This is a genomic window from Sulfurospirillum sp. (genome assembly GCF_036802865.1).
Classification (GTDB): Bacteria; Campylobacterota; Campylobacteria; order Campylobacterales; family Sulfurospirillaceae; genus Sulfurospirillum.
In genome coordinates, this window is record NZ_DAIRVK010000003.1 from 115,344 (window position 1) to 173,014 (window position 57,671).

General features: G+C 37.4%; 57 protein-coding genes (2 of these 57 cut by a window edge). 23 read left to right on the top strand and 34 right to left on the bottom strand.

All coding sequences use genetic code 11. The features are described 5' to 3' along the window. The 16 genes from V7Q04_RS08350 to V7Q04_RS08430 form a co-directional block, all read right to left on the bottom strand. Nucleotides 1–391: the 5' end (the start) of an NAD-dependent epimerase/dehydratase family protein gene (locus V7Q04_RS08350; RefSeq protein ID WP_333804541.1), read on the bottom strand. It extends 530 nt beyond the left edge of the window; 391 of the gene's 921 nt are visible here — the first part of the coding sequence; it begins with the start codon at nucleotides 389–391; its stop codon lies beyond the left edge, outside the window. After that, nucleotides 388–1,386 carry an NAD-dependent epimerase/dehydratase family protein gene (locus V7Q04_RS08355; protein ID WP_333804542.1) on the bottom strand — a complete coding sequence of 333 codons (999 nt, stop codon included), beginning with the start codon at nucleotides 1,384–1,386 and terminating at the stop codon, nucleotides 388–390. Before V7Q04_RS08355 ends, V7Q04_RS08350 begins: the two co-directional genes overlap by 4 nt. Before the next feature lie 4 nt (nucleotides 1,387–1,390). After that, the gene (gene dmpG / locus V7Q04_RS08360; RefSeq protein ID WP_333804543.1) at nucleotides 1,391–2,398 is read right to left on the bottom strand and encodes a 4-hydroxy-2-oxovalerate aldolase; all 1,008 of its coding nucleotides are present in this window, start codon (nucleotides 2,396–2,398) and stop codon (nucleotides 1,391–1,393) included. Then, nucleotides 2,395–3,267, bottom strand: a complete 873-nt coding sequence (locus V7Q04_RS08365; RefSeq protein WP_333804544.1) for an acetaldehyde dehydrogenase (acetylating) — start codon at nucleotides 3,265–3,267, stop codon at nucleotides 2,395–2,397. The genes dmpG and V7Q04_RS08365 overlap by 4 nt, the downstream gene beginning before the upstream one ends. 3 nt (nucleotides 3,268–3,270) lie before the next feature. After that, nucleotides 3,271–5,055, bottom strand: a complete 1,785-nt coding sequence (locus tag V7Q04_RS08370) for a thiamine pyrophosphate-binding protein (RefSeq protein WP_333804545.1) — start codon at nucleotides 5,053–5,055, stop codon at nucleotides 3,271–3,273. Next, nucleotides 5,052–6,164 carry a CDP-glucose 4,6-dehydratase gene (rfbG, locus tag V7Q04_RS08375; protein ID WP_333804546.1) on the bottom strand — a complete coding sequence of 371 codons (1,113 nt, stop codon included), beginning with the start codon at nucleotides 6,162–6,164 and terminating at the stop codon, nucleotides 5,052–5,054. Before rfbG ends, V7Q04_RS08370 begins: the two co-directional genes overlap by 4 nt. After that, nucleotides 6,149–6,922, bottom strand: a complete 774-nt coding sequence (rfbF, locus tag V7Q04_RS08380; RefSeq protein ID WP_333804547.1) for a glucose-1-phosphate cytidylyltransferase — start codon at nucleotides 6,920–6,922, stop codon at nucleotides 6,149–6,151. Before rfbF ends, rfbG begins: the two co-directional genes overlap by 16 nt. Continuing rightward, nucleotides 6,919–8,082, bottom strand: coding sequence for a DegT/DnrJ/EryC1/StrS family aminotransferase (locus tag V7Q04_RS08385; RefSeq protein ID WP_333804548.1), 1,164 nt, complete (start codon nucleotides 8,080–8,082; stop codon nucleotides 6,919–6,921). Before V7Q04_RS08385 ends, rfbF begins: the two co-directional genes overlap by 4 nt. Beyond that, the gene (locus V7Q04_RS08390; protein ID WP_333804549.1) at nucleotides 8,072–9,001 is read right to left on the bottom strand and encodes a GDP-L-fucose synthase family protein; all 930 of its coding nucleotides are present in this window, start codon (nucleotides 8,999–9,001) and stop codon (nucleotides 8,072–8,074) included. Before V7Q04_RS08390 ends, V7Q04_RS08385 begins: the two co-directional genes overlap by 11 nt. Nucleotides 9,002–9,014: 13 nt before the next feature. Beyond that, a complete protein-coding gene (gmd, locus tag V7Q04_RS08395) occupies nucleotides 9,015–10,133 on the bottom strand; it encodes a GDP-mannose 4,6-dehydratase (protein WP_333804550.1) in 1,119 nt (372 codons plus the stop codon). Continuing rightward, entirely contained in the window at nucleotides 10,130–11,461 is a 1,332-nt protein-coding gene (locus V7Q04_RS08400) for a mannose-1-phosphate guanylyltransferase/mannose-6-phosphate isomerase (protein WP_333804710.1), read from the bottom strand. The genes gmd and V7Q04_RS08400 overlap by 4 nt, the downstream gene beginning before the upstream one ends. 945 nt (nucleotides 11,462–12,406) lie before the next feature. Beyond that, nucleotides 12,407–13,225 carry a DNA ligase gene (locus V7Q04_RS08410; protein WP_333804551.1) on the bottom strand — a complete coding sequence of 273 codons (819 nt, stop codon included), beginning with the start codon at nucleotides 13,223–13,225 and terminating at the stop codon, nucleotides 12,407–12,409. Beyond that, entirely contained in the window at nucleotides 13,226–14,248 is a 1,023-nt protein-coding gene (gene rfbB, locus V7Q04_RS08415; protein WP_333804552.1) for a dTDP-glucose 4,6-dehydratase, read from the bottom strand. It lies immediately after the preceding gene. Then, the gene (gene rfbA, locus V7Q04_RS08420) at nucleotides 14,245–15,108 is read right to left on the bottom strand and encodes a glucose-1-phosphate thymidylyltransferase RfbA (protein WP_333804553.1); all 864 of its coding nucleotides are present in this window, start codon (nucleotides 15,106–15,108) and stop codon (nucleotides 14,245–14,247) included. Before rfbA ends, rfbB begins: the two co-directional genes overlap by 4 nt. A gap of 1 nt (nucleotide 15,109) precedes the next feature. Continuing rightward, entirely contained in the window at nucleotides 15,110–16,480 is a 1,371-nt protein-coding gene (locus V7Q04_RS08425; RefSeq protein ID WP_333804554.1) for a phosphomannomutase/phosphoglucomutase, read from the bottom strand. Beyond that, nucleotides 16,477–17,265 (bottom strand): 3'-5' exonuclease, encoded by a 789-nt coding sequence (locus tag V7Q04_RS08430; RefSeq protein ID WP_333804555.1) that lies wholly within the window; start codon nucleotides 17,263–17,265, stop codon nucleotides 16,477–16,479. The genes V7Q04_RS08425 and V7Q04_RS08430 overlap by 4 nt, the downstream gene beginning before the upstream one ends. A 67-nt stretch (nucleotides 17,266–17,332) precedes the next feature. On the opposite strand from V7Q04_RS08430, the gene waaC reads away from it, so the two are divergent. Genes waaC through waaF form a run of 8 tightly spaced genes read left to right on the top strand, consistent with a single transcriptional unit; the run spans nucleotide 17,333 to nucleotide 24,793 of the window. Next, entirely contained in the window at nucleotides 17,333–18,295 is a 963-nt protein-coding gene (gene waaC, locus V7Q04_RS08435; RefSeq protein ID WP_333804556.1) for a lipopolysaccharide heptosyltransferase I, read from the top strand. Next, nucleotides 18,289–19,179: a lipid A biosynthesis lauroyl acyltransferase gene (locus V7Q04_RS08440; protein ID WP_333804557.1), complete on the top strand. Its 891-nt coding sequence runs from the start codon at nucleotides 18,289–18,291 to the stop codon at nucleotides 19,177–19,179. The genes waaC and V7Q04_RS08440 overlap by 7 nt, the downstream gene beginning before the upstream one ends. Continuing rightward, entirely contained in the window at nucleotides 19,176–20,396 is a 1,221-nt protein-coding gene (locus tag V7Q04_RS08445; RefSeq protein WP_333804558.1) for an O-antigen ligase family protein, read from the top strand. Before V7Q04_RS08440 ends, V7Q04_RS08445 begins: the two co-directional genes overlap by 4 nt. Continuing rightward, nucleotides 20,383–21,462: a glycosyltransferase family 9 protein gene (locus tag V7Q04_RS08450; RefSeq protein ID WP_333804559.1), complete on the top strand. Its 1,080-nt coding sequence runs from the start codon at nucleotides 20,383–20,385 to the stop codon at nucleotides 21,460–21,462. Before V7Q04_RS08445 ends, V7Q04_RS08450 begins: the two co-directional genes overlap by 14 nt. Then, entirely contained in the window at nucleotides 21,450–22,202 is a 753-nt protein-coding gene (locus V7Q04_RS08455; protein WP_333804560.1) for a glycosyltransferase family 2 protein, read from the top strand. The genes V7Q04_RS08450 and V7Q04_RS08455 overlap by 13 nt, the downstream gene beginning before the upstream one ends. Beyond that, nucleotides 22,192–22,995, top strand: a complete 804-nt coding sequence (locus V7Q04_RS08460; protein WP_333804561.1) for a glycosyltransferase family 2 protein — start codon at nucleotides 22,192–22,194, stop codon at nucleotides 22,993–22,995. Before V7Q04_RS08455 ends, V7Q04_RS08460 begins: the two co-directional genes overlap by 11 nt. Then, the gene (locus V7Q04_RS08465) at nucleotides 22,992–23,852 is read left to right on the top strand and encodes a glycosyltransferase (RefSeq protein WP_333804562.1); all 861 of its coding nucleotides are present in this window, start codon (nucleotides 22,992–22,994) and stop codon (nucleotides 23,850–23,852) included. Before V7Q04_RS08460 ends, V7Q04_RS08465 begins: the two co-directional genes overlap by 4 nt. Beyond that, on the top strand, nucleotides 23,849–24,793 hold the full coding sequence (waaF, locus tag V7Q04_RS08470; RefSeq protein WP_333804563.1) for a lipopolysaccharide heptosyltransferase II: 945 nt from the start codon (nucleotides 23,849–23,851) through the stop codon (nucleotides 24,791–24,793). Before V7Q04_RS08465 ends, waaF begins: the two co-directional genes overlap by 4 nt. Here the strand turns inward: waaF and gmhA are convergent. The 5 genes from gmhA to V7Q04_RS08495 are packed head-to-tail and all read right to left on the bottom strand — an operon-like array spanning nucleotide 24,753 to nucleotide 28,966. Continuing rightward, nucleotides 24,753–25,325 carry a D-sedoheptulose 7-phosphate isomerase gene (gene gmhA, locus V7Q04_RS08475; RefSeq protein WP_333804564.1) on the bottom strand — a complete coding sequence of 191 codons (573 nt, stop codon included), beginning with the start codon at nucleotides 25,323–25,325 and terminating at the stop codon, nucleotides 24,753–24,755. The two genes, waaF and gmhA, sit on opposite strands and share 41 nt — an antisense overlap. Then, entirely contained in the window at nucleotides 25,322–26,740 is a 1,419-nt protein-coding gene (rfaE1, locus tag V7Q04_RS08480) for a D-glycero-beta-D-manno-heptose-7-phosphate kinase (protein WP_333804565.1), read from the bottom strand. The genes gmhA and rfaE1 overlap by 4 nt, the downstream gene beginning before the upstream one ends. Continuing rightward, entirely contained in the window at nucleotides 26,733–27,743 is a 1,011-nt protein-coding gene (rfaD, locus tag V7Q04_RS08485; protein WP_333804566.1) for an ADP-glyceromanno-heptose 6-epimerase, read from the bottom strand. The genes rfaE1 and rfaD overlap by 8 nt, the downstream gene beginning before the upstream one ends. Nucleotides 27,744–27,751: 8 nt before the next feature. Continuing rightward, nucleotides 27,752–28,261, bottom strand: coding sequence for a D-glycero-beta-D-manno-heptose 1,7-bisphosphate 7-phosphatase (gene gmhB, locus V7Q04_RS08490; RefSeq protein ID WP_333804567.1), 510 nt, complete (start codon nucleotides 28,259–28,261; stop codon nucleotides 27,752–27,754). After that, a complete protein-coding gene (locus V7Q04_RS08495) occupies nucleotides 28,262–28,966 on the bottom strand; it encodes a tetratricopeptide repeat protein (RefSeq protein WP_333804568.1) in 705 nt (234 codons plus the stop codon). 150 nt (nucleotides 28,967–29,116) lie between these two features. On the opposite strand from V7Q04_RS08495, the gene V7Q04_RS08500 reads away from it, so the two are divergent. Next, nucleotides 29,117–29,416: a c-type cytochrome gene (locus V7Q04_RS08500; RefSeq protein WP_333804569.1), complete on the top strand. Its 300-nt coding sequence runs from the start codon at nucleotides 29,117–29,119 to the stop codon at nucleotides 29,414–29,416. Between the two features lie 106 nt (nucleotides 29,417–29,522). Here V7Q04_RS08500 and ccoS read toward each other — a convergent pair whose 3' ends face one another. Together ccoS and V7Q04_RS08510 are read right to left on the bottom strand one after the other, a co-directional pair. After that, complete coding sequence (gene ccoS, locus V7Q04_RS08505) at nucleotides 29,523–29,762, bottom strand: cbb3-type cytochrome oxidase assembly protein CcoS (RefSeq protein WP_333804570.1); 240 nt, start codon at nucleotides 29,760–29,762, stop codon at nucleotides 29,523–29,525. A gap of 2 nt (nucleotides 29,763–29,764) precedes the next feature. Beyond that, nucleotides 29,765–32,185, bottom strand: a complete 2,421-nt coding sequence (locus V7Q04_RS08510) for a heavy metal translocating P-type ATPase (RefSeq protein ID WP_333804571.1) — start codon at nucleotides 32,183–32,185, stop codon at nucleotides 29,765–29,767. A gap of 266 nt (nucleotides 32,186–32,451) precedes the next feature. Here V7Q04_RS08510 and V7Q04_RS08515 point away from each other — a divergent pair, with 266 nt between their 5' ends. Continuing rightward, nucleotides 32,452–33,873, top strand: a complete 1,422-nt coding sequence (locus tag V7Q04_RS08515) for an EAL domain-containing protein (protein WP_333804572.1) — start codon at nucleotides 32,452–32,454, stop codon at nucleotides 33,871–33,873. Here V7Q04_RS08515 and V7Q04_RS08520 read toward each other — a convergent pair. Then, nucleotides 33,860–34,750: a DMT family transporter gene (locus V7Q04_RS08520; protein ID WP_333804573.1), complete on the bottom strand. Its 891-nt coding sequence runs from the start codon at nucleotides 34,748–34,750 to the stop codon at nucleotides 33,860–33,862. The genes V7Q04_RS08515 and V7Q04_RS08520 overlap by 14 nt on opposite strands. Before the next feature lie 156 nt (nucleotides 34,751–34,906). Between V7Q04_RS08520 and V7Q04_RS08525 the strand changes: the two genes are divergently transcribed. The 3 genes from V7Q04_RS08525 to tpx all read left to right on the top strand — a co-directional run bounded on the left by V7Q04_RS08525 (nucleotide 34,907) and on the right by tpx (nucleotide 39,277). Next, complete coding sequence (locus V7Q04_RS08525) at nucleotides 34,907–36,127, top strand: HD-GYP domain-containing protein (protein WP_333804574.1); 1,221 nt, start codon at nucleotides 34,907–34,909, stop codon at nucleotides 36,125–36,127. A gap of 80 nt (nucleotides 36,128–36,207) precedes the next feature. Next, nucleotides 36,208–38,664 carry an ABC transporter substrate-binding protein gene (locus V7Q04_RS08530; protein WP_333804575.1) on the top strand — a complete coding sequence of 819 codons (2,457 nt, stop codon included), beginning with the start codon at nucleotides 36,208–36,210 and terminating at the stop codon, nucleotides 38,662–38,664. 70 nt (nucleotides 38,665–38,734) lie between these two features. Then, nucleotides 38,735–39,277 carry a thiol peroxidase gene (tpx, locus tag V7Q04_RS08535; protein WP_333804576.1) on the top strand — a complete coding sequence of 181 codons (543 nt, stop codon included), beginning with the start codon at nucleotides 38,735–38,737 and terminating at the stop codon, nucleotides 39,275–39,277. 1 nt (nucleotide 39,278) lies between these two features. Here tpx and V7Q04_RS08540 read toward each other — a convergent pair whose 3' ends face one another. The 3 genes from V7Q04_RS08540 to V7Q04_RS08550 are packed head-to-tail and all read right to left on the bottom strand — an operon-like array spanning nucleotide 39,279 to nucleotide 40,806. Continuing rightward, entirely contained in the window at nucleotides 39,279–39,527 is a 249-nt protein-coding gene (locus tag V7Q04_RS08540) for a hypothetical protein (protein ID WP_333804577.1), read from the bottom strand. Then, nucleotides 39,524–40,234, bottom strand: a complete 711-nt coding sequence (gene pgeF, locus V7Q04_RS08545) for a peptidoglycan editing factor PgeF (RefSeq protein ID WP_333804578.1) — start codon at nucleotides 40,232–40,234, stop codon at nucleotides 39,524–39,526. The genes V7Q04_RS08540 and pgeF overlap by 4 nt, the downstream gene beginning before the upstream one ends. Beyond that, nucleotides 40,198–40,806: a riboflavin synthase gene (locus V7Q04_RS08550; RefSeq protein ID WP_333804579.1), complete on the bottom strand. Its 609-nt coding sequence runs from the start codon at nucleotides 40,804–40,806 to the stop codon at nucleotides 40,198–40,200. The genes pgeF and V7Q04_RS08550 overlap by 37 nt, the downstream gene beginning before the upstream one ends. 226 nt (nucleotides 40,807–41,032) lie before the next feature. Here V7Q04_RS08550 and V7Q04_RS08555 point away from each other — a divergent pair, with 226 nt between their 5' ends. Further along, the gene (locus V7Q04_RS08555; RefSeq protein ID WP_333804580.1) at nucleotides 41,033–42,985 is read left to right on the top strand and encodes a methyl-accepting chemotaxis protein; all 1,953 of its coding nucleotides are present in this window, start codon (nucleotides 41,033–41,035) and stop codon (nucleotides 42,983–42,985) included. Between the two features lie 21 nt (nucleotides 42,986–43,006). Here V7Q04_RS08555 and V7Q04_RS08560 read toward each other — a convergent pair whose 3' ends face one another. Genes V7Q04_RS08560 through V7Q04_RS08570 form a run of 3 tightly spaced genes read right to left on the bottom strand, consistent with a single transcriptional unit; the run spans nucleotide 43,007 to nucleotide 45,341 of the window. Beyond that, nucleotides 43,007–43,936 carry a biotin-dependent carboxyltransferase family protein gene (locus tag V7Q04_RS08560; protein WP_333804581.1) on the bottom strand — a complete coding sequence of 310 codons (930 nt, stop codon included), beginning with the start codon at nucleotides 43,934–43,936 and terminating at the stop codon, nucleotides 43,007–43,009. Next, entirely contained in the window at nucleotides 43,933–44,616 is a 684-nt protein-coding gene (pxpB, locus tag V7Q04_RS08565) for a 5-oxoprolinase subunit PxpB (RefSeq protein ID WP_333804582.1), read from the bottom strand. Before pxpB ends, V7Q04_RS08560 begins: the two co-directional genes overlap by 4 nt. Beyond that, on the bottom strand, nucleotides 44,613–45,341 hold the full coding sequence (locus V7Q04_RS08570) for a 5-oxoprolinase subunit PxpA (protein ID WP_333804583.1): 729 nt from the start codon (nucleotides 45,339–45,341) through the stop codon (nucleotides 44,613–44,615). Before V7Q04_RS08570 ends, pxpB begins: the two co-directional genes overlap by 4 nt. A 295-nt stretch (nucleotides 45,342–45,636) precedes the next feature. Here V7Q04_RS08570 and V7Q04_RS08575 point away from each other — a divergent pair, with 295 nt between their 5' ends. From V7Q04_RS08575 to V7Q04_RS08615, 9 genes are all read left to right on the top strand, one after another. Beyond that, nucleotides 45,637–46,761 carry an acyl-CoA dehydrogenase family protein gene (locus tag V7Q04_RS08575; RefSeq protein ID WP_333804584.1) on the top strand — a complete coding sequence of 375 codons (1,125 nt, stop codon included), beginning with the start codon at nucleotides 45,637–45,639 and terminating at the stop codon, nucleotides 46,759–46,761. 162 nt (nucleotides 46,762–46,923) lie between these two features. Continuing rightward, nucleotides 46,924–47,745, top strand: a complete 822-nt coding sequence (locus tag V7Q04_RS08580; protein WP_333804585.1) for a phosphate/phosphite/phosphonate ABC transporter substrate-binding protein — start codon at nucleotides 46,924–46,926, stop codon at nucleotides 47,743–47,745. 4 nt (nucleotides 47,746–47,749) lie between these two features. Continuing rightward, on the top strand, nucleotides 47,750–48,919 hold the full coding sequence (locus V7Q04_RS08585) for a cobalamin-independent methionine synthase II family protein (protein WP_333804586.1): 1,170 nt from the start codon (nucleotides 47,750–47,752) through the stop codon (nucleotides 48,917–48,919). After that, nucleotides 48,912–49,391 carry an OsmC family protein gene (locus V7Q04_RS08590; protein ID WP_333804587.1) on the top strand — a complete coding sequence of 160 codons (480 nt, stop codon included), beginning with the start codon at nucleotides 48,912–48,914 and terminating at the stop codon, nucleotides 49,389–49,391. The genes V7Q04_RS08585 and V7Q04_RS08590 overlap by 8 nt, the downstream gene beginning before the upstream one ends. 124 nt (nucleotides 49,392–49,515) lie before the next feature. After that, on the top strand, nucleotides 49,516–51,381 hold the full coding sequence (gene mnmG, locus V7Q04_RS08595; protein ID WP_333804588.1) for a tRNA uridine-5-carboxymethylaminomethyl(34) synthesis enzyme MnmG: 1,866 nt from the start codon (nucleotides 49,516–49,518) through the stop codon (nucleotides 51,379–51,381). A gap of 93 nt (nucleotides 51,382–51,474) precedes the next feature. Further along, nucleotides 51,475–51,981 (top strand): Rieske 2Fe-2S domain-containing protein, encoded by a 507-nt coding sequence (locus V7Q04_RS08600; RefSeq protein ID WP_333804589.1) that lies wholly within the window; start codon nucleotides 51,475–51,477, stop codon nucleotides 51,979–51,981. A gap of 11 nt (nucleotides 51,982–51,992) precedes the next feature. After that, the gene (locus V7Q04_RS08605) at nucleotides 51,993–53,252 is read left to right on the top strand and encodes a cytochrome b (RefSeq protein ID WP_333804590.1); all 1,260 of its coding nucleotides are present in this window, start codon (nucleotides 51,993–51,995) and stop codon (nucleotides 53,250–53,252) included. Further along, entirely contained in the window at nucleotides 53,249–54,115 is an 867-nt protein-coding gene (locus V7Q04_RS08610; protein WP_333804591.1) for a c-type cytochrome, read from the top strand. Before V7Q04_RS08605 ends, V7Q04_RS08610 begins: the two co-directional genes overlap by 4 nt. Before the next feature lie 69 nt (nucleotides 54,116–54,184). Then, a complete protein-coding gene (locus tag V7Q04_RS08615) occupies nucleotides 54,185–54,595 on the top strand; it encodes a hypothetical protein (RefSeq protein ID WP_333804592.1) in 411 nt (136 codons plus the stop codon). Nucleotides 54,596–54,636: 41 nt separating this feature from the next. Here V7Q04_RS08615 and accA read toward each other — a convergent pair whose 3' ends face one another. The 4 genes from accA to fabG all read right to left on the bottom strand — a co-directional run. Then, nucleotides 54,637–55,575: an acetyl-CoA carboxylase carboxyl transferase subunit alpha gene (gene accA, locus V7Q04_RS08620; RefSeq protein WP_333804593.1), complete on the bottom strand. Its 939-nt coding sequence runs from the start codon at nucleotides 55,573–55,575 to the stop codon at nucleotides 54,637–54,639. Nucleotides 55,576–55,584: 9 nt separating this feature from the next. Beyond that, nucleotides 55,585–56,796, bottom strand: coding sequence for a beta-ketoacyl-ACP synthase II (locus V7Q04_RS08625; RefSeq protein WP_333804594.1), 1,212 nt, complete (start codon nucleotides 56,794–56,796; stop codon nucleotides 55,585–55,587). Between the two features lie 72 nt (nucleotides 56,797–56,868). Continuing rightward, complete coding sequence (gene acpP, locus V7Q04_RS08630) at nucleotides 56,869–57,099, bottom strand: acyl carrier protein (RefSeq protein WP_333804595.1); 231 nt, start codon at nucleotides 57,097–57,099, stop codon at nucleotides 56,869–56,871. A 78-nt stretch (nucleotides 57,100–57,177) separates the two neighbouring features. Beyond that, a protein-coding gene (gene fabG, locus V7Q04_RS08635) for a 3-oxoacyl-ACP reductase FabG (protein ID WP_333804596.1) crosses the window boundary here: on the bottom strand, nucleotides 57,178–57,671 show its 3' portion. 250 nt of this gene lie beyond the right edge of the window; the window shows 494 of its 744 coding nt (coding positions 251–744); the start codon falls outside the window, past its right edge; the stop codon is at nucleotides 57,178–57,180.

Sequence of the window (57,671 nt, forward strand, 5' to 3'; positions counted from 1 at the left end):
TATAAAATCCATATTCATCTAGTGGCAATGCATCCAAATAATCTTCTTCTTTTGCATAAACAATGGGTTTATGTTTGCCATACTCAGCACCGCTGCCAAAAGAGATGATTTTCTTTACGTTTTTTTCATGTTTAGCAATATTGAAAAAAATTCGCAAATTGTACTCTGTAACGCTTTTCATATCAACGGTATCACGTCCACCACCACGATTAGCGGTATGCACTATAATATCTATTTTATTCTCTAAAACATACTTATCTACTGCTTTTTCATCACTTAGATCAAGCTCTCCACTCGATGGTGTAAGAAGCACATAATTGTAATGTTGCAAAAGATATTCTTTAAGATTAGAACCAATAAAACCATTGGAGCCTGTTACGAAAATATTCATACTAAATTCTTCTCAAACCACTGTATAGATTTTAGCAAAGCATCATCAATATGAACAGCGATATCCAACCCTAATTCACGTCTAGCATAATCAATATTAGGAACAAATTCAGAACAATCATCATTCATATTTAGAGTTTCAATACTGACGCTACTTCCAACAATATTTTTTATTTTTAGGGCAACTTCTTCAAGAGATATTCCCATATCGCTACCCAAGTTGTATGCAGCACCATTTTTACCATTTGCTAACATATTCAAGATCCATAATGCCATATCGGTTGGATACATATAACTTCTGATAGGTTTTCCGTTTCCTAAAATTCGAATATTTTTTGTTTTCAGCACATCTCTTATAAAACTATTGATAGCCCAAGGTTTATTGAGACTCATGAAAGGTCCTATAAAAGAAAATGGCCGGACTTGAACAATAGGGAGTTTATGTAAGCTTCTGTACGCATTAACAAGTGTTTCAGCATATCTTTTTGCTTCAGGGTATATTGCTGTTATACTGTTACAATTTAATTTTCCAAAATCATTTTCGGTAATATTATGACTATCCAACGTACCATAAATCTGTCCTGAACTAAGGTGTACGATTTTCTCTAATTTTTCTAGTAATAAAGCATTTTCCATGGTATTTTTCGTACCATCTGTAATGATATTCATAGATTCTATAGGATTAGACATATAAATTCTATTATCTGGAGAACTTGCAGCATGAATAATATAGACAATATCTTTAGGAAACTCACGAATATTTCTGATATCATCTTGGATAAAAATAATATCTTGACGACTATCAATGAAAGTATCTAGTGCCCCCGTAGCATGCCTTGCAATAAGATATAGTTTAACATTAAAATGATATTTATCATTTAACCATATCAATAACTGTATTAACCATGTGCCAATAAAGCCACTACCCCCGGTAATTAAAATTGCTTTATTTTTTAATTTTTCAAGATTTGAAATATCTTTTTCTGTTAAAGTCAACAAATCAAATCCTTTTTTGTAATTTAAGTGCTATATCGATAATAGTATCTTCTTGTCCAGCAACTACTTTTTGTTTTCCAAGCTCCATAAAAATATCTCGCGGATCGACATTGAACTCTTTAGCAATTCTCTTAACATGTTTAGAAAAACCAGAAAAGACACCTGCTATAGCGCTAACAATACTTAAAGATGAAATAGTAATTGGTTCTTTAATCAAATCTTTTTCTACCAAATCTGCTACGTCCAATAGCCTATATAAATCAACATTGGTTTTATAATTCATTTTTTGAAGAACTGCTGCTAAAACTTCCATTTGTGCATTGCCAGCTCCAGCTCCAAACCCTTTTGTTGCACCATCAATAATCTGAGCACCTGCCTCGATAGCAACAAGAGAGTTTGAAATTCCTAATCCCAAATTGTTATGTGCATGAAAACCTACAGGGACATTGAGATTTTGTGATAAGAGAGTAATTCTTGCTTTGACGTCATCTGGCAAATAGCTACCTGCTGAATCTAAAATAACAATCGCTTCTGCTCCATATGTTTGCATCTTAATAGCTTCATCAAGTAAAATCTCAGGACTTGCCATATGACTCATCATTAAAAGCCCATAAGCTTCTTTCCCTTTTTCTCGAACATACCCAAGATGACGCTCTGTAATATCAGCTTCAGTACAATGACTCGCAACACGAACAATATCAACACCCCAAGATAAAGCTTTTTCTATATCTTTTTTAATTGTCGCAAATCCAGGTATAACATGAATACCCAATTTCGTATGTTGTAAATTATTTTTCGCTGTTTTAATAAGAATTTCATCGCTTAGTTGACTTTGGCCAACAAGAACAGAAGATGCTCCTAATCCATTGCCATGCCCAACTTCTATAGCGTATACACCTGTTGTATCTATCGCTTTTGTATATTCATCTACTTGAGAAATTGAAAGCTGATGAGAAATAGCATGAGAACCATCTCTCAATGTAACATCATAAAGATTGATTTTATGTATCATAGGCAAACCTCTTTATTTTTTGCAAATTCCTCAGCTAATGCTATTGCGGCAGAATTAATAATATCCAAGTTTCCTGCATATTTTGGAAGATAATCACCTAAGCCTTGTACCTTAATAGATAAAATGACTAAACCATTATCGTATACTGGTTCAAGGGCTAGAAAATAGCCTGGAACATAGGATTGAATAATCACTACCATTTTTTTTATCTCAGAAGAAATTAAATCCATATCAGGATTATTTATTTTTAAATAAATTGTTGTATTCATATCAATACTAGGTTGAGCTGGATTTAAATTTATAATAACTTTTACATTTTGAGCGCCCGTAAAATGAGACAATGCTTTTTCAGTCGTTTCAATATATTCATCTATATTTGCTCTCGTACCAGGTCCAGCACTTTTTGATGCAATTGTTGATACAAGCTCAATATACTCTATACTACTTACAACTTTACTAATGGCATATGCTATAGGAATTGAGGCTTGACCACCACATGTGATCATATTCAGATTATCATATTTTAAAGCTTCGTCCAAATTAACAGCTGGAATAGTAAATAATCCCAATTTTGCAGGAGTTAAATCAATAACAATTTTATTAAGTTGTTTTAAAATAGGGGCATGTATTTTATGGCTTGATGCAGATGTCGCATCAAATACCAAATCACAACATTCTGGATTTTCAAGAATGGCATCTATTCCTCTATCACTTAAAGTAATACCTAAAGACATGGCTTTTAACATTCCTTTAGAACTTAAATTCCTGCCTGCAAACAAAGTACATTGTAAATAAGGTGATCTAGAAATTTTAATTAATAAATCAGTGCCTATATTGCCTGTACCTAAAATTGCAACTTTGAACTTCATCAATTAAGACTCCATGTGAATATTAGCTTCGTATTCTTCTCTTGCCAAGAAAGGAAACATATCATCATAAGGCATAGAAATCATTTTCCCATCATCTAATTTCTTAGAAGCAACCCTAGGTATCAATAATTGATTTTCTGGCGTCATGACTTCAAAAATAACAGGACCAGTATAATCAATAAGCTCTTTTATCTTTTCATTCATTTCAAAGATATTCGATAAACATATATATTTAATTCCATACAAAGTAGCCACTTTTTCCATAGATGGAGTAGACAATCCTGTTGCACTACTTTCTCCTATGAGTCGACCTTCCATAAAATTATTTTGAGTATGTCGAATGAGAAGATAACCATTGTTATTTAAGATAATTGTTTTTACTGGCAAATGATAATGTGCAATTGTTTGAAATTCTTGCAAATTCATTTGGATAGAGCCATCTCCGCTAATACAATAAACGTCTTTCCCTTCATCTTTAGCCAATGAAGCTACACCAATAGAAGCGGGGCTATATCCCATTGTCGAAAGTCCACCTGTGATGATATGCCTTTGTCCAAACTTAACTTTAAATGCTTGTGCATGAACATGAAAACATGAACCTGTATCTGTCACAATGACGGCATTTTTATCTAAAGTTTCTGAAAAAACTCTCATGAAGTGATAAGAATTAACGCCTTCTGTTTCATTCATATATTCCAAGAGGTCAACTGGATACTTATTCTTCCATTCTTGATTTTTTTTCAACCATCCGATATATGATTCTTGATTTGGTTGAAAATTCTTCAAAAGAGATTTCATACACACTTTCACATCACACAATATTTTAATAGCCTTATCAACAGAAGGTTTTTCAAATTCTTTTGGATCAATCTCGACAAGAATTATTTTAGAATTTGGTGCAAAAGCTTGATAATCATGCCCAATGAGTCCAATACTTAAACGAGAACCTAAAACAAGCAATACGTCGGAATTTTGCACAGCAAAATTCCCGGCCCTATCTCCATATGTTCCAGGCCTTCCTATAAAATTTGGATGTTCATGATCTAAAATATCCATGCCCATTCTTGTCGTCACGATAGGAATTCCAAATGTATTAGCTATCTCATTTGCTTCTTGTATTGCATCAGCTTGTTGTACTCCAGCACCCATCAAGATAACCGGTCTTTTCGCTTTATTCAATTCTTGAATAATCAGCTCAATATTACATGATTGATTTTTTAATAATTCTTGATCTGGCTCAAAGCTATCATATAAGTCAGGATCAAAGATAGCTCCTTGTATATCAATAGGACATTCAATCCATACGGGACCAAAGGGTGCTTGATGAGCTATAAAAATAGCTTTTTCAATATTATATTTTATTTTACTAATGTCATCTAGGATAACTGCAAACTTCGTTACTTGCTCAAAAATTGGTAGTGTATTAAACCCTTGTAAAGAAAATTGTCGGGGAGTTGTTACATGTACTTGTTCAACCTTAGATTGACCAGAAACAATAATGCAAGGGGAACGATCAACATATGCACCAACAACACCTGTTAAAGTATTAAGTGCTGCAGGTCCTGCTGTCACATAAACAACACCAATTTTTTTAGAATATCTAGCATACGCTTCCGCAGCCATTGTTGCAGCTTGTTCATGATGAAAAAAATAAGTATCTAAAGTATCTTTTTGTTTATAAACAGCATCTGTTAAATGCATAATCATTCCGCCAGTAATCATAAAAAGCTTATTACCACTAACTTTAGCAAGCTTTTGTGTTAAATAATCTGCAACTCTGATTTTCATGCTTTACTCCACTCAATCTTTTTTTCTTGTGCATCTTTCACATAATTTTTCAAATCATATTGTGTCAAAAGTTCATTTTTTTCATAAAAAGCTTTATACCATTTTACAGTCTTTTCAAATGTCTTCTCACTCTCCCACACATCTTTCCAATGAAGCTTGATATGGGCTTTGGAACAATCTAATTTTAATAAATTGGCTTCATGAAGTTGATTTGGAGTTTGATTAATCTCATAGTCAATTTTATCCCAATGCTGTTTTACATGTAAAACAACTTCTTCAACACAAATACTTCCTTCATCACTTGGTCCAAAGTTCCATGCATCTGCAAATTCAACTTGTTCTTCAAGCAATTTTTGCCCAATATGCAAATACCCACTCAAAGGCTCAAGGACATGTTGCCAAGGTCTTGTTGCTTTGGGGTTACGAATACTCACTTTTTTACCTTGACTAACGGATACCATAATATCAGTCATCAATCTATCTTGTGCCCAGTCACCACCACCAATCACATTACCTGCACGACACGTTGCTAAAAGAGTATGATGTGTGTGTTTATACTCACTAGAATTAAAGTAAGAATTGCGATAAGAAGTTGCTAATAGATCAGCGCACCCTTTAGAAGAACTATACGGATCATACCCACCCATAGGGTCATTCTCGCGATACCCCCACACCCATTCTCTGTTTTCATAGGCTTTATCACTGGTAATATTTACAATTGCTTTAACCTGATGTTTACGACACACTTCAAAAACTTTCAGCGTTCCTATCACATTCGTTTCGTAGGTTTCAATTGGATTTGCATAAGAAGGCCTAACTAATGCTTGCGCTGCTAGGTGAAAAACAATATCTGGCTTATACGTTGCAAATGTTTGTTCAAGCTTTTCTAAATCTCTTATATCGCCTGCAATAGATATCATATCAAGGTCAAGCAATGCTAAATGATTTGGTTGGGTAGGTGCTTCTAAAGAATAGCCTATGACGTTAGCACCCATTTGCTTTAGCCAATACACAAGCCAAGATCCTTTAAAGCCCGTATGTCCCGTCACTAAAATAGTTTTATCTTTATAGATGCCTCCAAAAAGATGTTTCATTACCAAACTTTCCATGGTGCTTTGTCCTCTTTCCAGAGTTTATTTAGTTTTTGATTATCCCGAAGAGTATCCATTGGTTGCCAAAATCCTTCGTGCTGATAAGCAAACATTTCACCATCTTTGGCAAGATTTTGCAGAGGAGTTTGCTCAAACACACAATTTTCATCTTCACTCACATAATCAAAAATTTTTGGAGAACAGACAAAAAAACCTCCATTGATCCAGCCGGCTTCTGTTTTTGGTTTTTCAATAAAGCTTTTAATATTCATCTGCTCATCAATCGCAAGATTTCCAAATCTAGCTTCTGGCTGAATAGCTGACATCGTAAGCGCTTTCCCATGTTGTTTGTGAAAAGCTACCGTTTTTTCGATGTCAATATCACTCACACCATCTCCATATGTCAATAAAAAAGACTCATTTCCTATATACTTTTCTGCTCGTTTTATACGCCCACCAGTCATTGTATCAAGACCTGTATCGACAAGTGTTACTTTCCATGGCTCACTGGTATTGTTATGCACTTCCATACTATTGGTTTGAAGATCAATAGTCACATCACTTTGATGTAAAAAATAATTGGCAAAATATTCTTTAATGTAATAGCCTTTATAGCCAAGTAATATGACAAATTCATTAAAACCATAATGGGAATAAATCTTCATAATATGCCATAATATGGGCTTTCCACCAATCTCTACCATTGGTTTTGGCTTAAGGTCTGTCTCTTCTGAAATACGTGTTCCATAACCGCCAGCTAACAAGACTACTTTCATTGCAAAACCTCCGCCAAAAATTTAATTTCTTGTTCTAAATTCATTTGATGGTTCCCAATGAACAATCCATTTTCGTGTAAATAATCAGCATTTTTTAGTTCATCATAAATAGAATAATCAAAGTATTTCATCACTTCATTTTTAGTAAAATTTCCTGTTACAATAGGTCTACAATCTATTTTGTTATCCATAAGTTTTTGAACAACATCTACTCTTTTGCGTTTTGAAGTTGGTTTTATGATCAGTGAAAACCCAAACCATGAACTATGACCGATCTCTTTTTGAATCATAAAATCAGAATGATCTTTAAAAAAATTTCTAAATAAGTTTGCATTTTCTCTTCTTTGCGCTAAGAAATCTGGCAATTTTTTCAATTGTTCGATGCCAATAGCCCCACTCATCTCAACAGGCCTTACATTGTACCCTGGTAAAACAAATCGAAAAGATTCAGTAAACCAGTCATCACTTTTAGAAACTACATGATTTTCTTTTGGAAGATTACGTGTCCAACCATGCGCTCTCAAACAAAGTAAAATGTGATAGAGTTCTTCATCATCCGTTGTAACAAAGCCACCTTCCATTGTCGCCATATGATGCGAAAAGAAAGTGGAGAATGTTCCCATAATTCCAAATGTTCCTGTTTGTTTTCCATTGTATTCAGCACCCATTGACTCACAATTGTCTTCTAAAAGCAAAATATTTTTGTCTTTAATCATTTCATTAATAACATCAAAATCATTTGAATTTCCAAGAAGATTTACAACCATAATCATTTTTGTTTTATCACTAATTGCTCCCTCTAGAGCAGTTAAATCATAATTTAAAGTTTCCAAATCAATATCAACAAATTTGAGTTTCAAACCATATTGATGGAGAGGATAATATGTTGTTGACCATGATACAGCGGGAACAATTACCTCATCACCTCTCTTTAATTTTGGATTTTTTGTATAAAACAATGCCGCTGTTGCAATAAGATTGGCGGTAGAGCCAGAGCTCACCATAACGCTATACTTCCGACCAATAAACTCAGAAAAATCTTTTTCAAATTGAGAAACCGATGAGCCCATTGTGTACATATCTCTCTTAATAACAGATTGTATTGCTTCTAACTCTTTTTCATCCCATGTTGATGTTGCCAATGGATAACTATTTACCATCAAATACCTCATTTAAATAATATTCATACGTTTTTTTAATACCGTCTTCTAGTGAAGTTTTATATTTCCATCCAAAATTTTGTAATTTTGAATCATCAATTAGCTTTTGTTTCATCCCTATAGGTTTTGACAAATCATGTATAAAATTACCCGTATAGCCTATAACATTTGCAATGGCTCTATAATATTCATTTATAGTGTAGTCATGCCCTAAGCCAACGTTTATATTTTGCGGCATAACATCAAAGTTTTTAAGCGCATAATACGTAAAATCTGCCAAGTCTCCAACAAACATAAACTCTCTTCTTGCCTCTCCATCACCCCAAATATCTAAAGTCATTTTATTATTTATTTTTGCTTCATGTATTTTTTTGATTACTGCCGGAACCATATGAGAGTGTTTTGGATTGAACTTATCATATCGTCCATAAAGGTTACAAGGAATAATAGTTTTATACTGAAAGATTTGATTCTCTCTATTAATGTACTCACACAATCTCGTAGATGTTACTTTTGCTAAAGCATATCCCTCATTGGTAGGTTCCAACTCTCCTCTTAAAATCAAATCTTCAGATAAGGGATTTTTAGCATCGCGAGGATACATACATGAACTACCCATATTGAGAAATTTTTTAATTCCAACCTCATACGAAGATAAAATAATATTCATTCCTATTTGAGTATTTTCTACTAAAAATTTAACAGGATTAGCCATGTTTGCTTGAATGCCACCTACAATTCCAGCACAATGGATGACCATATCTGGCATATGTAATTTTAAGTATTTCTCTACATTCTGTTTATCTAATAAATCAAGTTCTTCATGTGATGGTGTTAAAAGATCGAAAGATAAAGAAGAAAAAAATTCAGCAATATTTTTTCCTACCATACCTTGCGCACCTGTAATAAGGATTTTCATTGTATGTTAATCCTTATTCAAAATAACTCATAATTTTATAACCACCTTCTTTGAGGTAAACATCTTTTGTCATCAACTTGAGATCAGATTTCATCATGTCATCAACTAACATTTTAAGATCATATTCTGGTTTCCAACCCAATTTTGTATTGGCTTTTGTTGGATCTCCTAATAATAAATCAACTTCTGTTGGTCTAAAGTAACGTGGATCAACCGCAACAACTTCTTTACCAATTTCAATTTGATACAAAGGATTAGAACATGATTTAACATAGCCTATTTCATTGACGCCTTCGCCTTTAAATTCCAATGCAATACCACAATATCCAAATGCCATGCGTACAAAATCACGTACCATTGTAGTTGTACCCGTCGCAATAACCCAGTCTTCTGGTTCGTCTGCTTGAAGAATCATCCACATCATACGCACATAATCTTTTGCATGCCCCCAGTCACGCTTAGCATCAAGATTTCCAAGATAAAGTTTATCTTGAAGCCCAAGTGCAATTTTAGAAGCAGCACGCGTGATTTTGCGTGTTACAAATGTCTCACCACGTACAGGAGATTCATGGTTAAATAAAATACCATTACATGCAAACATCCCATACGCTTCACGGTAATTCACCGTAATCCAATAGGCATACATTTTAGCTACAGCATAAGGACTTCGAGGATAAAAAGGTGTTGTCTCTTTTTGAGGCGTTTCTTGCACTTTTCCATACAGTTCTGAAGTACTTGCTTGATAGATACGTGTTTTATGCATTAATCCTAAAAGTTTAACTGCTTCTAAAATACGAAGTGTCCCAGTACCATCGGCATTTGCAACATATTCAGGTGTTTCAAAACTAACGTGTACATGACTCATCGCTGCCAAATTATAGATTTCGTCAGGTTGAACCTCTTGAATAATACGTGTGAGATTCATGCTATCAGTCATATCACCATGATGTAAATACAATTTAACATTTTTTTCATGTGGGTCTTGATAAAGGTGGTCTATTCTATCAGTATTAAAAAGCGAACTTCTTCGTTTAATACCATGTACAATATATCCTTTTTTAAGTAAAAACTCTGCTAAATAACTTCCATCTTGTCCTGTAATTCCAGTAATTAATGCAACTTTTTGACTCATATACTTTCCCTTTTATAATCATCTTCTATTCTTACGATATCATCTTCGCCTGTATAACTTCCCACTTGAGCTTCAATTAGCACAATAGGAATTTTACCCTGATTTGAAAGACGATGTATTTCACCTGATTTGATATAGGTTGATTCATTTTCCCTTACGATATATGTTTTATCTTCTACTTGAACCGTAGCCGTTCCACTCACAACAATCCAGTGCTCATTCCGGTGAAAATGTTTTTGTAAGCTCAATCGGCAGCCTGGTTTAACCATAATTTGTTTAATTTTATAGCCAGGTCTATCTTCTAAAACACTGTATGTTCCCCATGGCCGATAAGTCGTTTTATGCGTTTTGGCCAATTCAGAATTGTCTTTTTTCAGTTGCATCACAATCTCTTTGACCTGCTGTGAGCTTCCTTTTTGACTAATCAACAGGGCATCTTCGGTGTCAATGACAATCAAATCATGAACATCAATGAGACTCACATGTTTGTAAGACATGATAAAATTATTTTTATCATCATTATCTAACTCGTTACAAAGTGCATCAAAGCTTCCCACATCACTCCAACCTATATCACTTGGGATGACTTTCACTTTTTGGCTTTTTTCCATTACCGCATAGTCTATGCTGTCTTCTGGAATTGCTATCATATCCTCATGAAGGATACGAATCATGCCATTATTTTTAGCATTTTCATACGCTTTTTTACATGTCAGAAAAATTTGTGGTGCATATTTTTCAAGTTCACTTAAAAAAATACTCGCACTAAAACAAAACATGCCACTGTTCCAATAGTAATTCCCTGCAGTGACATACGTTTCTGCTGTTATTTTGTCTGGTTTTTCATGAAAAGCTTTTACATTTTTTCCATCCGTTTCGATATAGCCAAAGCCTATTTCCGCAAATGTGGGTTTAATGCCAAAGGTGACTAAAAAACCCTTTTTTGCCAAAGATTCTGCTTCGGCAATCGCTTTTTCATACGCTATTTGATCCTTAATAAGATGATCACTTGGTGTAACCAGCACGATTTCTTCACCTTCTAAAGCCATACATGCAAGTGCAATAGCGGGAGCCGTATTACGACCAATAGGTTCAAGTAAATAACGATTATTTGTTTTATGTAGCTCTTCTAATTGATCAAATGCCAAAAAATACTGTTCACTATTGGAGACGATAAATTGATTATCACACACAGCAGCGTTTCGCTCTGTTGTGAGCTGAAAAAGCGATTTATTATTAAAAAGTTTTACAAATTGTTTTGGCATCAATGTACGGCTTAATGGCCAAAGTCTCGTACCACTACCACCGCATAAAATAAGATTAATCAATTTTTTCTCCCATGCATACGCACTTTTACAAATAAACTCTATACAATTATACTTAGGATTCCATTGCATTTTGCTGATAAGCTTGTTGATGTTTGTCACAAATATGGCAGGATCACCTTCAGGTCTTTGGCTAACAATCTATTTAACTTTGAACAATGTAGTTTGAATCACTACTTTAACCCTGTAAACTTTTAAGTATCCAACATTAAAAATATCACTTTCTTACGAATAAAGATACACCATCGTATCAATATGTGCACTTACTAAATCATCCACATGAATATAATTTCAATCCCTATTCCATCTAATCTTACATAGTCATTTTCAAAAATAAACATACTTTTCCTCTTAGTAGTACATTCTAAGATCATTTTTAGAAATACGGGTAGACAGCTGTACTAATCTACAATAACAATTTCTGCGTTTTGGTATCAAAGGTAGTATAGTAACATAACTAGCGATGTAATCTGTATCACCTGTAATGAGGATTTTTTCTTTCATTTTTCTTCTAATCCTTCCAAAAAAGATCTCTAACATAAACCTTTTCTTTGACGCCCTCAACAGTTAAAGAGAGAAACAAGTGGAGACGATGGCATTGCACATTGTTTTGAATTCATTGAGATTTTTAATGACACTCTATAGATTTTGCATTGAAGTAATTGGTTTCAGGATCATAATCTGTGGGTGTTGTAATAATGATAAATTCAGCATTTTGATACGCCTCTTGTTTATCGCGAGCGTTGCTTTAAAATAAAGCGGTTTTTCGCTCAAATACTCTTAAATCTGTCTCTATCTTCAATCGGAGAAATTTTTTGATTAATCATGGCTCTTTTGTCAAGAATAATGTCAAGTGCGACGACTTCGTGATACTATGCCAATAAAATACCGTTAGAAAGCCCGAAATACTCTGTTCCAACAATGGTTATTTTCATTAAATTCTCATCTTTATATCTCTTCTTTCATTCTCATATAAACAGGAAATCGTGGCTTACCGCCTTTGGTTATTTCTTGAAATTTATACGTAATTTTTGAACCAATAGCAGGAGGATTTTTACGCTCAGCGTCGCTAAAACCAGATCCTATATCGAACATGATACCTTCATCCGTTTTACATGTAAGCGAACCAAAGCTGTTTTTGTATTTACCTTCACCCTTGTGATGCTCAACCACTTCACACTCGGCATCGTGAAAACTCTTTATTTTTAAAGATGAAGGATCACGTTTAGTAACATATTTAGTGTCAGGATTGCGAACAACAACCCCCTCTCCACCGCCTTTTTCGATCTCTTGAAAAAAACTTTTCAAATGCTCTTCATCTTTACAAGTAATCTGTTTTGCTACTTTTAAATAATCCGCTTGATTCAATTTTAAATAATACTCTAACTTCACTAAACGCTGGATCAATCCACCATTTTCATGAGGAACATCAAACGCATAAAAAGCGATATTTTTCCATCCATCATGCGGCTCTTTTTTCTTGACAATAGAGATAATATTTTCAAAATCACCTCGTTTACTCCATAACTCACCATCCACAGCGAAGGGAGGGAACCCTTCTGTAAACCAAGCAGGAGGCGAGAGTTCAATACCTCCTCTTGATATGAGCTTTTGTCCATCCCAATACGCTCGTACTCCATCCATTTTTTCACTCATAAGCCACCCTGAAACATCTTGTCCGTCCCACTCTTTGAGCAGCATTAGCTCTGGCTTAGCCGCAAACATCATCGTTGCAAGCATTAACCAAAGTATAATTAAACGTCTCATTTACGCTTCTTGCTTATATTTTTCAATATACCAGATGATCGTTTTAAGAATTCCACTTTCGAAGTTTTCTTCTGCTTCCCAACCTAGTTTTGTCTCAATCTTTGTAGCGTCAATGGCATAGCGTCTATCGTGCCCTGCTCTGTCTTCCACGAAAGTGATTAACTCTTTATAAGACCCTTCTTGTGGTTTAAGCGTATCTAAAATCTCACAAATCTTATGAGCGATATAGAGATTATCTCGCTCATTTCTACCACCAATATTATAAGTCTCCCCTGAATTGCCTTCATGAAAAACTAAATCTATCCCTTTACAGTGATCTAAGACATAGAGCCAATCACGAATATTTTTACCGTCCCCATAAATAGGAATTTTTTGGTTATTGAGAGCTTTTCGTATAATTGTAGGAATTAGTTTTTCATCATGTTGTTTTGGTCCATAGTTATTGGAACAATTGGTGATAACAGTATTCATACCATAGGTGTGATGATATGCCCTAACGATCATATCTGAACTCGCCTTGCTTGCTGAATACGGTGAATTTGGTGCATAAGAGGTCATTTCTGTGAACAAGCCCGTTGCACCGAGTGTTCCATAAACCTCATCGGTGGAGATATGATGAAAGCGACACTCTTCATACCCTTCCGAAAGTACAAAAGGTTTTTCCATCCAGTACTTGTATGCTACATCGATAAGCGTAAATGTTCCATTCACATTTGTCTCTATAAAAACACCTGGATTTTTAATCGAATTATCGACATGCGATTCGGCTGCAAAGTGAATCACTCCTTGGATATTATATTCTTCAAAGATGGATTCAACCAAAGTTCGATCACAAATATCACCTTGAACGAAAGTGTATCGCTCACTGTTTTCAACTTCACTTAGATTGTCTAAATTACCTGCATACGTTAAAAGATCCAAATTTATCAAATGATATTCAGGATATTTCTCTAAAAAATACGGCACAAAATTTGAGCCGATAAAGCCCGCACAACCCGTGACTAAAATATTTTTTCTACTCATTTAACCAACTCTTTCAGATATTCACCGTAACCATTTTTGCTCAGTGGCTTAGCAATCTCAAGGACTTGTTCTTTACTAATCCATCCGTAGTTATAAGCGATTTCTTCTAAACATGCGATTTTAAAACTTTGACGTTTTTCAATTGTTTGGACAAACATACCCGCTTCTAGTAGACTATCATGTGTGCCCGTGTCAAGCCATGCAAAACCACGTCCCAGAACTTCGACTTGCAAATCACCTCGTTTGAGGTAAGCATCATTGACATCAGTAATTTCAAGTTCGCCTCGATGAGAAGGTTTCACTCCTTTAGCGATCTTAATCACATCGTTGTCGTAAAAATAAAGCCCCGTTACAGCAAAAGATGATTTTGGATTGAGAGGTTTTTCTTCAATGCTAATTGCTTTTTGATTTTCATCAAATTCGACTACGCCAAAACGCTGAGGGTCTTTGACTTGATAACCAAACACAATTGCACCTTTTTCAAGTTTGGCTGAGCTTTGAAGCAATGGCGTAAAGCCTTGACCGTAGAAGATATTATCACCCAAGATCAAGCAGACACTCTCATTTCCAATAAATTCTTCACCTAAAAGAAACGCTTGCGCAAGCCCATCAGGACTAGGTTGAATTTTATACGAAAGGGAAAGTCCCCATCTGCTACCATCACCAAAAAGATCTTCAAACTTACCAATATCCTGAGGTGTTGAGATGATAAGTATCTCTCTAATCCCCGCTAACATCAGAACGGAGAGTGGATAATAGATCATCGGTTTATCGTAAATTGGCAGTAGTTGTTTACTAATGGTTTGAGTAACAGGATACAACCTTGTACCGCTTCCTCCTGCTAGAATGATCCCTTTCATGTTAGTGAAGCTCCGCTTTGGCAGTTGCTATAAGCTCGTTCAGTTTTTTCTCATACAATTTCGCGTTATCCGCATTGGTCGATTCAAAACGTGTCACTAGGACTGGCGTTGTATTGCTAGCGCGTACTAAGCCCCAACCATCGTTAAAGATAACCCTAACGCCATCTACATCAACGATTTCTTTAATAGCAGGAAAATCTTTTGGAGGATTTTTCAAAAGCTCTTTGACTTTTTCAACAAGAGGGAACTTGTCATTTTCATTCGTCTCTACTTTGAGCTCTTCTGTGGAATAAACGACAGGAAGTTTTGCGATCTCCGCATCCACGTCCAAACCATTTTTCACCATTTCAATCATACGAAGTGTGGCGTAAATAGCGTCGTCGTAACCAAAATAACGATCATTGAAGAAAAGGTGACCACTGACTTCCGCTGCAAAATCAGCATTGGTTTTAGCGATCATCACTTTAAGGTTACTGTGACCTGTTTTATACATAATCGCCTTGCCACGCTTATTAATTTCATCGTACATCACTTGAGAACATTTCACTTCGCCAATGACCGTTGGGTTTTTCATAGCACTTGAGAAAAGAATCGCCATGATGTCACCTTTGACATTGTTGTGTTTGGTCAAAAACGCCAATCTATCGGCATCGCCATCATACGCAAACCCAAGTGCATACGCACCCTCAAGCTCTTTTTTGATGTCTTTAAGATTTTTCTCTACTGTTGGATCAGGATGGTGATTCGGAAACGTGCCATCTGGATCTGTAAACAAACCTTTACATGTAAAGCCTAGAGCTTTAAACACATCTTGAACCACAACGCCTGCAACACCATTTCCACAGTCATAGACAAACGGTTGATTGAAGCCTTTGAGGTGATCAAACTCTTTGATAAGATAAGCGATATAACGCTCTTTTGCATTGACAAATGCAGAACTTAAATCATCTTCAATTTCTGTATCATAATTGGCAATAATCTCTCGACCAAGGGCATAAATATCTTCGCCAAAAAAGGGCTTTTTATCAATGGTGATTTTAAAACCATTGTATTCACTTGGATTGTGCGAACCAGTGATCATAATCGATGCATTAGGGGTTACGCCATCAAAATCTTGAAAATTGCTAAAGTAGTTCACAGGTGTTGCGACAAGACCCATAGTCAAAACTTTACAACCTGCTTTGTTCAAACCACTGGTAAGATACTCACATAAAATCGGTGAATGTGAACGCGCGTCATAACCAATGGCAACTGTTTTACCTACTTTTACAATCTGTTTTCCTAAAAAATATCCAATCAATTTTACCGTTTGCTCGTTAAGCTCTTTTTCGTAGATACCTCTGATGTCATACTCTCTAAATATCGTTTTCAATGGTTCTCCTTGTATAATTCTTCTTCAATTGCGATGCCAAAGACATCCGTATAGGACTTTTCGACTCGCAAATTTTCTTGCATTGTAGCCAATGCACGCTGATAATCCTCTATAATGAGGTTGCCTTTTAAGAGTTCATACTTTAAAAATAACCAATAGGTATTGAGCACATCGCTCTCGCAATACTCCTTGATGGTATCGATTTCATCCGCATAGAAAAGCTCCAACACTTGATCACCATGGACATCGTATTTACCAGGAAGTCCTGCCATTGAGCAGACATGATCTAACTTCATACCTCTCACTGCGCCAAATTCGCAAAGATGGTCTAAGAGATCCACATGAAAACGATCACTGTAACGTGCACGGTAATTTTCCCACTTGTTTTTATTTAACTCACGATTTTCTTGCTCAAAGTAAGCACTACACGTCAGATTGTACTGCATTGCACGAAGCATTAAAAGAGGCATATCAAAGCTGCGTCCGTTAAAACTTACAAGTTTTGGATTGTGTTTGTTGATGAAGCTTAGAAAGTTTTTGATCATCTCATGTTCATTGCTTCCCTCAATGCTACTCACCTTGCGAAAAATGCCAAAATCATCAGCGATAACAGCAGAAATTGCCACAATTTTATGAAAAGAGAGGGGTAAAAAGCTACTGCCACTTTTTTCTTCTTGTTCCTTTTGCGCTAAAAGCGAGACTTCAAGATCGCCTCCCTCTAGATGCAAAACATTACGAATTAGCTTGGTATCAGGGATGGTCTCGACGTCAAATACACAGATCATTGAACAGCCTTTAAGTCACGTTTAGTTAAAATTATAACTTAACTCATTTAAAAAGGGATGATACGGAATGAAAATTGCGATTGTGAAACTATCGGCACTGGGTGATATTATTCATGCCATGATTGTTTTGCAATACATTAAAAAAAATATTCCAAATGCCCAAATAGATTGGTTTGTGGAAGAAAAATTTATGGGTATTTTAGAGAACAACCCTCATATCCACACTATTTATCCTCTACGTCTTAAAAACAACAAATTTCATTTTCTTAAAGAATACCAAAAGCTCAAAAATATCTCTAAGCTAAATCACTATGACCTTGTTTTAGATCTGCAAGGGTTAATCAAGTCTGCCATCGTATCTCGGATTTTGAGTCAAAATTGCATTGGTTTTGATAAACAAAGCCTTCGAGAACCTCTGGCTGCATTGTTTTATAAGAGCTCTTTTCATGTTCCCTATGAAGAAAATGTCATTATGCGCAATCTCAAGCTTACATGCGAAGCCCTAAAAATGGGCATACCCGATATCCAAAACAAAGAGCCCTTTTTATTTTCAACGCATGTGAATGAAATAGCACCAACACTTCTTGTTATCACAGGCTCATCGTGGAAAAGTAAAATATATCCCAAAGAGCATTTCGTGAGCATTCTCAATGCCTTACAGGTACAAAGTTTTATTGCGTGGGGAAGCGAACCAGAAAAAAACGATGCACAGTTTATCTGCGATCATACAAACGCGACAATGCTTCCTAAATTGAGTTTGGATGAACTGAAATCCGTTGTACAAAATAGCCAGTTAGTCATTGGTGCAGATAGTGGCCCCACACATATGGCTTGGGCGTTAGGGTGCCCTAGTATTACCATTTTTGGGCCAACACCTTCGATGCGAAACACCGTTACAACGGCTATTAATTTGACAATAGATTGCGAAAAAGCTATAAATGCAAGAGACATCAACAAACATGATTTTTGCATTCAACAGATTGATCCTCAAAAAATTATTGCATTAGCGAAGGAACTACTTCCGTGTTAGACTTTTTTTATTTATCAGCTTTTGTCTTATTTAAATTTTTCGTAACAAAACTTCCAAAGTCTTTATTAATATTTTTAATTAATATTTTTGCAGCTATTGGATATAGGATTGATAAAAAACATAACAAAATTGCAAAAGTAAATTTAGATCTTGCATTTGAAAACCGCATGAGTGAAGAGCGAAAAATTGAAATTATTAAGCAATGCTATAAAAACTTGCTTTACTTGCTCAAAGATTTTATAGAAAATCAAACTATCTCAAAAGAAAAATTACTTCAAAAAGTTACTTTTCACAATGAACAGATCTACCTTGAAGCTTTAAAACTCAAGAAAGGTGTAATATTTCAAACAGCTCATTATGGTAACTGGGAACTTATGTCTTTAGCCGTAGGTGCAAAGTTTGGACCTATCAGTATTATTGGAAGAGAACTGGACTCTTGCGCCATGAATAGCATTCTTGAAAAGAACAGGCAACGCTTCAACGTAACACTCTTAGATAAGAAAGGCGCAATGCGAGGTATACTCAAAGCTCTTAAAAACGGTGAAAGTGTAGGTTTGCTTGTCGATCAAAATACCGCTGAAAAGGAGGGTGTCCTCATTCCATTTTTTGGGAAACTTGTAAGGCATACACCTGCAGCAGCACAATTTGCAAAAAAAACAGACTGTATTATTATTCCTGCCTTTATGACGACTCAAGACCACGAACACTTTGATTTAACCTTTTACGATCCAATCCTTCCACCCCTTGATGACAGTGAACAATCTCTCATCGATAGTATTCAAGCACAAGCTAATATCACACAACGTACCATTGAGAAAAAACCAGATGAATGGTTTTGGTTTCACCGCAGATGGAAAAATCAATACGAGGAACTTTACAAATGACCATTCTTAATTTTTCATCATTTCAAACCAAAATTTCAACTATAAATAGCTATTTAATGATCTTATTAGGGTTTACATTCCCACTATCTGTATCCATTGGAACGACTGTTATAGGGCTCATTATCCTTTTATGGCTACTCGAAGGCCGGTTCAAAGAAAAATTCTTGATTATGCATCAGAATAAAATTTCGTATGCTTTCTTAGCCTTTTTTGCAGTTCATGTTATCGGTCTATTGTGGAGTGAAGATTTAACATGGGGACTGCATATCGTTAGTAAAGAATGGCGTATATTACTTCCTCTTGTTTTCATTACTATTGTTAAAAAAGAGCACATCCAATATTATATTATTTCATTTCTCTCAGCCATGAGTTTATCGGAAGTATTGTCATATCTTATTTGGCTTGGTATTATCCCAGCTTTTCAAAGTTCCACCATGCTGAACCCAACACCTTTTATGAGCCATATTTCATACAACCCATTTTTGGCTTTTAGTGTTTTTTTGTTAATTTACTTTATATTTTTCGTTAAAAGCTATAAAAACAACTTTTCTAAAATAATTTCTCTCTTTTTTTTAACAACCATGACGATCAATATTTTTATAACCGGTGGCAGAGCTGGTCAAATTGGCTTTTTTATAATGCTAGCGCTAGCTCTTATTTTATATTTTAAAAAAAATATTCTAAAATCAGCACTTATGATACTGGTTATCTTACCTACTATCTTTTTTATAGCATACAGCGTAAGCACATTATTTAACACACGAATTCATGAAGCACTAAACGACATTCAAGTCATTGACGAAAACCCAAATACAAGCATTGGGTTACGAATGACGTTTGCAATAAATACCTTACACATTATCAAGGAAAACACTATCTTTGGCGCAGGCACTGGTGATTTCCCTAAAGAATATGAAAAAGTAAACATGCAAAAATCACCAAATGTCCTGCCAACAGTCAATCCTCACAACATGTACTTACTCGTCTTAGCACAAACTGGAATTGTAGGCCTTATAACGATGCTTTCGATCTTTTACATGCAAATTCGATCATTTTCCAAATCAGATGGTGTGCTGTCGCCATTAAGACTGGCTCTACCTATTTTATTTTTAACCATTATGCTGAGCGATAGTTACCTTTTAGGTCATCATACAGCACTCTTATTTGTTTATTTCAGTGCATTTTTATACAAGGACTTTTCTGGTGAAAAAGTCTAAGATCTTAATCGTTATCCAAAGGTCCAATGGAGATGTGTTTTTAAGTTCTCCATTAATCAATGCATTACATAAATATTATCAAAATACAGAAATTGATTTGCTTATTAATGATGATACGTTGGGGATTGCTAAGACGTTGGATTATATCCATAACATCCATCTTTATAAATATTCTTGGCGAAAACTGTCAATTGTACAAAGAATAAAACAAGAATTTTCTTTAATAAAAGCAATCTTTGCGCACTATGATGTAGCGATTAGTTTAACATCAAGTGATAGAAGTGTCTTATACGCTATTTTTGGTGCCAAACACTCCATTGCCGCCGTAGAAAAGAGCTCTAAGAAATCGTGGTGGAAGAAGATATTCCTATCTCAATACTATTTTTTTGATACATCAAAACATATCATTTCCAACAATACCACACCGCTTGATCTATTAAATATTGATCACTCAAAATTACAAGTTACATCTGTACCAAAAGAAGAAGATATAACAAATGTTGAAAATCTTTTGCAAAATGATGGAATCAAAAATTTTATTATTTTTCACCCATCTGCCCAATATAAATATAAAATGCTCAACAATGAAATTCGCAATAATCTTTTAATACTGCTCAATAGTTTAAATATCCCTATCATTGTTACAGGCGGAAAAACATTGATAGATGAAGAAATTTCACAAAGTCTACCTCAACTTGCAAATATCCATAACTTCATAGGAAAAACATCCCTGGGTGAGTATATTGCGCTTTCCCACCTCTGCCAAGCATACATGGGGATGGATACTCTCAATATGCATATTGCCGCTGCTCAGAATAAACGCATATTTGCTATTTTTGGCCCAACACTCACATCCATGTGGTCGCCATGGGATAATCGAAATGGTTCATATCATACTGGAATGCCTCCCGTTTATACCTATGGGTCTATCACAATTTTTCAGACCAATATGCCCTGTGTTCCTTGTGGCAAAGCAGGATGCAATGATAAACATGGTCAAAGTGAATGCCTCAATATCATAAATCCAAACACTATTTTTCAAGAAGTTCAACAATGGTTAAAATAAGCGTTACCATACTTACAAAAAATTCTGAAGAGCATCTCACTAAATGTATTGGGGCACTTCAATCTTTTGATGAAATTATCATTTTAGATAATGGATCAACGGATAATACATTGACCATAGCCCAACAATACCCCAATGTAAAAATATTTAAAAATGAATTCATTGGTTTTGGACCACTAAAGAACCTTGCAATTCACTATACTCAAAATGATTGGATCTTTTCAATAGACAGTGATGAAATTACAACACCGGCTTTAATCAATGAAATACACTCTATAAACTTTAATCAAAACACCATTTATTCCATCAAGAGATCTAATTTTTATGGCACTAAAAAAATGCAATGCTGTGGTTGGGACAATGATTTTGTAAAACGGATTTTTAATAAACAAAGCACAAAATTTAGTGACGATTTAGTTCATGAAAGTCTTATTGAAAATGGGTTAAAAATTGAAAAATTGAAAAATGGATTAGAACATTATTCGTTTAAAAATGTAGATGAGTTAATCGATAAAATGCAAAAATACTCATCACTTTGGGCGCAAGATAAGAAAAGTAAGAAAAAAGCATCTCCTTTTCAAGCTGTGGTAAGAGCCTTCTTTACATTTATAAAATTTTATTTTTTAAAAAAAGGTTTTTTAAATGGTTATGAAGGGCTTGTCATTTCAATTTCAAATGCCAATGGTGTTTTTTACAAATATATAAAACTTTATGAAAAGAATTTAAAAAATGACATGTAGCCTCATTATTACAACTTATAACTGGAAAGAAGCCTTAGAAGTAGTTCTTTTAAGCGCATTAAAACAAACTACTTTACCTAATGAAATTATTATAGCCGATGATGGTAGCAAAGATGATACAAAAGAATTAATTAATCAAATTGCTAAAATATCAACAATACCAATTATCCATTCTTGGCAAGAAGATCAAGGATTTAGATTATCTCGTTCGAGGAATCTAGCAATTGCAAAAGCTTCTAGTGAATATATTATTGTATCTGATGGCGATATGATTTTAGATCCTCATTTTGTAGAAGATCACCTACTTCATGCTGAACCTAATACTTATATCCAAGGTAGTAGAGTTTTATTATCACCTCAACTAACAGCAAATACATTATTGAGCAAAAGTTTTATAAAACCATCCCTATTTAGTAACTTACATACTAATAAATTAAATTCAATCAGAAATATTATTTTTAGTAAAATTTTTGGACTTATAAAAAGCCAAAAATTAAAAGGAATACGAGGCTGTAATTTTTCACTTTTTAAAAATGATATTTTCAAAGTCAATGGCTTTAATGAAAAATTTACTTCATGGGGACAAGAAGATAGTGAATTTGTTCAACGATTATATAATATAGGTATCAAAAGAAAAAATATGAAATTTGCAGGTATTCAATATCACTTATACCATAAAGAAGGAAATGCAAACTCCAATAACTGTGAGATTTTATTACAAACTATTCAATCAAAATCAACATACTGCAATGAAGGCTTATCTCAAATATCATCAACTGGATTATCATTATGAAAATTAGTGCATTTACATTCATCAAAAATGGTGAAATACTGGGATACCCTTTTGTGGAGTCTATCAAATCTATTTTACCTATCGTCGATGAGTTTGTTATCAATGTTGGAGAAAGCGAAGACGATACACTCAAAATTATCCAAGCGATTGATAGCCCAAAAATAAGAATTATAGAATCTGCTTGGAACAATAATATGAAAGACCGTGGCTATGTTTACGGTCAACAAAAGATGATTGCTCAATTTAATTGCACAGGAGATTGGGCTTTTTACCTTGAGGGTGACGAAGTAGTTCACGAAGATGATTTAGATAAAATTTATGAATGTATGAAGCACTATAAAGACGATGCAAATGTCGAAGCTATCGTTTTTGATTATTACCATTTTTACGGTAATGAAAACAGCTATCTTTGGAGTCCAGGATGGTATCGAAAAGCACCTCGTATTATCAAAAATTCTATCCGTAGTTATGCTCCCGATGGTCTTTTTTGGCTTGTTTTGGATAAAAATAAAATAGGAAGATACCCTAAAGCGGTAGAGTGTGGAGCTAAAATGTATCATTATGGGTGGGTGAGAAGCGAAGCACAAATGAATCTAAAAAGTGAAAAAGTACAACAATACTGGAACAAAGGGCACAAAACCATCAACTATGCAGACATAGACGGTAGTATCATCCAAGAATTCAAAGGAACCCACCCAAAGATTGTACAAGAATGGTTACCCAAAGAAAAAGGTATTTTTCAAGCTGATAAAAATCATGTTTTAACGAAGAAAGAGAAAAAACATCGAATAATGCTCAAATTAGAAAATATTTTTGGGCTAGAACTGAGTAAAAAACACTATAAACGCATCAAATGAAACTTTTTATCGAACTTCCAACATGGCTTGGGGATGCCATTATGACAACGCCTGCCATTGAAAATATCATAGAGCACTATCCCAATGCAGACATTACCCTATTTGGCTCTTTTGTCTCCACCGAGGCACTCAAAAATCACCCAAAAGTTTCACATTGCATTGTAGATGAGAGTAAAAAAGCATTTTCGAGGTTTTATTGGCTTTGCACCCTAGCACATACATTGGGCACTTTTGATAAAGCAATTAGTTTTAGAAGTTCATGGACATCATCATTCCTATTATGGTGTATCAATGCTCGCAAAAAATTTCACTATCAAAAAAATGTTTATGTGGGGCATCAGGTTGAAAAGTACACCCAATTTATAGCAAAATATTTACATATAAGTACAAAAGAACTTCCTTTAAAACTCTATCAAACACCTTTTCATTTTGACAAACCAACACTGGGAATCAATCCAGGAGCAACATATGGAAGCGCAAAACGATGGTATCCAGAAGAGTTTGCAAAAGTAGCTATACATTTTGCAAACCGCTATAATATTGTCATTTTTGGTGGACCGAATGAAGCTGATATTGCAAGAGAAGTTGAAGAAACACTCAATGAAAACGCTATCAGGAATGTAACTAATTTAGCGGGAAAAACAACGATTCAAGAGCTAATACAAACTATTGCAGGATTGAGCCTTTTTGTTACGAATGACAGTGGACCGATGCATGTGGCCGCTGCGTATCAAATTCCAACGATTGCTCTTTTTGGACCAACACGGTATAAAGAGACGTCCCCATGGAAAAATCCAAACAGCACTATTCTTTCACACAACCTTTCCTGTGCTCCTTGCATGAAACGAGAGTGCCCCATCAAAACACACGAGTGCATGCGGGGCATTAAAGCAGAAGAAGTTATTTCACTGTTAGAGCGTCATCTATCGCTTGGCAAATAATATGACCGATCATAATGTGCATCTCTTGAATGCGAGGGGTATCATCGCTTGGAACAATTAAATTAATATCGCAAAATTCACTCATAACACCACCATCACGGCCTGTTAACCCAATCGTTTTACACCCCATATTACGGGCAAGGCTAAGAGCTCGCACCACATTTTTACTATGACCACTGGTTGAAAAACCGATCAGTAAATCACCTTCTCTCGCTAGTGCTTCCACTTGCCTATCAAAAATTCTATCAAAGCCAAAGTCATTGCCAACAGCTGTTAAAACAGAAGTATCCGTTGTCAATGCAATACCTGCAAGTCCTCGTCTATCACTCTTGTAACGTCCACTAAGCTCTGCAGCGATATGTTGTGCATCCGCAGCACTACCGCCATTTCCACACAATAAAATTTTATTACCATTTTTCAATGTTTCTGTTGCAATAATGCACGCAGTATAAATATGACTTTGTAAACTCTCTATGGTTTTTGCAATAACCGCTTGATGCGATAGCATCTCACGTTGTATCATTTCCATCATTTTTGTTGAGCCCTCTCAATAATCTTAGTTGTACTTTTACCCTCAATAAACTGAACGAGTCGTACTTCTTTGGCAATGTTGCTTCCCACAACCTCTTTCCCTTCATAATCAGCACCTTTAACCAAAATGTCAGGTTTAACGGCAGAGATAAGCGCTAAAGGAGTATCTTCCTCAAATGGGACAACAAAACTGACCGATTCTAAGCTTGCTAAAACATACGCTCTATCTTCCAAAGGGTTTATCGGTCTGCTCTCACCTTTGAGTCGCCTAATCGAATCATCCGAATTAAGCCCAAGAATCAGTATATCACCAAAACTTTTAGCCACTTCAAGGTACTTCACATGCCCTACATGTAAGATGTCAAAACAGCCATTGGTAAAAACAATTTTTTGATTTTTTTTGGTTTGAAGTAGATGGATGATCTCTTCTTTAGTTTTAATCTTACTCTCTGCTGTAGCAGCTCTTAAGCTATGCTCATACGCATCCACTTCATCCAGAGTTACGGTTGCACTTCCTAGTTTTCCAACGACTACGGCAGCTGCAGCATTCGCAAAAGAGGCTGATTCTTTCATACTGAGGCCACAAGAAAGAGCATAACCCAAACTTGCTAAAACTGTATCTCCTGCACCAGTGACATCGTACACTTCGCGTGCAACCGTTGGCATTTTTTCAAATTGTTCACCAAAAATTGCCATACCATCTTCAGAAAGTGTAATAATGGCGTATTCAAGATCCAAACTCTCTTTGAGTGAGTTTCCTGCTTTTTGCAGACTTTCATCATCTTTGATGGCTATTTTTGTGGCGATACTTGCCTCTTTTTTATTCGGAGTAATCAGCGTTGCACCACTGTATTTACTATAATCATCCCCTTTGGGATCAACCAAAATAGGTTTGTGATATTTTTTGGCTAGCGCTATTACGCTATGTGTAAATGCTGTTGTTAACACACCTTTGCCATAATCAGAAAGTAAAATAACATCTACCTTTGGAATATACGTTTCACATTGCGCTAAAAGAGCATCTGCAGAAACTTCGGTGATGTCATCTTTGGATTCACTATCATAACGCACTACTTGTTGATGTGAAGCGATTACGCGGCTTTTTTTGCTGGTTTTTCGATCTTCTTGTTTTATAATCCCTTTGGCATCTGCACCCAAAGTTTCAAGCATGCTCAGGAGTTCTTTGCCATTATCATCATTTCCAACGACACTTAAAACACTCACCTTCGCACCCAAGCTTAAGAGATTATTGACAACATTTCCAGCACCGCCTAGGACTGTACTTTCCCTTTGAACGTCCACGACTTGAACAGGTGCTTCAGGAGAAATACGCTCGCATTTTCCCCACAAATAATGGTCTAGCATCAAATCGCCAATGACCAAGATGGAAGGCTGATAGGCTCTTAATCTATCCATGTTTTACTTCGCTTTTAAAAATACGTTTAATTTCAGGCACGTAGGCTTTAATACCCTCTTCTAAACTTACGCGTGGTTCATACCCTAACTCTTTTTGCGTCGTAGAGATATCTGCCTCTGTGTGCATCTGATACGCACTGTATGGGTTGTTAAAATACTCTGTTCCTAAGTTCGTCTCTAACTCTTTTTGCAAGATGTCAGCGATGTCTTGAAAACTTCGAGGCTTGCCTGTTCCTACATTGTAAACACCGCTTTTTCCAGAAGCTGCTGCTTTTATATTGGCTTGAACAACATCGTCAATGTAAATAAAATCACGTACAATTTTATCAGATCCATGAAAGAGACGTGGTGTTTTACCACTTAAAATTTGAAGCCCAAGTTGTAAAACCATGGAAGCCGTTGTATTTTTGAAGTATTCTCTTGGACCATAAACGTTGAAGTAACGTAGCCCTATCACGCTCATAGTAGGGTTTTGTGCATAAAATTCACGGGCTAAATGATCCATAGCGAGTTTGCTAAAACCATAGACATTTTGAGGTTGTTCATGCCCCACTCTCTGAGGTGAAACAGCATCTCCATACGTTGCAGCGCTGGAAGCATACACTACAACTGCATTGCTTTTTTTGGCTAATTCTAGGATACTTTTAAAAGCATTAACATTCGTTTTAACCATAATACCTTGATCTAAAACCGTTGTATCGGAGATGGCAGCTTCATGAAAAATATAATCAAATTGATACGAAGAGAGTTTTTTTAGTGCTTCTTCATCATTAATATCACCGCTAATGACTTCACCCTTAAAGCCTATAAGATTTTTAAAGTGACCAAAGCTTTTAAGATTGCCATTGGAAAAGGTGGCTTCACTTCTAAAAACATCAAAGACAACGACGTTACATGTAGGATAATTTTCTTGAAAATAAAAAGCAAGATTACTACCGATAAACCCTGCTCCACCTGTAATTAAAATACTTTTATGATTAAAATTTTTTTCAGTATATTGCATGCTAAACCCTAATTTTTAATAAGGTCTATTGTATCCAAAAGAAAATTAACGCAATATTTAGCTCCGCTATTTTGTGCTTCACCTAGAAAGATCGTATTGCCAATGTTTACACCTTGTGCCGCTTCAATGTCGCTTGACTTATCACCAATCATCCATGAGTCTTTCACATCGATGTCAAATGCACTTATCGCCTCTTTAAACATGCCACTTTTAGGTTTTCGACATTCACAATGTGCTTCAGGAGAGTGAGGACAGTGGTAAATCGCATCGATTTTGATATTGTTATATAAAAATTCTTGACACATCCAACTACTCAATGTTTCAAAATCCTCTTCAGTATAGTACCCTCGTCCAATGCCAGACTGATTGGTAACAACAATAAGCAGATACCCTAAAGATTGAAAATGTTTTAAGGCTTCAAACACGCCTTTGCAAAACTCAAAATCCTCAATTTTAGAAACATATGCATGATCAATATTGATTACGCCATCGCGATCCAAGAAGATTGCTTTTTGCACCTATTCTCCTAGTTCTTTGGTAATATCACTGAGTAAATTGGTATATTCGAGGTAGCCAAAAGCATCTTTTTGTGCGATCAGTGATTTTTTAGCTCTTTGGAAAAAGCTTTGCGATTCTTGACGATTTTTCAAATCATATGCCAAAAATTTTCCCATGTAATAGTTCGCATAAAGATGTGTTGGCTCTTTAATCAAGACAATTTGAACTTCTTCAATCGCAGAATAAATTTGTGAATTTTTTTGGAGAGCAAGTGCCAGTTTGAGGCGCATCATATGTTGCATATCATCAACCAATAAGCTTTTTTTATACATCACGGAAGCTTCATTGAAGATGCCCATTTCAAAATACCCATCACCCAATTTATTCCAGATATCTTTATCATTTGTTTTAGCGGCTTGTTGTTTAAGCTTCGTGACTTTAAGTGCAAAAGGAAGTACCGTTGCAATACGGCTATTTTGTACATTGTGTGGATCAATGGAGTAGGCATCAACTAAGATTTCAAACCCTTGAGCAATTTTCCCAAGTTTGAGATAAATATTGGCAAGTTGGAGCATACAGACTGTATTTTCAGGCTCATTGACTAGAATTAATTCAATGGCTTCTTTGGCTTTTTGAGTATCTGTTCTTTCTACTTCACAAACGCTATGGGTAGCTCCCACAAGAGTACTTAAAACAGATAAAAATACAACAATCCCCCGCAACAAATGCACTCCTATTAGTATAAGATTTGGACTGATTATATCCAAGTTTTATAGAAATGAAAATATCTCTTTAGACTACTTTAAAAAAACTAAGCAGGGTTAAAGTATGGTTAGTTATAATTTTCGAACACAACTCAAAAAGGGGTATTTCGTATGAAAAAAGTTTGTACAATTTTAGCAATTGCAGCTGTATCTAGTTTAATGGCGGCCGATGGCGCAGCTATTTACCAATCAAAATGTTTTTCCTGTCATGGAGAAAAAGCTTCTAAAGCTGCATTGGCTAAATCACAAATCATTGCTGGTTGGGATGCAGCAAAAATCGTTACTGCTGTTAATGGCTACAAAGATGGTAGTTATGGTGCCGCAATGAAAGGTGTTATGAAACCTATTGCAACAGGTCTTACAGATGAGGATCTCAAAGCAGTCGCTGCGACAATCGCTTCATATAAATAAACTCTACACGACACAGGAGCAAAGCTTCTGTGTCTACGTTATTGCCACTGGGGCGCTAAAGCTTGCCTCTTCGAGGCAGAACGTTTTCTCACTCAAAATCATATGATTAATCCGGTGGTGCGTAGCTTGTCTCTCTTTTCTCTTTTTGCTTTAAAATCTCCGCTTTTTTACGTTCCATCATCACGGCATCATTCAGTGCTTCTTCGCTGTCAAATTGAGCACCATCTAAAAATTTTTTATGATCATCGAATTGCCCACTGCGAATCCCCCAAAGCAATGCCCATAAACCAAATGCACCCAAAAGGGTGGAAGCTCCTAACATCATCGCTATAATCCAACCATCCATACCTAAGGCCTTTTAAAAATGTTTTTAATGCGCATCGAATTCCCAACTACCACCAAAGAGCTGAGTGACATTGAAAGAGCGGCAAACAACGGTATAATATACCCACTCATTGCTAAAGGTATCGTTACGACATTGTAGAGTAACGAAAAGAGCAAATTTTCTTTCACCACACGTAAACTTTTACGGGAAATAACAAAAGCTTCATACAAGCTATGTACGCTATCGTTGGTCAACACAACATCACTAACATCCACAGCCACATCAGCACCACTTCCCATAGCAATGGCTATCTCACTTTGAGAAAGCGCTAATGTGTCGTTGATACCATCTCCCGCCATGACCACTTTTTGACCTTTTTGACGTAACACTTCAATATAGGCTGCTTTTTCATGCGGTAACAATGCCGCTTCAAAAACATCAATGCCTACTTCCTTCGCAATATCACGTGTTACACTCACATGATCCCCACTTAGCATCACGATTTCTAATCCAAGCGTTTTAAGCGCCGCAATACTCTCTTTTGCGCCCTCTTTTAGGCTATCTTTAAGTCCAAATATCGCAACTAAAACACCATCAATAGCAAAGAAATAGTGACTGAACATCTCAAAATTTTCAGGCATAGCAACCGTAATACCCGCTTCAGCCATCATTTTGGCATTCCCACCTAAAAGTTGATGTGTTTCAAATGTAGCTTTGACACCTTTGGCTTCAATCGTTTTAATCTGCCCCAAATCTTTTACACATAAAGCCGATGCATCTTCGTTCAAAAAGCTTGCAATACCTTGGCTGATGGGGTGATTGGATGAGCTGACCAGTGCATACAAAAGAGAAAGATCAAACGGCTGGAGGTACATATGCGTCACCACTTCAGGTTTACCTTTGGTGATGGTTCCGGTTTTATCTAAAACCAGTGTGTCGCATTTTGCCATAGTTTCTAAAAACCCTGCTTCTTTAAATAAAATGCCTCGTTTTGCAGCCAAACCAAGTCCAACCAGTGTCGCAACCGGAGTTGCAAGACTTAAAGCACACGGACACGCAATGACAATCACAGAGATCGCTATAATCAACCCTGTTTCAAACGAACCACTGTGATAAAACCAAAATAGCAGTGTTGAAAAAGCCAAAAAAAGAATTGTACGTGAAAAATACCCCGAAATTTGATTGGCAAGTTTTTCGATCTTAGGCTTTTTGTTCATGGCATCTTCAAGAAGCGTCACCAATTTAGAGAGCATAGAAGAGGAAAAGGTATTGGTCGCTTTGTAGCGAATAACACTGTCTAAACAGATAGATCCACTGAGAATTTTATCGCCTTTTTGGGCTAAAATAGGAACGGATTCACCATTAAGGCGTGAAAGATCAAAAGAGCCTTCGCCCTCTACTATCACGCCATCAATGGCGACTTTATCACCAGCTCGTACTTCAATCATCTCGCCGATTTCAACCGAATCAACGCTTGTTAATATCTTCTCATCCCCTTTGATCAGCAATACCTCTGTAGGCATTAAACTTCCAAATGCATCCAGCGTGTCAACAGCCTTTTTCTTCGTTAAAACCTCTAAATATTTACCGGCAAAAACAAAGGTAATAATCATCGTCACCGAGTCAAAATAGACCTCAGCACTCCGCGAGAACATCGCATAAAGAGAAAAAACATACGTCAAAGAAGCACCAGTGGCAACCAAAAAGTCCATCGTCACATAACGATGTTTGATCCCATAATACGCCCCTTTAAAGTAGACTGAGCCCGTATAAAAAAGGGTCGGAGTCGCCAGAATAAACTCAGCAAAATTGAGAATATTTTTGACATTACTTTCCATCCCAGTAAAATAGCCCGCATACTGTGCGATGGCAATCCACATCACATTCATTGTCGCAAAAATACCCACTAAAAGTTTGGAATAATACTCTCTGCGTTGTACCGTTGCACGCTCTTCACCACTTTTAGGATCATACGGATATGCGTTATAGCCAATGCTTCGGATTGTCTCTATAATGTGTGAAAGCTTGATGATCTCACCATCCCAAACGATCTTTGCCTTGTTATTGGTGTAGTTGATCGTGACTTCAACAATGCCTTCTTGTTTAGAAAGTACTTTTTCATTAAGCCATACACACGCACTGCAATGAATCCCCTCAATAATCAAAGAGATTTCACTCAAACCTTCTTTGTTCGTTTTGACATATTTTGAGATAAATCCATCCAAATCAAAACGACTGGTATCGTCCATGTTGACTTTAGGAGGAGCTAAAGTTGTTTCACCCATTTTGGCATAAAATGTATCAAGCCCTTCATCTTTTAAAAGATGAAAAACACCTTGGCAACCTTTACAACAAAAAAATTTGGGAGTTTCATAACTGGTGTCTTGGAGTAACAAAGTGGCTTCGTATTCTAAATGGCAGTGATCGCAACATTTTTTGCTCATATTAATCTTTCATTAGAGTTCTTCTCGAACTCATTTTTTATACGCTTTCCAAGCAAAGCTTGAAAAACTACGCTAACCGCTAAGGCACTAAAGCTTGCCTCATGCTGAGGCAGAAACTTTTTTTGCAATTATAAAAAATTATTATATCGTGACTTTTTTGTGATAAACCTGATAGAAAAATAGACTTAATTTTTTTTTCAAACCCTTTGTGATAAAGTGCCAACCCTACATAATAGTTGTAGGTAACTATGAGTCAAGGGAAAGTAGTGGAGAATAGTCAAAAGCTCTATGTTAAAGCAGGACTTTTCCTGATACTTGCATTATGTCCTCTCTACTTTGCAATTTGGTATCACTCTCTCATCTTAGCCTCTATCCTTCTTACAGGGATAACAAGCTTTGGTCTCTTTTTTGTTACCAAGCTGATTCAAAGCAATACAAAGCTTAAAAATGAACTACGCAAAAATCTTTACATCGATCTTAATACAAAACTACCCAATCGCCTTAAACTTCTAAGAGACAACAAAAAACTCGATCCGTCTATTGAGTCAACCCTGATTATCATCAATATTGACTCATTTCAAAATACCAACAACTTTTACGGACACAACTTTGGCGATAAATTTCTCAAAGTCATCGGGGAGTGGCTCTCAAACAACCTTCCACCCATTGATGCCACGCTTTACAAATTTGAAGCGGACATTTATGCCATTTTGATCCGCGTTCCTTTTAACGAATACAACCTCAAAAAATACCTCAAAAAAATCTCGATGAAAATTACAAAAGACCGCATTATTTGCGATGAAGTAGAGGTAGATACAACCCTTTCCATTGGTGCACATCAAGGAAAGAAAAGCTTGCTTAAACTTGCTTCCATCGCCTGTAAAGAGGCGAAGAACAAACGTCTTCCTTATATGATTTACGATAAAAGCAGTCACAAAGAGGCAGAGTACCATCACAACATGACCATGAACCATACGCTTAAAGAAGCGCTTGCAAAAGACTATGTTGTCCCTTTTTTCCAACCTATTCTTAACTTTCGTACCAACGAAATTGAAAAATTTGAAACCCTTATGCGCATTAAAAAAGAAGATGGCAGTTACTATTTACCCGCAGAATTTTTAGATGTAGCTAAGCACTCGAAAATCTACTCAAAACTCTCGATGTCACTCATTCAAAAAGCATTTGAAACCTTTCAAATCTCTTCCAGTGGCTTCTCTATCAACCTCTCCTACCTTGACATGACTAACATTGTTACAACGACTTTCATCATCGAAAAACTTGAAGAATTCAATGTAGGTCCTTGGGTAATTTTTGAGATTTTAGAGAGCGATGGTATTGAAAACTATGAAGCGATTGCCAAATTTATCGACCAAGTCAAATCTTACGGAGCAAAAATTGCCATTGATGATTTTGGCTCAGGCTATTCAAATTTTGAACGACTGACAGAGCTGAGAGTGGATTATATTAAGATTGATGGCAGTCTTATAAAAAATATTCACCATAACGAAGAGACAAAGATCATTGTTAAAACCATTGTCAACTTTGCTAAAGAGCTCAATATCAAAACGATTGCTGAATATGTTCACTCAGAGGAAGTTTTAGAGTGTGTTAAAGAGATAGGGATTGATTATGGGCAAGGTTTTCACATTGGAAAACCAAAACCCGAACTTCCTATCAGTGCACATTAACTTTTTTGGCAAATAAACAGAGATAGATTCCCCCAAAAATCAAAATTATACCTCCCAAATGGTACCATTCTAAACGCTCACCTAAAAAGATATACGCTAAAAAGCTCCCAAACAGTGGCATTAGATGCGTAAATTGTCCCGTTTTATCCGCCCCAATCTGAGCAATGCCTTTATGCCATAAATAGTAGCAAAGAATAGAAGTCACCAAAACCACATAGGCAATTGCCCACGCATAGTCCATCACAACTCTTATTTCTCGATCCAAAGAATACCCTTGCACTAGGTAAAAAGGTAAAAGCATCACAACACCAAGCGCTACAGTCGTTATAAAAAATTCAAAGTTACTCAGTGTAGAAGGTCTAAATTTCACAAGCACACTGTAACTTGCCCAACATAAAGAAGAAGCAATGACCCAAAAATCACCTGCGTTAAAACTGAGCATCAAAATGCTCTGAACATCACCTTTGAGCACTAAAAAGACAACACCCAGTGTCGAGAGGACAATGCCCACAATTTGTCGCAGAGAAATCGTTGTTTTCAAAATAACAAACGAAAGAAAAAGAATGATGATAGGAATGGAAGAGTTAATCAAAAGCGCATTGGTGGCAGTCGTTTTTTGTAATCCAATGTACAAAAGTGTATTGAATGCTGCAATACCAAGAGCTGAGAGTAACATTAAAATGCCAAAATGGTTTTTAAGCGCACCCCAAATTTTCTTTGCATGTAACAGTAAAAAAGGAAGCGTTACGACAAAAACACCCAACCATCTAAAGAAAGCTAATTCCCATGGTTCAATCGCTCCCGCAACAAAACGCCCAAGAACAAAATTGGCAGACCAAAAAAGCACACACAATACTAAAAGAACATAGACTTGCATTTCTATCCTTTTTTTCGAAACGTCATTGTAGCAAATATAACGCCATTGCAACACAACAGCTATACAATTTCAGTAGGTTTTACAAAGCGTTAAATGCGCGCTAAAAATTTTTGTAAGAACGCTAATTATGAAAAAGGATTTTCAAGGAGATTTAGGATGTTATACCAACTTAATTTACGAGAGCTAACATATGTACTCTCAGAAGCCCTCGATTACGTAGGTATCGATGACATTATGCATGGAAAACGTGTCGCTTATATTGCCTGCGAAGTTGGCAAAACACTGGGTTGGCGACAATCAAAATTGGATAAAGTAATGCTCATGGCAATGCTGCATGACAGCGGTGTCTCTTCCACAGATGTTCATCATGCCATCATTCATCATCTGGATTGGTCAGAGGCACACACCCATTGTACAAAAGGTGCACGACTTTTAAAAAGTGTTCCTATTTACCGTGATTTTGCAGATATTATCGCGCAACATCACACGCATTGGGAACATTTTTCACCTCATCTTGATGAAGAGGTTAAACTCTATGCTAACCTTATCTATTTAAGTGATCGTATTGATTCCTTACGGTCTCAATTTGGGGCACATCTTTATCATGAAAAAGAGTATATTCGCTCCATCATTCAAAAGCATACGCCCACGATGTTTTCACCAAAATTGACGGAAGCATTTGTTCAAATCTCGCAAACAGATGCCTTTTGGTATTACTTAGAGCCCGAATACATTCATTACTACTTTCGAGATTGGATTGACAAAGGCGAAATCAAAGCAGTTTCGTTTGATCTTTTAAAAAAAATTGCACTTATGTTTGCAGGTATTGTCGATGACAAAGGTGTATATACGCATGAACACCATACTTTGGGCGTTGCCTCTTTAGCTCGCTATCTCGCACAATTATGCGAACTTTCTATTGGAGATCAAGAAATGATTGAGTTAGCAGCTCTTTTTCATGATTTAGGCAAGCTTAGAATTCCCGATGACCTTGTTTGTAGAGTAGATGCACTCAATGATGATGAATGCATAAAAGTGAGACGACACGGTTTTGATGCACAAATCATTTTACAGCAAATCAAAGGCTTTGAGGGTATTGCTAAAATCGTCTCTATGCACCATGAAACGCTCGATGCAAAAGGCTACCCAGCACACCTTGGTGAAGAAAAAATCCCCTTAAAAGCGCGTATTTTATCGACAGCCGATACGTTTGAAGATTTAATGCACCAAACAAAAACTTTAGATGCTAAAAATGCCTATGAAATGCTTGAAAAAATGGTTATAGAACATAAATTGGATGCAAGTATTGTCGATAAAATGGCAATTCATATGCAAGAGTGTTACGAAAAAGCTATTCACCCGCATGCTTACCTGTAAAAAATCATACAGTGTTATCGCCCTTTTGAGTGAGATTGTGCTAAAATCTATAAGTTGTGTTCAGAAGAGGTGGTCGCCTGATGCGTTTACTTATCTTTCTTTTCTTTTTTTACACTACACTCTTTGCCAATCATACAGTGGAACCTATTTCACTGCAACTCGCATGGCTTCACCAATTTCAATCCGCAGGATTTTATGTCGCGCAGGAAAAAGGCTTTTACGCAGAGCTTGATCTTAACGTCACCATCAAAGAGTACCAATCTGGCACGAATAGTGTGGATGCGGTTCTCTCAAAAAAGAGTGATTATGGCATTGGTAAATCCTCATTAATTATTGATCGTAGCCATAAAAAGCCTGTTGTTGCACTCATGGCACTGTTTCAACACTCTCCTTCTGTTCTTATTAGCACCAATCCTGTCATTAAAACGCCCAAAGACCTTTTCAACCGTATCGTGATGATGAGCTTTGAAGAATCAAGCGCTGTCTCTATTCTTTCAATGCTTATGAGCCATGGGGTTAAAAAAGAGGATGTTTTTTTACGAGACCCCTCTTTTAACCTTGATGATCTCATCAAACAAAAGATTGATGCAATGGCGTGTTACATCTCTAACGAGCCCTTTATTCTCGATGAACGTAATATTTCGCATACGATATTAAACCCTAAAGACTACGGATTTGATTTCTATGGCGATATTCTTTTTACATCAGAAGATGAAATTGCATTGCATAAAGAGCGAGCAAAACGATTTTACAGTGCGAGTAAAAAAGGCTGGGAATGGGCATTTGACCATGTTGAAGAAACAGCACTTCTTATTTATGAGAAGTACAATACACAACATAAAAGCCTTGACGCACTTATCTATGAAGGAAAGATGCTTAAACAATTAGCATTCGATGAAGGAAAGCCTTTTGGACTGATTGAAGCTAAAAAATTTGAGGACATTGCCAATGTCTATAAAATCAGCGGTCTTTTAAAAAATGGTACTTCACTAGAAGGGTTTGTTGATCCCTTACATTTTGCTAAGGATACTGTCAAAATTGGCATTTTAGCGATCCGTGAAGACAGCACTATTATTCCGAAAACATGGAGTGATAGCGCCCAGTACCTTAGTGATCTTTTCCCCTCCCATCAGTTTGTTATCATTCCGCTAAGCTTTGAAGAGATGCAAAAAAGTATTCAAAAAAAAGAGATAGATTTTATCATTACAAACCCCATGCATGCCATTCAACTTGAACATATGTATGGCATTAGCCGTATTGCGACACTTATGCCACGTTACAAAGACCACTACTATAGCGAGTATGGGAGTGTCATCTTTACCAAAGCAGACACAACACATATCAATACCTATAATGATTTTAAGACAAAAACCATTGGTGCCGTCTCAGAACACTCTTTAGCAGGTTATCTTTTAGGACTCAAAGAGATCAACAACCCGTCCCTTACAAAAAACATCTCTTTTCTAGGAACCCATCACAATGTTGTCAAAGCAGTGATGGGAAATAGCGTCGATGTGGGGATTATTCGCAGTGACGTGCTTGAGCGGATGCAAGATGAAGGACTTATTTCACTCAAAGATATTAAAGTTTTAGGAGCAAAAAAGTATCCTAATTTTCCATTTCTCATAAGCACCGAACTTTATCCAGAGTGGGTTTTAGCCAAAACACCTCACACCTCAGAATACCTTACCAATGAAGTGCTGAGTAGTCTTTTAAAGCTTTCCATAACACCTAAAGTCAAGCAAGCTTTTCGCCTTAAAACGCCACTGGATTACTCCAAAATATATGTGATTCTCAAAGAGTTTAACATTTACCCTTACGAGCAAGAACCCTTTACCTTCAAAGATGTTTTAGTGAAATACAACTCTGTTTTTTTGGGGATTATTTTCATTTTTATCATCTCGTTTGCATTTCTCGCGCATATCCAACGTCTCAATAAAAAGTTACGTGAACGTACCGGAGAAATTGAAAACTTCAATGCAACCTTGGAACAAGAGGTAGACGAGCGAACCCATCAACTGAGCCTTCTTAACTCAAAACTTAAAGATTTAGCCAACACCGATGAACTGACAAAAATCGACAATCGCAGACACTTTTTGCTTCTTGCCACCCAATACTTTCACCTTGCAAAACGTAACGCTATGGAGCTTCATATTCTCTCCCTTGACATCGACTTTTTTAAACATGTGAACGACACCTATGGGCATGCAAAAGGCGATGATGTGTTGAAGTTCTTCGCAAAAAGCATCAAAGAGATTATTCGTAAAAGTGATCTTTTTGGACGTATTGGAGGAGAAGAATTTTCGATATGTATTCAAAACACCCCTCTGGATGGGGCGCGCATCTTAGCAGAAAAAATACGCGAATCCATCGAGAGAACAACAGGAGGTGCGCAAGATTTACCCGCTATCACGGTTAGTATTGGGATTAGTTCACTCAAAGAGAGTGATAAAGAGGTTTTCGACATTATGCAACGCTCTGATGAAGCACTCTACATAGCTAAACGAAATGGTCGAAATCAAGTACAAATTCTCTAACATTTTAAATTAAGAGTTTATTTATCCGACTTAGCTATAATTTACAAATATTTTCTTAAAAGGACACACAATGGCAACAACCAAACTCAAAGGTAATCCAGTCGCACTTTCTGGCACTGAAATCAATGTTGGCGATAAAGCTCCAGCTGTAACACTTGTCGCAAAAGACTTAAGTGAGATCAAAGTCGGAGGAGCTAGTGATAAAGCTCAAATCATCGTTATCGTACCTTCATTAGATACAGCGGTCTGTGCTCAAGAGACACGTACATTTAACACAAAAGCTGCAGCAATTCCTGATGCAACTGTTGTCGTTGCCTCTATGGATCTTCCATTTGCAATGGGACGCTTTTGTACAACTGAAGGCATTGAAAACCTACAAGTAGGTAGCGATTTTAGAGAAAGAGCTTTAGCAAATGCATACGGTGTTTTAGTAGCAGATGGCCCACTTAAAGGCTTAAGCGCAAGAGCAATTTTTGTAGTTGATAAAGCAGGCAAAGTTGTTTATAAAGAGATCTGTCCTGAAATTACAGAAGAGCCTAACTATGAAGCAGCACTTTGTGCGCTTAAAGAAACAGCAGCACCATCACATAAATGTGGCTGTGGCGCAAAATAATCTAGCTTAACTTCGCTTCTTCTTGTGTCTGATAAAGCCACAAGAAGAGCTTCTCAAATTTTAAAATCGTCTTCTCATCAATACTCTGATCGGGGAGTGTTAAAATTGTCTCCATCATAGCTCTATTTTGTAAAAAAGCGATGTCATACAGTGCTGCTTTGCCTATAATTTTCTCTAAAAAGCCCTTGTTATCAAGCTCTGAAACACTTTTTTGCACACTCTGGTACTGTGACAATCCTTTAGGCATCATAACGTAATCACTCCTGCAAAACGTCCTGTTTGTTTCTCTCTTCGGTATGAAAAATAATCCGCATTGCAACAACTGCACACATCTGAAATCTCAATATGTTCACGCTTCACACCTAATGCTAAAAATGCCTCTTGGTTATAGCGTTGTAAATCCAAAAAGTACTTTCCCTCTTTTACCTGTAAAGCTTTTTCAAACCCTTTGGTGACTTCAATGCCCACTTCATAGCAACAGACATGAATTGAAGGTCCTATCCAAATTTTCAACTCTTCCATACGTGAACCAAATGTTTCAGCCATAGTTTGAGCCGTTTTTTGCCCAACATTTAAAAGGCTTCCCGTACGTCCTGCATGTGCAACACCAATAGCATGATGTACCTCATCGTAAAACAAAATAGGAATACAATCCGCAACCATCACCGCTAAACCAATGCCTTTAACATTGGTTATCATCGCATCACACGTAGGCGATTCGTCACCTGTATGAACCAAAACAACGGTATCTCCATGTACTTGATCCATAAAAACAAGCTTTGAAACACCAAGTTTTTCTTCTAAGCGTGCTCGATTTTCTTTGACATTTGAGCGATCATCACCCACATGAAAAGCAAGATTGAGGCTATCAAATGGAGCTTGACTTACACCCTCATATCGTGTCGTAAAACAATACTGCATCAATAGGTTGCCATAATCCGATCCACCCCATTCCAATCAAGCGCCTCTTTTTTACTAAACATATGATGAAGATAACGCGCAAACATGTCAGTTTCAACATTCACTTTCTGCCCTACTTTATAACTTCCTATCAATGTTTTTTGAAGCGTATGTGGAATGATGGTTAAACGAAAACCTTTTGGGCTAACATCGTTAACCGTCAAACTTACACCATCAATCGTAATGCTCCCTTTAGGAATGACAAATGTCAATTGCTTTTGAGGAATGCTCACTTCAATATCCAGCCCATTTTCTCTTTGATTAAAATGTTCAATCACACCCACGCAATCCACATGCCCTTGAACCATATGCCCATCAAGACGATCACCCAGAGCAAGGGCTGGCTCCATATGTACTTTTCCTTTGAGGTTTTCAACCGCAAGTAAAGACCTGCTTTCTAGGGAGAGTTCTACACTAAAACCACCCTCAAAAAGCTCTATAACCGTTAAACAAGCACCATTGATGGCAATGCTATCCCCAATGTTAGGTTTATAGGTTGCACGAAGCGTTAAAATGTTATTGGCATAACCTGAAACTTCTGCAAATTCTCGAATTAACCCTGTAAACATTCTCTAACCCTTTGTCTATTTATCTTTTCTATTATAACGCTTTTAGGATTTAACTAGCATAAGTAAAGAGAATGCTCGTTTGCAGGATAAAGCGCTTTTAGCAATAAAGTACAGTGCGCTTTATCATTTTCCCCCTTTTTTCCCCTTTTTTTTAGTGATAGTATTCACATTAAGGCTGAAATGCTTATAATAGGCATATACAAAAACGATGTATGGGAGATCGATAATGAATCATTGGACAATTTCACAGAAAATTTATATTCCACTTTTTGGAGGTATTGTTATAGGATTTATTCTCATTCTTTTTTCCTCTTACCTGAGCATTCAGGGTATTGAAAAAGATGTTTATGGTAAAGAACAAGAAACATTGAAAATTTATGTCAAAAATCAACTCGAAGCAAAATATGACATTGCATTAACCAATGCTATTACCATTGCTTCTAATTATTATGTTATTGAGGCGTTATTGGGTAATGACCGTGCCATTGCCATTAAAGGGCTTAAAGAGCTTACCACTCTCTATAAAGAAAAAACAGATTTTAAAGAAGCCCAGATTCACATCCACACCAAAGACATTAAAAGTTTTCTTCGTGAATGGATGCCAAACAAATTTGGCGATGACCTCTCCAGTTTTCGTCAAACCATTAAAAAAGTCAAAGAGACCAAACAACCTCTTACTGCCATTGAAATGGGCGTAGCAGGTATGTCACTTCGAGGGGTTGCTCCGATTATCAAAGAGGGTGAGTATTTGGGTTCGGTTGAATTTATTGACTCATTTGATGCTGTAGCAAAAAGCGCTAAAACAGATATAGGCGCTAGTGTGATCTTTCTCACCGACAAAAAACTACTTAACTTAAGTGCAGGTGCAAAAGATGCACTTTTAGCCAAAGATACAGCTCTTTCACAAGCCAAAGCAATAACCGATATGAAACTCTTTGATGAGATTAAAGATCTCGATCTTTCAAGCAAAGGGAAAAGTTTTTCAACACAGACGTATTTCATCGTAAGAGATGAGCTTAAATCATTTGATGGAACAAGAGCAGGTGAAGTTTTAATCGCCAAAGAGCTACAAGCAGTTAAAGCAGTCGTTCATGAAGCACAATATGTTTTGGTAAAACAGATCGTTGTTATGTCTATCATCACCATGATTATTATGGGTATGCTCGTTATCACCCTAAAAAAAGCGGTTATTGATCCTGTAAAAGAGCTCAAATTAAGAGCCGATAATCTTGCCAGTGGTGATGGTGACTTGACAAAACAAATGGATGTTTTAAGTGGCGATGAGATCGGTCTTGCTTCTAAAGCATTTAATCTGTTTATCGACAAAGTAAGAAATACCGTTAGTATGGCAAAATCTTCGAGTAATGAAAATGCCTCTGTTGCCAATGAACTTACCTCCACAGCCCTTGAAGTAGGACGAAGAGCCGAAGAGACATCGGGTATTGTCAATGAAACCAATACCATGTCACGCAACATCAAAGAAGAGCTTTCTACCTCATTAATAAAAGCAAAAAAATCCGAAGAAGAGATCGCACAAGCACATACTAAATTGATCAATGCTAAAAATCAAGTGAACAAAATGGCAGACCAAGTCCAATCCAGCGCACATACCGAAGTTGAACTTGCACGTCAAATTTCACAACTAAGCAATGATGCAGACCAAGTTAAAGGTGTTTTAACCGTTATTTCGGATATTGCTGATCAAACTAACCTGCTCGCACTCAATGCCGCCATTGAAGCAGCACGTGCGGGTGAGCATGGACGAGGTTTTGCTGTTGTTGCGGATGAAGTGCGCAATCTTGCAGAACGAACACAAAAAAGTTTAACAGAGATTAATGCCACTATCAATGTTATCGTTCAAGCGATTAATGATGCCAGCGATCATATGAACAATAACTCCAAAAGTATGGAAAATCTCACGAAAATTGCTTCAGAAGTGGAAAAAAACATTAATGAAACAGCTATTATTATGGACAATGCAACCATTTCAAGTGAAAATACGGTGAAAGATTACGTTGAAACGGGTAAAAAAGTAGATGCCATTGTTGCGAAGATCGAAGAGATTAACACCATCACACTGAGCAATACTCGCAGTATGGAAGAGGTCAGTAGTGCTACAGAACATCTCAGCGATCTTACAGAAAAACTCAACGGTGTTTTGGGAAATTTCAGAACCTAATGTGTTGATAAAGGAGTGTTTTTACACTCCTTTATGTCCAAAAAAAGTATAAAACGCTTGCGTCACTCTTTTCGCTTCTTCTAAACTCACCGCTTGAAATCTCACCCGTCCACCGGAGCGTAACTGCGCTAATTTAAAACAATCTACGGCAATGACTGAGCCAATTTTGGGGTAGCCTCCAATGGTTTGGCGCTCTTTTAAAAGTACTATGGGTTCACCATGACTTGGAATTTGCACGGCACCATAACAAATAGGCTCTGAGAGAATTCCACTCTGAGCAGGAGCCACTTTTTCACCACTTAAGCGATACCCCATTCTATCGCCCTCACCTTTAAACGTATAAACACTGTTAAAAAAAGTCTCTTGCGCTTTTGAGTCAAACATCTCTTCTTGGTAGCCTTTGACCAAGCGCAGGATTATCTCATCAGGATAATGCGGTATAAACTGCTTTTCAAGTTTTCGCCTATCCATCGGACAACGAGCCCCAGAGGTTGGAAGTATGTCACCTGCTTTCAGCTTTCTACCCTCAATGCCACCGAGTCCTTCTTTGATACTGGTTGAAAAACTTCCATAAAGGTAAGGTGTTTGAAAACCGCCTGCAACGGCAAGATAGGTAAATTGCCCTTCACTCGCATACCCAAACGTTAAAATATCGTTTTTTTTGAGTTGATGGACTTGCCATAAACCAAGTGTATGACCGTTGAGTTTAGGATGCATTGATGCTCCGCAAATAGCAATGCACATCTCATTTTGAACTTTAAACGAAGCCCCACCTAGTGCTATTTCTATGACGGGAGTATTGAAATCATTGCCCACTAAAAAGTTAGCATAGCCAAAAGCCATCTCATCCATAGCCCCACTTTGAGTCAGCCCAATGTCACTAAAACCTCTACGCCCTGCATCTTGAACACAGCTTTGTATACCACCATTTTCAACTAAAAAGCCACTCATAAAGCACCTCCTAGTTTTAAAAATTCCTCTTTAGAAATAGACTCATAGCGCACGTGATCGCCTACATGAAAAAGCGAAAGCCCCTCATACGAAGCGTCAAACATTACCATAGGCGTTCGTCCCAAAATTTTCCAGCCGCCAGGACTTTGAGCAGGATAAACCGCTGTTTGTCTGTCTGCTATGGAAACACTCCCTTTTGGAACAGCTTTCCTTGGACTTGCTAAGCGCGATGTCGCCAAGCGTTCGTCTATTTCACCCAAATACGCAAACCCTGGTGCAAATCCGATCGCATACACACTGTACACTCTACCCGAATGCAACGCTATAATTTCTTCAATGCTCATATTTTTTTCGTGTGCCAAAAGCTCTAAATCAAGCCCTACTTCAGGGCCATAATAGGTTGGAATCGTAATGATTTTAGGCTCGCTCATCGCAATCTCTTCGGCATGATGGATGATCTTCTCGATCTTCTCGCACACACCATCAAAGTCAAAATGCATCAGATCATAGCTTATCATAAGCGATGCGTACGAAGGAATGATTTCAAAAAAACTGGCGCACTGCACAGCTTTTAACGCAAGGTAGCTTTTTTGCACTTCTTGGGAAATGCGTGGGTCAATGGTACTTCCAAAATAGACAATAACGGATGATTCCGAAGCAATTTTATAAACCCTACTCACATGCTTTTCCTCAGAGTTTCTACCAATACAACGGCTTCTTCGTTATCGCCATGAACGCACAAGGTATCTGCTTTAAGGGCAATTCTTTTACCCGAAATGGTCTCAAGAACGCCCTCTTTTTGAAGCAATTTTAAACGCCCAATAACCGCATTAACATCGTGAAGTACTGCACCTTTTTGGCTCCTTGGAACCAACAAGCCACTCTCATCATATGCCCTATCGGCAAACACTTCATACAAAAGCTCCAATCCTAACTCTTTAGCAATAGCCTCGTACTTTGAGGTATCGACCATGGAAAGAATCATCAATTTGAGTTTTGGGTTTAAACGTGCAACCCCCGTAGCTACAGCTCTAAAAATACGCTCGTCTTTCATCATATCGTTGTAAAGCCCGCCGTGAGGTTTGACATAGGAAAGTGTTGCACCATTCGCCGTAACGAAAGCCTGAAGTGCTCCAATTTGGTAAATGACCATCGACTCAATCTCTTCAAGTGAACAGACCATACTGCGTCTACCAAAACCTACTAAATCAGGATACGCAGGGTGAGCACCAATGGTTACGCCGTGTTTTAGGGCAAGTTTAATGGAACGATCCATAATCACAGGATCTCCCGCATGAAATCCACAGGCAAAATTCGCCATATCGACATAAGGCATAATCAATTCATCCAATCCCATTTTCCAAGAACCAAAACTCTCACCTGCATCACAGTTTAATTTTATCATCTGTTCATCCTAATTTAAAGGTACAAGACTCTTTTCGTAATAATGTTACCATAGCTGGAATTATTAAAGTATTATAGTAAAAAAGAATGTTACTGCTGAACTTATAAAGCCTCTTTTTTCACCAAAACTGTTTTCTTCAAAAGAGCGTTAACCGTATCCTTTTGTACCCTTTGTTAAAGGTTAAATCACACAAATGTCACACAAATATGTTATACTTTGCCCAACATCAGAAGTGATGCCATTTGTTAATAAGCAGCAGGTTGTTGCTAACAAAATTATCATACATGGAGCCCCAATGAATTTTTACAACCAATCAATACAGTTTTCTCAAAAAGAGATCGCCCCACACGCTGCACAATATGACCAAGATGCAGTTTTCCCCAAAAAAATATTTGATAAGATAGGTGAAGAAGGCTACTTTTCACTGCTGATCCCGACAAAATACGGCGGACAAGGAAAAGGTTTAAGCGAACATGCACAAGTCTGTATGGCATTTGCCGAAGGTTCTGCTACGGTGGCACTGTGTTATATGATGCACAACGTTGCCTTAATGTGCCTAAGCAACCACGCCGATGAGACACTCAAACAACAAATCTTTACCGATGTCATCCAAAACAAAAAACTCTTAGCCCTTGCGTACAGCGAAGTGGGTACAGGTACACACTTTTATAAACCCGAAATAACCGCACACTACACCGATAAAGGCGTTATTTTAAATGGCGCAAAAAGCATGGTTACCTCGGCTGAATACGCATCGTATTATCTCGTATTATCGCCTGCAAAAGACCCCGAAAAAATCAATAACTGGATTGTTCCAAAAGAGACAAAAGGCTTAAGTTTCGCACTTTCCACATGGGATGGTCTTGGTATGCGTGCCAATGTTTCATGTCCTATGGAGCTGAACGATCTCTTTTTAGATGAAAGCTACAAAATCGGCGCAGAAGGAGGTGCTATGGAGCAAGTCTTTACAACCGTAGCTTCTTTCTTCCTCACAGGCTTAGCGTCTGTTTACAGCGGTTTGAGTACCAACATCTACCAAGAAGCACTCAACCATGCGACGACACGTAAATACTCCGAAAGTGTTTCGCTGGCTAACATTGAAACCGTTCAAATCCACTTAAGTAATCTCTACACCAAAATGATGGCATCTCGAACGATGGCATTTGAAGCGGCACGCAGTTACGATGCTGGTGAAGCGGATGCTGTGCTTAAAATTATTTCTGCACGTATTTTTGCTTCTGAAAGCGTCATTGAAAACGCAACGATTGCTATGAGAGTGGGTGGTGGTAAAAGTTACAATAAACAAACTCCGCTTGAGCGATTGTTAAGAGATTCATTTGCGGGACACATCATGGCACCAAGTGTGGATGTGTTAAAAGTGTGGCTTGGCAAAGCCGTCTCAGGACAACAAATCCCTTAACCAATATAGCGTTCTTGCAAAACTAAGTTTCAAGAAGTTAAAGCATCAAAGGTGCGTGGGCTTTGTGCCGAGCAAAACCCAGTGTAACGTAACTTTTAAAGCTTTGCTTTAAAGGCGTGTTTGAAGTTCGGTAAGAACTAAATTAATAAACAAGGCAAAAATATGAATCACGAAACCATAAAAATTGGTGCGGTCATTTATGACCCAAAAGTAACTGTAATTTGGGGTATTATCGCCAATTTTTTCCTAGAAAATGGCGTCAATGTCGAGTGCCTCTTTTTTAAAGATTATGAAACACAAGTCGATGCACTTTTAAAAAGCGAAATCGACATTGCATGGAATTCACCTTTGGCATGGGTGGATGCTGCAATGCGTTCTCACAACAGATGTATCAAAAGTGCGATGCGCGACACAGACCAAGATCGAAAATCTGTTTTTCTAACAAGAGCTGACTCCAACATCGCTTCGTTACAAGAATTAAAAGGCAAAAAAATCGGATTTGGAGCCATTGATTCACCTCAGGCGCGCCTGATTCCTATGAACTTTTTAGCACAGAATGGCTTGAAGGCGGGGAGAGACTATGAAGAAGTAGTCTTTAATATCGGCTATGGCTTGCATGGCGACCATGTGGGTGGCGAACGCGATGCTCTTCACGCTTTGCAAAATGGATTGGTCGACGCATCAGTCTGTGTGGATTTAAATTATGAAGCGTGGAAACAAGACGGCACTCTCGATGAAAAACAGATTGTTTGTATCGAGAAAACGCCTTATTTTGACCATTGTATCTTTACGGTGAGAGAAGATTTTCCACTTGAACGACTGAAAGTATGGGAAGAAACTCTTTTCAAAATGGATTATAACAACCCAGAGCATAAAGAGATGATGGACATGGAAGGTCTTAAACAGTGGGTCAAAGGCAGAACTTCAGGGTATGCACAACTCGAAGAAGCAGTAGCGCTCTTAAATTTTTTCAAAAAAGCGTAGCACCATGAAAAATCAAATGCCTCTTTTTCCTATTAGCCTCATTGGGAGTTGGCCAAGAGAGAGTAAAATCTTAAAATACCTTCATAAAAATGAAGAAAATGCCACTTTCCAAGCGCTGATTGAGGAGCAAACCAAAGAGATTGTCACCATTCAAGAAGAAAACGGTGTCGATATTATCACCAGCGGAGAGCTTTCACGCGATAATTATTGCTCCTTTGTGGCACAAAAACTCTTGGGCGTTAAGCTCTTCTCAATGGTCGAAATGCTCGATTACATCGAGGATAAAGAGGCATTTGAGGAAATTCTCACCAAACTGGATGTGCCAGGATTTAGCATTAAAAATGCCATTTGCGCCGATAAAGTTGTTTACCATAAAAGTTTAGTCAACGACGAACTCTCTCTTTTGAAACAATGCACCCAAAAGCCCATCAAAGCGACCTTACCAGGGCCTTACCTCTTAACACGTTCTATGTGGCTCCCAAATCTCTCTCAAAAACATTACAGCAGTAAAGAGGCGTTAGGGCAAGACATTATCCGTGTGCTGAAACAAGAAGTAGATGTTTTGGTACAAAATGGTGTGTATATGATTCAACTCGATGAGCCTGTTTTAACCGAAGTTGTTTTTACACAAGGAAAGCCTAGAAGCTTCATGTGTGCAGCACTTTCGGAGAGAAAAGACCCCACTGAAGAGTTACGCTTTGCAACAAAGCTCATCCAAGAAATCATGGAGTACATCAACCAAAAAGGAATTATCTCGGCATTACATGTGTGCAGAGGCAATTGGAGCAGCGATGAGAGTACCCTTTTAAGTGGTCCTTACACCCCTTTGGTTCCTTTGTTTGAAGCATCAAAGGCTCAGGTTTTACATCTGGAATTTTCAACACCACGTGCGGGTGAGATCAGCTCACTTTTTAAGAACAGTACGCTGGGTGAAAAAATCATTTTAGGATTAGGGGTGTTAAACCCTCGAACGGCTGAAATCGAAAATGTTAGCGATATTGTCGCCAAAGTAGAAGAAGCACTGCACTATCTGCCTAAAGAGAAAATTTGGCTGAATCCCGATTGTGGATTTGCAACATTTTCCAACCGACCTGTCAATATTCAAAAAATTATTGAACAGAAACTACAGGTCTTGCACAGCGCGGCCAATACCTTAAGAACCCGATATGCATAAACATTTTGTTAATGAGCAAACGTCCTATTTATCGTCATTTCGCATTTTTTTATCGCATGAGAATGAAGCAAAGTTTTACACACGTAACCAGAGTATTATCATTAAAGATATTGCCACATTTGATTCCAAAGCCACCATGTTATCCAGCATAGAACTCTTTGTTGCTTCGTTCGCAAGCAGTTATATTTTAGCCATTAAAAAAGAGGCTAAAAAAGAAAAAATTATTCTTGAAGAGATTGAAGCGCGCTTTATATGTCATCTTGAAAATCCCCTTGAACTTTTAGGCGTTGTCGGTTACGAGGATGAAGCCACGATAAAAGCATTAAACGGTGATGTCTATATCTACTCGGAAATGGATGCGAACCCCATTAAGCTTCTTGCGCAAAGAGCATTACACAAATCCATCATTTATAAAATGCTCAATACGCAACACATTAGCGTACACATCGAACCTAAAATCATCAGCGTTTAACCCTTGCTTTATCCATTTTGAAAACCTTTTTAAAACTCAGGTTTACTCCTTTTTCATAGGCTCAATACAGATAATTCGTAGTATAATGATAAAAACTATAGTATGTATTGAAGGTATTAGTATTATGAAATATGATGTTATTGTAATTGGTGGTGGACACGCAGGTATTGAAGCCTCTTTGGCGTCCGCAAGATTAGGGCATAAAACCCTTTTAATTTCTATCCTTGCAGAGCAAATTGGAGCAGCAAGCTGTAATCCTGCTATCGGTGGACTGGCAAAAGGGCACTTGGTCAAAGAACTTGACGCTCTTGGCGGACAAATGGCACTTGCCACCGATAATGCAGGTATTCAATTTCGTACCCTCAACCTCTCCAAAGGTCCAGCCGTTCGTGGTAGTCGCGCACAAATTGATATGGACAGATACCGCATTTACATGCGTACCATCGTTTTAAGTACTGAAAACTTGAGCGTTGCACAAGAAGTTGCTGATGAAATCGTTACACAAGATGGAAAAGTTACAGGTGTTATTACCGCAATGGGCAACCATTATCATGCACAAAAAATCGTTATTACCACAGGAACATTTTTAAAAGGTCTGATTCATATTGGCGAGTACAAACACCAATCAGGTCGCGTGGGTGAATTTCCTTCTATGAATCTTTCAGATTCTATTCGAAAACTTGGCATTACTATGGGACGCCTCAAAACAGGCACCTGTGCGAGAATTGATGCCAAAACCATAGATTTTTCAAAAATGGAACTGCAACCAGGCGACGAAGATCCGATTCCTTTTAGTTTTAGAACCGATCGTGCAAGCTTTAAACCGTTTCAACTTCCTTGCTACATTGCTTACACCAACGAAGAGACACACACCATCATCGAGAGCAATTTCCATCGTGCCCCTCTTTTCACAGGACAAATTGAGGGCATAGGTCCTCGTTATTGCCCAAGCATTGAAGATAAGATCAACCGTTTCCGTGACAAAGAGCGCCATCACCTTTTTGTCGAACCTCAAACAAGAGAAGCTACCGAATACTACATCAACGGTTTTAGCACCTCTCTTCCAACCGATACACAACTTGGTATGATTCATTCTGTGGAAGGAATGGAAAATGCAAAGATTGTTCGCTTTGGTTATGCCATCGAGTACGATTATGTCGATCCTACCGAACTGAACCATACATTAGAGACCAAAAAAGTCTCAGGTCTTTACTGTGCAGGACAGATCAATGGAACCACAGGCTATGAAGAAGCTGCGGCGCAAGGTTTAATGGCAGGCATTAATGCTTCGTTGAGCCTAAGAGATGAAGAGCCACTCATCTTAAGACGGGATGAAGCCTACATCGGTGTTTTGATTGACGATTTAGTCACCAAAGGAACTAAAGAGCCTTATCGTATGTTTACAAGCCGTGCAGAGTATCGCTTATTATTACGCGAAGATAATGCTGATTTAAGATTAACACCTTACGGGTACAAAATTGGGCTTATCGATGAACAAACCCATGATAAAGTAGTCAAAAAGCAGATGCAAATGAATGAAGGTTTAGCGTATTTGGAAGAGACAACACTTACGCCATCCAATGAAAACAATGCATTTCTAGCGAGTATCGGCGAAGATAAGATTACCGATAAAGTCACGCTTCAAAAGATTGTCGCACGTTCTGAATTTACTGTAGAAAAATTGGAAAAACTTGCACCTATCGTAAGTGGTTTTAGTGAAGATGCCAAAGAACAAATTCTTGTCGAAGCCAAATATAAAAATTATATTCTCAAGCAAAAAGATCAAATAGATACCATGAAAGAAATGATCAACATTAAAATTCCACCTATGATGGACTTTAGTTCAATTTCAGGATTAAGCAATGAAGTGGTAGAAAAGTTACAACGTTTTAATCCACCGACTCTTTTTGCAGCCAGTGAAATTAGTGGTATTACACCTGCAGCGCTCGACATTTTGCATGTCTATATAAAAATTTTTAATAAAAAATAAAATTGTTACAAATAACTAATGACTTATATCATAGATTCTTAATATAAGATGCGATAAAATTGTCACAAATTAAACAACACGAAAGGAAGACGGATGGCTGTTGAAACAAGCAGAAGAGACTTTATAGGCATGGCATTCGGCGGTTTTGCAGCGGCAGGTGGCGTAGTAGCCCTTGGCGCTATGAAAAAGACTTGGGATCCACTCCCAAGTGTACAATCTGCTGGATTCATCACTGTTGATCTCTCTCCAATGAAAGAAGGAGAAGTGCAAACGATCCAATGGAGAGGAAAGCCTATTTTCATCTTGCGAAAAAGCGCAGAGATGCCAAAGAATGAGAAGCGAGACATTGTCGCAGGCGGGAAAAGCTATGCGGTTATGATAGGTCTTTGTACCCATCTTGGATGTATTCCAACATGGATGCCAGCATCTAAACAGTTCAAATGCGCCTGTCATGGTGGCGAATTTGATGCAAGTGGTGTCAATACATTTGGTCCACCTCCACGTCCAATGGATATTCCTCCCTTTAAAATAGATGGAGAGAAACTCGTCCTTGGTGAAGAAGGTCCTGAGTATAAAAAACTAGTAGCTAAGAAAGCGTAAAGGAGGCAACCGTGGCAGAAATTAGAAAAGCGACAGGCTTTATCGATTGGCTCGATCAGCGATTAGCAGTTAATAAATTCATCAAAGTTATGATGACAGAATACTGGATTCCTAAAAACATCAACTTCCTTTGGGCAATGGGTGTTGTTTTAATGGTTCTCTTTATGGTTCTGATCGTCTCAGGAATTTTCCTTTTAATGTACTACAAACCAGACATTAAATTAGCATTTGACAGTGTCAACTACACGATCATGCAAGAGGTAGAATACGGCTGGTTATGGAGACATATGCACGGTGTTGCAGCATCCGTTATTTTTCTTGTGATTTACATCCATATGTTTACAGGAATCTATTATGGCTCTTACAAAAAAGGACGTGAACTCATCTGGTTAACCGGTATGGCTCTGTTTGGTATGTTCTCAGCAGAAGCGTTTAGTGGTTATATGCTCCCTTGGGGACAAATGAGCTACTGGGCAGCACAAGTTATTACTAACCTTTTTGGTGGTATTCCCGTCATTGGTGAAGCTTTGGTCGTTTGGATCAGAGGTGACTTCTTGGTTGCAGATGCTACATTAACACGCTTTTTCATGTTACATGTACTTTTACTCCCACTGGTTATTCTTTTACTCATTGCGGTTCACTTCTATTCTTTAAGAGTACCTCATGTTAATAACCAAGAAGCAGAAGAACTTGACTTTGATGCTGAAGCTAAAAAGTATCTTGATGGTAAAAAAGTAGAGTCTAAAGTGGTACCTTTCTGGCCAGTATTCCTCTCCAAAGATTTCTTTGTTGTAGGTGTTGCCCTTACGGTATTCTTCTACCTTGTCTGTTTCCACTATGACTTTGCTATGGACCCTATTAACTTTGATCCTGCAAACAATATGAAAACACCTGCACATATCTATCCTGAGTGGTATTTCTTGTGGAGTTATGAAGTATTGCGTGGTTTCTTCTTTGATATTGGTGGTATTGCCGCTATGGATATTGGTTTAGCAGCATTTGGCTTTGCAAACGTTATCTTTATGGTTTTCCCATTCCTAGATAGAAACACCGATCATGTAGCACCAGCACATAAGCGTCCTGCATTTTTCATTTGGTTCTGGGTACTTTTAGTTGATATGATTGTTTTAACCGTTTACGGGAAGCTACCTCCAACAGGTGCGAATGCATGGGTTGGCTTTGGTGCAACCATTGTCTTTATCACGCTATTTATTGTTCTTCCAATTATTACTAAAATGGAAGCGAAATGTTGTCATGGGGGTTGCAAATGAAAGAGTTGAAAATATTAGCGGTTGTAATTTTCTTTACGGCTGTTGTTTATTTCGGAGTTGAACCATTTGCGCATTCTCAAATGCATCCACATGTTGCTCCTGCTGACTTTGCATTTAAAGATTTAGGTGCAACCGAGAAAAAAGGTGATGCGGCAAAAGGCGCTGAAACTTTTTTAAGTGCAGGTTGTATTGGGTGTCATGGTGTAGCAGCGGCTAATATGCCAGCTCCCATGGATAATGCAAGTGCTTCTGCAACCTTTGGTGTTGTACCACCTGATCTTAGCAGTGCAGGCGCTATCTACGATAAGAACTTCTTAGCGGCACTGATTAAAGAGCCAACAAAAGCGCTTAAAGTGGAACATAAATTCAATGAGACACGTCCACATCCAATGATTCAATTCTTTGGTTTAGGTGGGGATCTTGATCAAGAAGTGGCCGACATTGTTGCGTATCTTCAATCCATTGCACCTGCTAGTATTGATGATAAAAAAGTCTTTGCCGATGCATGTCAAAGATGTCATGATATGAAGTATGACAAACTGATGAGTACCACCGATAAAACAGCTTTAATGGCGTATATGGGTACTACTCCGCCTGATCTTTCAGTGATGATTCGTTCTCGTGGAAATGAGTATCTTACGACCTTTATCAATAATCCACAAAAACAACTTGCAGGTACATCAATGCCTCGTGTTGGGTTGACTGAAAAAGCTCAAAATCAAGTGGTTGCGTATATGGATAAAGTAGGTGATCGCAAAAAGGCTGAAAGAGAAAGTCTTGGGTATAAACTCATCGCTTACATGCTTGTCTTTACGCTTCTTGCTTATGCTTGGAAAGTCAAAATCTGGAAACAAGTTCACTGATCATAATCTGTAATTACACACACGCACCTCGCCACCTCAATTTTGGTGGCGAGATAACAGGAGGAAATAATGAAACGCTTTCAAATGACGATGATATTAGCTACCTTGTCTCTTGTATGTTCCCTCAATGCTTCTGAAATAGAAAAAGTTAATGCTGTAATTATGCTCAATATGGAAAATGGTTTGGCAAATATTCAAAAAGGATTTTTGTACAACAATATGCCTCTTGTTCAAGAGGGCCTTGACCAAGTTGAGAAAGAAAATAGTACCTACGATAACCGTAATGCCATCAAAGCTTTCTTACCAGAAGGTAAAAAACAGATGGAAAATTTAGCGTATATCAGTTCAAAACGAGTTGAGAATGCTGCTAAAGAAATGAGGTATTATTTATCAGTAAATCAACCAAGAAAAGCACACAATGCTTTTTCTGATATGGTCAATGCTTGTACAGATTGCCACACGTTAGTTCGTGGCTGGTAAGAAAAAGAAAGTTTGAAAATGCTAAGAGAGAATGTATTCTCTTAGCGTTCTTCGTAGGCTCCAATAGAAACAATTCTCTCATAACGTTTCGCCATTCGCTCTTCGTTATTAAGCTTATCAAGTTCCTCTAAAGATTTTAAAAAATAATCACCAAGCGCTCTGGCCGCACTCTCTTTATCACGATGTGCACCAATAAGTGGCTCATCAATGATTGCATCAATTAATTTGAGTTGATAAAGATCTTCTGCAGTAATTTTCATTGCTTTGGTAGCATTTTCTTGCTTACTAGGGTCATTCCACAAAATAGCAGCACAACCTTCTGGAGAAATAACAGAAAAGACAGAGTAACGCATCATAGCAACTCTATCGCTTACTCCAATAGCTAAAGCTCCACCACTACCACCTTCTCCGATAACAACTGAGATACTTTTTGTGTTGAGTTTACTCAATTCAAAAAGGTTTTTAGCAATAGCTTCACTCTGACCTCTCTCTTCTGCTGCAATACCAGGATAAGCACCTGGAGTATCAATCAAAAAGAGAATAGGAAGATCAAATTTTTCTGCCATTTTAGCAATTCTAAGCGCTTTACGGTAACCTTCTGGATGAGGCATACCAAAATTACGTTTGATTTTATTTTTAGTTCCACGACCCTTTTGCTCACCAATAACAATGACTTTACGCTCGCCAATATACCCAATGTAAGAAACAATAGCGGCATCATCTGCAAAGTTGCGATCACCATGAATTTCATAGCTATCGCGTAAAAGAGAACGAATATAATCTAATGCATAAGGACGATCAGGATGACGTGCAAGTTGAAGTTTTTGGTATTCACTTAGATTTTTATAGGTCTTAGAAATTTCTTTTGAGAGTGTTTTCTCTAAAATCTCAACTGCATGGCTATCGCCTTTGATTTTGGCGTTAGAAATATCCTCGTCAATTTGTTTAATCCCATTCTCAAAATCCAAATAAGTCGCCACTAGAAGTCCTTACACACGCTTAAAGATAACAGAGCCATTCGTTCCACCAAAGCCAAACGAGTTACTCATTGTATATTCTGCTCTAAATTTACGCGCCACATTGGGGATGTAGTCAAGATCACAATCAGGATCTGGATTTTCTAAATTAATCGTTGGAGGTAAAATTTCATCACGCATTGCCATCAAACAAACAACCGCTTCAATAGCACCAGCTGCACCTAAACAGTGACCAATTTGACCTTTGATTGAGCTAATTTGTGGCACATTTGCACCGAAAACTTCTTTAATCGCTGCTGTTTCATTTTTATCGTTTGCTGGAGTACTCGTTCCATGCGCATTGATGTAGTCAATTTTAGGGCGTCCGGCCATTTCATATGCCGCTTTCATGGCACGAAGTGGACCATCCAAGCTTGGAGAAGTGATATGACTTGCATCGCCACTCTCACCAAAGCCAACAACTTCACCATAAATATGAGCACCACGTGCCACTGCATCTTCGTAAAACTCTAAAACAAGTGAACCTGCACCTTCACCCATAATAAATCCATCACGTTCTGCATCAAAAGGACGAGAAGCATGTTTGGGGTCATCATTGCGTGTAGAGAGTGCTTTCATAGAAGAAAATCCACCAATACCTGCTGCACAAATAGCAGCTTCAGCACCAACAACAAGCATTTTTTTAGCGCCGCCTGTCATCATTGTTTTGGTCGCATCACTAATGGCATGTGTTCCTGCTGCACAAGCCGTAACGGATGAAAGATTTGGACCTTTTAGTCCATATTCAATGGAAACCATGCCACCAAGCATATTAATGAGTGCCGAAGGGATAAAGAAAGGAGAAATTTTACGTGGACCTGCACTATTCACAATTACAGAGTTTTTCTCAATGACTACTAAACCACCAATGCCCGATGCAGAGCTCACGCCAAATGATTCAGCTTCGTAAGCCGCATCGAACTTAGCGTCAGCCATTGCTTCTTTAGCAGCTGCAAGTCCTAGTTGAATAAAACGGTCTGCTTTTTTAACCTCTTTTGGGTTCATAATAGTATTAGGATCAAAGTCAGTGATTTCGCCGGCAATGGTAACAGAATGCTCGGTTGTGTCAAACGAACTAATGCTTTTAATGCCACATTGACCTTCAACGATAGCTTTAAAAGAACTCTCTTTATCCAAACCTAATGAATTAATCATTCCAATACCAGTAACAACGACTCTTTTCAAATTTTTATCCTCTTTAGTGATCTTTTGTAGGGAAGGAGAAACCCGCAAAAGCGGGCTATATGTGTTATAAAATTATTTATGTGCTTCGATATAATCCATAGCATTTTTTACAGTAACGATTTTTTCAGCGTCAGTGTCTGGAATTTCGATGTCAAATTTCTCTTCAAGTGCCATAACGAGTTCTACAACGTCCAAAGAATCTGCACCCAAATCCTCTACAAATTTTGAATCTTCTTTTACCTCGTCAGGATTTACATTTAATTGTTCAACAACAACCGCTTTTACATCATCAAATAGTGCCATTTAATAGCTCCTTTAAAAAATTTTCACTATTTTATCAAAAAAACCTTTAATTTGAATTTGATACATGGAAACTGCCGTTTACATGTACATGCCACCATTTACTTTTAAAACTTCGCCTGTAATGTAACTTGCACTATCACTGAGTAAGAAAGCAACGGACTCTGCAATGTCTTTTGGGCTTCCAAAACGCTTGAGTGGAATTTTTGAAGTATAACTTTCTTTAATCTCATCACTCAGTTTATCCGTCATTTCTGTTGCAATAAAACCAGGTGTTACAGCATTAAAACGAATATCTCTTGCACTTCCCTCTTGTGCAAAACTTTTAGTCATTGCAATCAAGCCACCCTTACTTGCACTGTAGTTCACTTGTCCTGCATTACCGGTCTCGCCTACGATAGAAGCAATGTTAACAACACAGCCAAAACGTTTTTTGCTCATCGTTTTAAGCGCTTCCCGGCAACCGATAAATGCTGATGTAAGGTTAATATCAATCACAGAGGTAAAGTCCTCTTTTTTCATACGAATCGCTAATTTATCATTAGTAATACCTGCATTGTTCACCAAATAAGAGA

Excerpts from the sequence above, each read along its gene's own strand:
- dmpG (WP_333804543.1), bottom strand. The coding sequence starts at position 2,398 with ATGATACATAAAATCAATCTTTATGATGTTACATTGAGAGATGGTTCT.
- V7Q04_RS08365 (WP_333804544.1), bottom strand. The coding sequence starts at position 3,267 with ATGAAGTTCAAAGTTGCAATTTTAGGTACAGGCAATATAGGCACTGAT.
- V7Q04_RS08370 (WP_333804545.1), bottom strand. The coding sequence starts at position 5,055 with ATGAAAATCAGAGTTGCAGATTATTTAACACAAAAGCTTGCTAAAGTT.
- rfbG (WP_333804546.1), bottom strand. The coding sequence starts at position 6,164 with ATGGAAAGTTTGGTAATGAAACATCTTTTTGGAGGCATCTATAAAGAT.
- rfbF (WP_333804547.1), bottom strand. The coding sequence starts at position 6,922 with ATGAAAGTAGTCTTGTTAGCTGGCGGTTATGGAACACGTATTTCAGAA.
- V7Q04_RS08385 (WP_333804548.1), bottom strand. The coding sequence starts at position 8,082 with ATGGTAAATAGTTATCCATTGGCAACATCAACATGGGATGAAAAAGAG.
- V7Q04_RS08390 (WP_333804549.1), bottom strand. The coding sequence starts at position 9,001 with ATGAAAATCCTTATTACAGGTGCGCAAGGTATGGTAGGAAAAAATATT.
- gmd (WP_333804550.1), bottom strand. The coding sequence starts at position 10,133 with ATGAGTCAAAAAGTTGCATTAATTACTGGAATTACAGGACAAGATGGA.
- V7Q04_RS08410 (WP_333804551.1), bottom strand. The coding sequence starts at position 13,225 with ATGAGACGTTTAATTATACTTTGGTTAATGCTTGCAACGATGATGTTT.
- rfbB (WP_333804552.1), bottom strand. The coding sequence starts at position 14,248 with ATGAGTAGAAAAAATATTTTAGTCACGGGTTGTGCGGGCTTTATCGGC.
- rfbA (WP_333804553.1), bottom strand. The coding sequence starts at position 15,108 with ATGAAAGGGATCATTCTAGCAGGAGGAAGCGGTACAAGGTTGTATCCT.
- V7Q04_RS08430 (WP_333804555.1), bottom strand. The coding sequence starts at position 17,265 with ATGATCTGTGTATTTGACGTCGAGACCATCCCTGATACCAAGCTAATT.
- waaC (WP_333804556.1), top strand. The coding sequence starts at position 17,333 with ATGAAAATTGCGATTGTGAAACTATCGGCACTGGGTGATATTATTCAT.
- V7Q04_RS08445 (WP_333804558.1), top strand. The coding sequence starts at position 19,176 with ATGACCATTCTTAATTTTTCATCATTTCAAACCAAAATTTCAACTATA.
- V7Q04_RS08455 (WP_333804560.1), top strand. The coding sequence starts at position 21,450 with ATGGTTAAAATAAGCGTTACCATACTTACAAAAAATTCTGAAGAGCAT.
- V7Q04_RS08460 (WP_333804561.1), top strand. The coding sequence starts at position 22,192 with ATGACATGTAGCCTCATTATTACAACTTATAACTGGAAAGAAGCCTTA.
- V7Q04_RS08465 (WP_333804562.1), top strand. The coding sequence starts at position 22,992 with ATGAAAATTAGTGCATTTACATTCATCAAAAATGGTGAAATACTGGGA.
- waaF (WP_333804563.1), top strand. The coding sequence starts at position 23,849 with ATGAAACTTTTTATCGAACTTCCAACATGGCTTGGGGATGCCATTATG.
- gmhA (WP_333804564.1), bottom strand. The coding sequence starts at position 25,325 with ATGATGGAAATGATACAACGTGAGATGCTATCGCATCAAGCGGTTATT.
- rfaE1 (WP_333804565.1), bottom strand. The coding sequence starts at position 26,740 with ATGGATAGATTAAGAGCCTATCAGCCTTCCATCTTGGTCATTGGCGAT.
- rfaD (WP_333804566.1), bottom strand. The coding sequence starts at position 27,743 with ATGCAATATACTGAAAAAAATTTTAATCATAAAAGTATTTTAATTACA.
- V7Q04_RS08500 (WP_333804569.1), top strand. The coding sequence starts at position 29,117 with ATGAAAAAAGTTTGTACAATTTTAGCAATTGCAGCTGTATCTAGTTTA.
- ccoS (WP_333804570.1), bottom strand. The coding sequence starts at position 29,762 with ATGGATGGTTGGATTATAGCGATGATGTTAGGAGCTTCCACCCTTTTG.
- V7Q04_RS08510 (WP_333804571.1), bottom strand. The coding sequence starts at position 32,185 with ATGAGCAAAAAATGTTGCGATCACTGCCATTTAGAATACGAAGCCACT.
- V7Q04_RS08520 (WP_333804573.1), bottom strand. The coding sequence starts at position 34,750 with ATGCAAGTCTATGTTCTTTTAGTATTGTGTGTGCTTTTTTGGTCTGCC.
- V7Q04_RS08525 (WP_333804574.1), top strand. The coding sequence starts at position 34,907 with ATGTTATACCAACTTAATTTACGAGAGCTAACATATGTACTCTCAGAA.
- V7Q04_RS08530 (WP_333804575.1), top strand. The coding sequence starts at position 36,208 with ATGCGTTTACTTATCTTTCTTTTCTTTTTTTACACTACACTCTTTGCC.
- tpx (WP_333804576.1), top strand. The coding sequence starts at position 38,735 with ATGGCAACAACCAAACTCAAAGGTAATCCAGTCGCACTTTCTGGCACT.
- V7Q04_RS08540 (WP_333804577.1), bottom strand. The coding sequence starts at position 39,527 with ATGATGCCTAAAGGATTGTCACAGTACCAGAGTGTGCAAAAAAGTGTT.
- V7Q04_RS08550 (WP_333804579.1), bottom strand. The coding sequence starts at position 40,806 with ATGTTTACAGGGTTAATTCGAGAATTTGCAGAAGTTTCAGGTTATGCC.
- V7Q04_RS08555 (WP_333804580.1), top strand. The coding sequence starts at position 41,033 with ATGAATCATTGGACAATTTCACAGAAAATTTATATTCCACTTTTTGGA.
- V7Q04_RS08560 (WP_333804581.1), bottom strand. The coding sequence starts at position 43,936 with ATGAGTGGCTTTTTAGTTGAAAATGGTGGTATACAAAGCTGTGTTCAA.
- V7Q04_RS08570 (WP_333804583.1), bottom strand. The coding sequence starts at position 45,341 with ATGATAAAATTAAACTGTGATGCAGGTGAGAGTTTTGGTTCTTGGAAA.
- V7Q04_RS08575 (WP_333804584.1), top strand. The coding sequence starts at position 45,637 with ATGAATTTTTACAACCAATCAATACAGTTTTCTCAAAAAGAGATCGCC.
- V7Q04_RS08580 (WP_333804585.1), top strand. The coding sequence starts at position 46,924 with ATGAATCACGAAACCATAAAAATTGGTGCGGTCATTTATGACCCAAAA.
- V7Q04_RS08585 (WP_333804586.1), top strand. The coding sequence starts at position 47,750 with ATGAAAAATCAAATGCCTCTTTTTCCTATTAGCCTCATTGGGAGTTGG.
- V7Q04_RS08590 (WP_333804587.1), top strand. The coding sequence starts at position 48,912 with ATGCATAAACATTTTGTTAATGAGCAAACGTCCTATTTATCGTCATTT.
- mnmG (WP_333804588.1), top strand. The coding sequence starts at position 49,516 with ATGAAATATGATGTTATTGTAATTGGTGGTGGACACGCAGGTATTGAA.
- V7Q04_RS08600 (WP_333804589.1), top strand. The coding sequence starts at position 51,475 with ATGGCTGTTGAAACAAGCAGAAGAGACTTTATAGGCATGGCATTCGGC.
- V7Q04_RS08610 (WP_333804591.1), top strand. The coding sequence starts at position 53,249 with ATGAAAGAGTTGAAAATATTAGCGGTTGTAATTTTCTTTACGGCTGTT.
- V7Q04_RS08615 (WP_333804592.1), top strand. The coding sequence starts at position 54,185 with ATGAAACGCTTTCAAATGACGATGATATTAGCTACCTTGTCTCTTGTA.
- acpP (WP_333804595.1), bottom strand. The coding sequence starts at position 57,099 with ATGGCACTATTTGATGATGTAAAAGCGGTTGTTGTTGAACAATTAAAT.